This is a genomic window from Citricoccus parietis (genome assembly GCF_042433045.1).
Classification (GTDB): domain Bacteria; phylum Actinomycetota; class Actinomycetes; order Actinomycetales; family Micrococcaceae; genus Citricoccus; species Citricoccus parietis.
Genome location: NZ_JBHLWH010000005.1, coordinates 227,298 through 273,693 on the forward strand (window position 1 = coordinate 227,298; position 46,396 = coordinate 273,693).

37 protein-coding genes and 3 tRNA genes (1 of these 40 running past the window's edge) are annotated in these 46,396 nt (G+C 69.4%); 7 read left to right on the forward strand and 33 right to left on the reverse strand.

Annotation, left to right across the window (positions count from 1 at the left end; translation table 11 throughout):
- The 5 genes from ACFFIO_RS01845 to coaD form a co-directional block, all read right to left on the reverse strand.
- Positions 1–671, reverse strand: the 5' portion of a protein-coding gene (locus ACFFIO_RS01845; protein ID WP_378039964.1) for a glycosyltransferase. The gene continues 559 nt to the left of window position 1, outside the view; 671 of the gene's 1,230 nt are visible here — the first part of the coding sequence; the start codon lies at positions 669–671; the stop codon falls past the left edge of the window.
- Complete coding sequence (locus tag ACFFIO_RS01850; RefSeq protein WP_366218833.1) at positions 671–1,924, reverse strand: nucleotide sugar dehydrogenase; 1,254 nt, start codon at positions 1,922–1,924, stop codon at positions 671–673. The genes ACFFIO_RS01845 and ACFFIO_RS01850 overlap by 1 nt, the downstream gene beginning before the upstream one ends.
- 132 nt (positions 1,925–2,056) lie before the next feature.
- Complete coding sequence (locus ACFFIO_RS01855; RefSeq protein WP_378040008.1) at positions 2,057–3,109, reverse strand: glycosyltransferase; 1,053 nt, start codon at positions 3,107–3,109, stop codon at positions 2,057–2,059.
- Between the two features lie 118 nt (positions 3,110–3,227).
- Positions 3,228–4,139, reverse strand: a complete 912-nt coding sequence (gene galU, locus ACFFIO_RS01860; protein WP_378039965.1) for a UTP--glucose-1-phosphate uridylyltransferase GalU — start codon at positions 4,137–4,139, stop codon at positions 3,228–3,230.
- Positions 4,140–4,168: 29 nt separating this feature from the next.
- On the reverse strand, positions 4,169–4,639 hold the full coding sequence (coaD, locus tag ACFFIO_RS01865) for a pantetheine-phosphate adenylyltransferase (RefSeq protein WP_115930985.1): 471 nt from the start codon (positions 4,637–4,639) through the stop codon (positions 4,169–4,171).
- A 23-nt stretch (positions 4,640–4,662) separates the two neighbouring features.
- On the opposite strand from coaD, the gene ACFFIO_RS01870 reads away from it, so the two are divergent.
- The gene (locus ACFFIO_RS01870; RefSeq protein ID WP_378039966.1) at positions 4,663–5,913 is read left to right on the forward strand and encodes an aminotransferase class I/II-fold pyridoxal phosphate-dependent enzyme; all 1,251 of its coding nucleotides are present in this window, start codon (positions 4,663–4,665) and stop codon (positions 5,911–5,913) included.
- Here ACFFIO_RS01870 and rsmD read toward each other — a convergent pair.
- From rsmD to ACFFIO_RS01895, 5 genes are read right to left on the reverse strand one after another with little or no spacing between them, the layout of a single operon-like run.
- Positions 5,881–6,579: a 16S rRNA (guanine(966)-N(2))-methyltransferase RsmD gene (rsmD, locus tag ACFFIO_RS01875; protein ID WP_378039967.1), complete on the reverse strand. Its 699-nt coding sequence runs from the start codon at positions 6,577–6,579 to the stop codon at positions 5,881–5,883. The two genes, ACFFIO_RS01870 and rsmD, sit on opposite strands and share 33 nt — an antisense overlap.
- 23 nt (positions 6,580–6,602) lie before the next feature.
- Positions 6,603–8,852: an ATP-dependent DNA helicase RecG gene (locus ACFFIO_RS01880; protein WP_378039968.1), complete on the reverse strand. Its 2,250-nt coding sequence runs from the start codon at positions 8,850–8,852 to the stop codon at positions 6,603–6,605.
- Positions 8,849–9,856 carry a DAK2 domain-containing protein gene (locus ACFFIO_RS01885; RefSeq protein ID WP_378039969.1) on the reverse strand — a complete coding sequence of 336 codons (1,008 nt, stop codon included), beginning with the start codon at positions 9,854–9,856 and terminating at the stop codon, positions 8,849–8,851. The genes ACFFIO_RS01880 and ACFFIO_RS01885 overlap by 4 nt, the downstream gene beginning before the upstream one ends.
- 10 nt (positions 9,857–9,866) lie before the next feature.
- Positions 9,867–11,345 carry a tyrosine-protein kinase domain-containing protein gene (locus tag ACFFIO_RS01890; protein ID WP_378039970.1) on the reverse strand — a complete coding sequence of 493 codons (1,479 nt, stop codon included), beginning with the start codon at positions 11,343–11,345 and terminating at the stop codon, positions 9,867–9,869.
- Positions 11,346–11,374: 29 nt separating this feature from the next.
- Positions 11,375–12,460 carry an LCP family protein gene (locus ACFFIO_RS01895; RefSeq protein WP_378039971.1) on the reverse strand — a complete coding sequence of 362 codons (1,086 nt, stop codon included), beginning with the start codon at positions 12,458–12,460 and terminating at the stop codon, positions 11,375–11,377.
- Between the two features lie 206 nt (positions 12,461–12,666).
- Between ACFFIO_RS01895 and ACFFIO_RS01900 the strand changes: the two genes are divergently transcribed.
- Positions 12,667–13,239: a DUF3515 domain-containing protein gene (locus ACFFIO_RS01900; RefSeq protein ID WP_378039972.1), complete on the forward strand. Its 573-nt coding sequence runs from the start codon at positions 12,667–12,669 to the stop codon at positions 13,237–13,239.
- A gap of 39 nt (positions 13,240–13,278) precedes the next feature.
- Here the strand turns inward: ACFFIO_RS01900 and ACFFIO_RS01905 are convergent, their stop codons facing one another.
- From ACFFIO_RS01905 to leuC, 6 genes are all read right to left on the reverse strand, one after another.
- On the reverse strand, positions 13,279–14,433 hold the full coding sequence (locus ACFFIO_RS01905; RefSeq protein ID WP_378039973.1) for a D-alanine--D-alanine ligase family protein: 1,155 nt from the start codon (positions 14,431–14,433) through the stop codon (positions 13,279–13,281).
- A complete protein-coding gene (locus ACFFIO_RS01910) occupies positions 14,430–15,467 on the reverse strand; it encodes an NAD(P)H-dependent glycerol-3-phosphate dehydrogenase (RefSeq protein ID WP_378039974.1) in 1,038 nt (345 codons plus the stop codon). The genes ACFFIO_RS01905 and ACFFIO_RS01910 overlap by 4 nt, the downstream gene beginning before the upstream one ends.
- Entirely contained in the window at positions 15,464–16,201 is a 738-nt protein-coding gene (locus ACFFIO_RS01915; protein WP_378039975.1) for a lysophospholipid acyltransferase family protein, read from the reverse strand. The genes ACFFIO_RS01910 and ACFFIO_RS01915 overlap by 4 nt, the downstream gene beginning before the upstream one ends.
- A gap of 10 nt (positions 16,202–16,211) precedes the next feature.
- A complete protein-coding gene (gene murA, locus ACFFIO_RS01920; protein WP_378039976.1) occupies positions 16,212–17,540 on the reverse strand; it encodes a UDP-N-acetylglucosamine 1-carboxyvinyltransferase in 1,329 nt (442 codons plus the stop codon).
- A gap of 120 nt (positions 17,541–17,660) precedes the next feature.
- Entirely contained in the window at positions 17,661–18,263 is a 603-nt protein-coding gene (gene leuD / locus ACFFIO_RS01925; protein ID WP_378039978.1) for a 3-isopropylmalate dehydratase small subunit, read from the reverse strand.
- Between the two features lies 1 nt (position 18,264).
- On the reverse strand, positions 18,265–19,767 hold the full coding sequence (leuC, locus tag ACFFIO_RS01930) for a 3-isopropylmalate dehydratase large subunit (RefSeq protein WP_378039979.1): 1,503 nt from the start codon (positions 19,765–19,767) through the stop codon (positions 18,265–18,267).
- A 103-nt stretch (positions 19,768–19,870) separates the two neighbouring features.
- On the opposite strand from leuC, the gene ACFFIO_RS01935 reads away from it, so the two are divergent.
- Both ACFFIO_RS01935 and ACFFIO_RS01940 read left to right on the forward strand, forming a co-directional pair.
- Entirely contained in the window at positions 19,871–20,632 is a 762-nt protein-coding gene (locus ACFFIO_RS01935; RefSeq protein ID WP_378039980.1) for an IclR family transcriptional regulator, read from the forward strand.
- Positions 20,633–20,830: 198 nt separating this feature from the next.
- On the forward strand, positions 20,831–22,249 hold the full coding sequence (locus tag ACFFIO_RS01940; protein ID WP_378040009.1) for a UDP-glucose dehydrogenase family protein: 1,419 nt from the start codon (positions 20,831–20,833) through the stop codon (positions 22,247–22,249).
- A 25-nt stretch (positions 22,250–22,274) separates the two neighbouring features.
- Here ACFFIO_RS01940 and ACFFIO_RS01945 read toward each other — a convergent pair whose 3' ends face one another.
- The 5 genes from ACFFIO_RS01945 to ACFFIO_RS01965 form a co-directional block, all read right to left on the reverse strand.
- Entirely contained in the window at positions 22,275–23,417 is a 1,143-nt protein-coding gene (locus ACFFIO_RS01945) for a thiamine-phosphate kinase (RefSeq protein ID WP_378039981.1), read from the reverse strand.
- Between the two features lie 11 nt (positions 23,418–23,428).
- Positions 23,429–25,135, reverse strand: coding sequence for a GTPase (locus tag ACFFIO_RS01950; RefSeq protein ID WP_378039982.1), 1,707 nt, complete (start codon positions 25,133–25,135; stop codon positions 23,429–23,431).
- A 3-nt stretch (positions 25,136–25,138) separates the two neighbouring features.
- Positions 25,139–26,923 (reverse strand): dynamin family protein, encoded by a 1,785-nt coding sequence (locus tag ACFFIO_RS01955; protein ID WP_378040010.1) that lies wholly within the window; start codon positions 26,921–26,923, stop codon positions 25,139–25,141.
- An 86-nt stretch (positions 26,924–27,009) separates the two neighbouring features.
- A tRNA-Glu gene (locus tag ACFFIO_RS01960) sits at positions 27,010–27,085 on the reverse strand.
- Positions 27,086–27,199: 114 nt separating this feature from the next.
- Positions 27,200–27,271: transfer RNA gene (locus ACFFIO_RS01965), tRNA-Gln, on the reverse strand.
- Positions 27,272–27,418: 147 nt separating this feature from the next.
- On the opposite strand from ACFFIO_RS01965, the gene ACFFIO_RS01970 reads away from it, so the two are divergent.
- Positions 27,419–28,804, forward strand: a complete 1,386-nt coding sequence (locus ACFFIO_RS01970) for an APC family permease (protein ID WP_378039983.1) — start codon at positions 27,419–27,421, stop codon at positions 28,802–28,804.
- On the opposite strand, the gene gltX is transcribed toward ACFFIO_RS01970, so the two are convergent.
- From gltX to ilvD, 12 genes are all read right to left on the reverse strand, one after another.
- Positions 28,801–30,393 carry a glutamate--tRNA ligase gene (gene gltX, locus ACFFIO_RS01975; protein ID WP_378039984.1) on the reverse strand — a complete coding sequence of 531 codons (1,593 nt, stop codon included), beginning with the start codon at positions 30,391–30,393 and terminating at the stop codon, positions 28,801–28,803. The genes ACFFIO_RS01970 and gltX overlap by 4 nt on opposite strands.
- 87 nt (positions 30,394–30,480) lie before the next feature.
- The gene (locus ACFFIO_RS01980; protein ID WP_378039985.1) at positions 30,481–30,690 is read right to left on the reverse strand and encodes a YbdD/YjiX family protein; all 210 of its coding nucleotides are present in this window, start codon (positions 30,688–30,690) and stop codon (positions 30,481–30,483) included.
- A complete protein-coding gene (locus ACFFIO_RS01985) occupies positions 30,687–32,948 on the reverse strand; it encodes a carbon starvation CstA family protein (RefSeq protein ID WP_378039986.1) in 2,262 nt (753 codons plus the stop codon). The genes ACFFIO_RS01980 and ACFFIO_RS01985 overlap by 4 nt, the downstream gene beginning before the upstream one ends.
- A gap of 132 nt (positions 32,949–33,080) precedes the next feature.
- Positions 33,081–33,884 carry a fumarylacetoacetate hydrolase family protein gene (locus tag ACFFIO_RS01990; protein ID WP_378039987.1) on the reverse strand — a complete coding sequence of 268 codons (804 nt, stop codon included), beginning with the start codon at positions 33,882–33,884 and terminating at the stop codon, positions 33,081–33,083.
- Positions 33,885–33,956: 72 nt separating this feature from the next.
- Positions 33,957–35,081, reverse strand: coding sequence for a branched-chain amino acid aminotransferase (locus ACFFIO_RS01995; RefSeq protein WP_378040011.1), 1,125 nt, complete (start codon positions 35,079–35,081; stop codon positions 33,957–33,959).
- Between the two features lie 52 nt (positions 35,082–35,133).
- A complete protein-coding gene (locus ACFFIO_RS02000) occupies positions 35,134–36,246 on the reverse strand; it encodes a 3-isopropylmalate dehydrogenase (RefSeq protein ID WP_378039988.1) in 1,113 nt (370 codons plus the stop codon).
- 72 nt (positions 36,247–36,318) lie between these two features.
- On the reverse strand, positions 36,319–37,965 hold the full coding sequence (gene metG, locus ACFFIO_RS02005) for a methionine--tRNA ligase (protein WP_378039989.1): 1,647 nt from the start codon (positions 37,963–37,965) through the stop codon (positions 36,319–36,321).
- An 89-nt stretch (positions 37,966–38,054) separates the two neighbouring features.
- A complete protein-coding gene (serA, locus tag ACFFIO_RS02010) occupies positions 38,055–39,653 on the reverse strand; it encodes a phosphoglycerate dehydrogenase (protein WP_378039990.1) in 1,599 nt (532 codons plus the stop codon).
- Between the two features lie 238 nt (positions 39,654–39,891).
- Positions 39,892–40,923 carry a ketol-acid reductoisomerase gene (gene ilvC, locus ACFFIO_RS02015; protein ID WP_378039991.1) on the reverse strand — a complete coding sequence of 344 codons (1,032 nt, stop codon included), beginning with the start codon at positions 40,921–40,923 and terminating at the stop codon, positions 39,892–39,894.
- 66 nt (positions 40,924–40,989) lie between these two features.
- Entirely contained in the window at positions 40,990–41,502 is a 513-nt protein-coding gene (gene ilvN / locus ACFFIO_RS02020) for an acetolactate synthase small subunit (RefSeq protein ID WP_344226457.1), read from the reverse strand.
- A 2-nt stretch (positions 41,503–41,504) separates the two neighbouring features.
- The gene (locus ACFFIO_RS02025; protein WP_378039992.1) at positions 41,505–43,376 is read right to left on the reverse strand and encodes an acetolactate synthase large subunit; all 1,872 of its coding nucleotides are present in this window, start codon (positions 43,374–43,376) and stop codon (positions 41,505–41,507) included.
- A gap of 361 nt (positions 43,377–43,737) precedes the next feature.
- A complete protein-coding gene (ilvD, locus tag ACFFIO_RS02030; protein WP_378039993.1) occupies positions 43,738–45,495 on the reverse strand; it encodes a dihydroxy-acid dehydratase in 1,758 nt (585 codons plus the stop codon).
- Between the two features lie 112 nt (positions 45,496–45,607).
- Between ilvD and ACFFIO_RS02035 the strand changes: the two genes are divergently transcribed.
- Both ACFFIO_RS02035 and ACFFIO_RS02040 read left to right on the forward strand, forming a co-directional pair.
- The gene (locus ACFFIO_RS02035) at positions 45,608–46,135 is read left to right on the forward strand and encodes a hypothetical protein (protein ID WP_378039994.1); all 528 of its coding nucleotides are present in this window, start codon (positions 45,608–45,610) and stop codon (positions 46,133–46,135) included.
- 97 nt (positions 46,136–46,232) lie between these two features.
- Positions 46,233–46,305, forward strand: a tRNA-Lys gene (locus ACFFIO_RS02040).
- Positions 46,306–46,396: the final 91 nt, after the last annotated feature.

A 46,396-nucleotide genomic window follows, 5' to 3' on the forward strand; every position in this document is an offset into this window, starting at 1 on the left:
CCCGTGAGGGTGACTGGATTGACGTAGTGGACGGGGACGCCCGGACCAACATCAACCATTTCGCGGCACCCGTAGTCACCGGGAACAACCACCTCATCGCACACCCGCGCGGCGAGATGGCGCTGCGGGGAGTTTCGGTCCACCTCCGGACGCCAGCATCCTCGCTGCATCCAGACGAGGTGGATCCCGAGGGTGCGGCACACATCCGTGACCGGCTGATAGATCCAGGTACCGTCGAACATCACCACGGAGGGGCGCAGTTCTTTCATCAGCTCGAACAGGTGGCGGCCGAATCCGTGGTTCCAGGAGTCGGCATCGCCGTCCGTCGCCGCGGCGGACGGGAAATAGCGGACTTCCACGCCGAGTCCTTGCACCTGCGTGTAGGCCTTGGACAGGGTCAGGATCACCGGGTCACGGTCGCTCGGAAGCCGGGTCGCCACCGCGAGCATCCGGGAGATGTGTCCCAGTCCCGCGCCGTTGCTGGTGATGAAGAGGACCGAGCCGGAAGGACGGTAGTCCAGCGGTTCCGTCTGCCCGTATCCCACACGCACCCGCTGCCGGCGGCGGAACTCCACGAGAGGGGTGATGCCTCCGGCCCACCGCCGTGTCCGAGCGCGAGCGGACCGGACGGTCCGCGTCAGGGCACCTCGACCAGCGAGCTGCGGCATCATCAGAGCCGGATGCCCTCACTCTTGCCGCGGGTGTCGAACAGGACCGCACTCCGGGCTTCGATGGACGCCAGGTCGTAGGCACGGTGGGCCTGCAGCAGCACCACCAGATCTGCCTCGGCCAGAGCGGTGTCCAGGTCAGTCACGCTCCGGAGGGTGCGGTCCGCCAGGTGCCAGGACTTCACGTAGGGGTCGTGGTAGGAGAGCTGGGCGCCGCGCGCCAAGAGCCGCTCGGCCACCGCGACCGCCGGGGATTCGCGCTGATCCGCGATATCCGGCTTGTATGTCACCCCGAGGACCAGGATTCTGGACCCCTTGACCGAGCGCTCCTGCTCGTTGAGGATATCGGCGGAGCGATGGACCACGTACTCGGGCATGGAGTTGTTGATCTCCTGGGCCAACTCCACGAAGCGGAAGGGGTATCCCAGCTCCTTCTGAACATGGTGGGCCAGGTAATTCGGATCGATCGGGATGCAGTGCCCGCCCACGCCCGGACCGGGAGTGAAGGCCATGAAGCCGAAGGGCTTGGTCGAGGCGCCGCGGATGACCTCCCAGATGTCAATGCCCATATCATGGGCGAACTTGGACATCTCATTGACGAGAGCGATGTTCACGTGCCGGAAGGTGTTCTCCAGCAGCTTGGCCATCTCGGCCTCCTTCGGCCCGGACACCGGGACGACCTCGTCCACGAAGTCCGAGTAGAAGCCCACGGCAGCCTGGGTGGAATGGTCCGAAATGCCGCCGACGAGCTTCGGAGTGTTCTTGACACCGTAGACCGGATCACCGGGATTGATGCGCTCCGGGGAGAACGCGACGTCGAAGTCCTGGCCGGCCGTCAGCCCGCTCTGCGACTCCAGGATGGGGATCAGCACGTCCTCAGTGGTCCCGGGGTACGTCGTGGACTCGAGGATGACGACGGTGGAGGGCTTCAGGTGCGCGCCCACGGAGGTGGACGACTGCCGGACCGCCTTGAGGTCGGGTCCACCGCTGTCACTAAGCGGCGTGGGCACGCAGATCACCACAACGTCGGACTCCGCCACGACCGCAGCGTCAGTGGTCGCCCGGTAACCCTGCTCAATCATCGTTGCGACGTCGGCGTCGGAGAGGTCGTCGACGTGAGAGGTCCCGGAGTTCAGGGCCTCTACCAGCGACGCGGTCACATCCAGGCCATACACCTGCCATCCGGCTTCGACGGCGGCCTGCGCCAAGGGCAGTCCCACATATCCCTGACCAACGATCGTGGCGGTTCGCTTCATAGATCAATTCCTCCAATTGGACGGCCCCATAGGGCCGTTATGCGACTGTTGTCAAGAGTACCGGGCTTCTCCGGCGGCCGAAAACCATCCGCACCGTGTCGTCAGAACACGCCGTGGACCCCGCCCAGCTGCTCAGCGGCGCAGGCCGATTCGGCGCGCCATCGTGCCGACTCGGCGCCGCAGCCGCCTCCGCGCCACGGCAAGCCGACTCGTCGCGGACTGACCAACCGAGGCCCGCCCGACTCCGGCCGCGGCGTTGCCAGCCTCGGCCGCCTTGGCATCACTGGCGGCCTGCTCTGCGTCGGCGCTGACTTTGGCGTCCTCCGCGGCCGTGTACAGACCGCGCAGCGTGGGGAACTGCGTGAACAACTGTTCGGTGTCTTCCACCACCGCGTGCCGTCCCATCTTGGTCAGGATCTCCCGGCGGATGACGTCCGGGTCGCCGTTCATGTGGCCATCGTCCGTGGCTGTGTCCTGCTGGATGTGCCGGGTCTGGATCACGCTGGGACGCTGAGCGTTGAGGAGGACAGTCCGCATCTTCGGTGTCCGCCGATGATTGCGGATCTCGTTGATCTCCAAGGTGCCCGTGCTGGAGATCCAGCGCCCGATGGCGCCCTGGCCCATCGAGGACATCGCCTGGTTGTAATGGCGCAGCACCGAGTACCCACCATGTTCGAATAGACCGACATACCCCTCCGCCAGGGACACTCCGAATCCGTCGTGTTCCGGGAGCATATACTGCTCCACCTGGTCCAGGTAGTCGGCCGAGAGAAGGTCGTCGTCGTCCACACGGAAGGCGAAGACCAGTGCATCATCACCGGGAGCGGCCTCTACCAGGACCTTCTGCATGCGAGCGACGTTGCCCACTCGGTCAGAGTTGACCGCCACGAGTTCCAGTACTGGGTACTTCTCCGCCGCCGCCTGGAGTTCCGTCAGCCACTTGTCCGGCAGCTGGGGCGAGTAGTAGACGAAGTGCCGGTAATGGTGTCGGTCGGCCATCTGCTGATAGATCGGTGCGGCCAGCTCACAGAAGATCTGTACTCGAGGGCCCAGACGTTCATCCGAGAAGAGCCGCTCGGTGTAGTTCTGCGCGTCGGCGACGCCCTCCTTGCGGCTGAGTCTCCATGACGTGCTGTCCGGGCTGACAATGCTGAACCGCGTGGCCCCGAAATAATACTTGAGAATGACCTTCTCCTCTTCCTTTGCCGTCCGTTGGCAGACACGGACATCCTAGCGTCGCCTGGGACACCACTCACTGTGACATCGAGTTACCGGCCCGAAGCCCGCGACTCGCGGATGCGGTTCAGAGTCCGGCCGCGAACTCCTTGAGCCAGGGGCGCAGGTCCGGGCCCAGGTCCTCACGGGCGCTGGCCAGCTCAATCACGGCCTTCAGGTAGCTCAGCTTGTCACCCGTGTCATAGCGCTTACCGCTGAACACCACGGCATGCACACCGAACCCCTCCCCCTGCCCCTCGGCCAGGACCTGCAGGGCGTCGGTCAGCTGGATCTCATTCCCGCGGCCGGGCTCCGTGCGCTCGAGGATGTCGAAGACCGCAGGGTCCAGCACATAGCGGCCGATCACGGCCAAATTGGAGGGTGCCTCCTCCACCGGGGGCTTCTCCACGAGCCCGGTGACACGCACGACGTCCTTCGGCCCCCCTGCCACCGTGGAGACCTCGGCCACCCCGTAGGCGGAGATGTTCTCGCGGGGGACCTCCATGAGGGCGATGACCGAGCCGCCCTTCTCCTGCTGGACGTCGATCATGCGCTCCAGCAGGTCCTCCTTCTCATCGATCAGGTCGTCACCGAGCAGCACGGCGAACGGCTCGCGTCCCACGTGCTGCTTGGCGCACCACACCGCGTGCCCCAGCCCCTTGGCATCGTTCTGGCGCACATAGTGGATGTTGCCGAGGTTGGTGGCCTCCTGGATCTTGTCCAGTTTGCCGAAGTCCCCCTTGAGCTCCAGGCTGCGCTCGAGGGCCGGAACCCGGTCGAAGTGGTCCTCCAGGGCACGCTTGCTGCGGCCGGTGATCATCAACAGGTCCTTCAGCCCGGCGGCCTTGGCCTCCGCCACCACGTACTGGATGGCCGGCTTGTCCACCACCGGGAGCATCTCCTTGGGCATGGCCTTGGTGGCCGGCAGGAACCGGGTCCCCAGCCCGGCGGCGGGGATGATGGCCTTTTGGGTGCGAGGATTCTGCGAGCGTTCAGTCATGGCTGCAGGATAACGGGTCCGGGTGACCATCACGACTCGTTCAGCCGCCGCATGACAGCCCGCGGCACGAACTCTGAGACGTCCCCTCCGAGCTGACTCACTTCCTTGATGAGCGTGGAGGACAGGTGCGCATAGCGGCTGTCAGTGGGCAGGAACACGGTCTCCACGCCGGTCAGGTGCCGGTTCATCGCCGCCATCGGCATCTCGTACTCCAGATCGGCGGTGTTGCGCAGGCCCTTGATGATGGCGTTGGCACCGGCCTTGCGGCAGAACTCGGCGAGCAGCCCCTCCCCCATGGGCACCACGGAGATCCCCTGGAGCGAGGAGACGGTCTCCCGGATCATCTCGATCCTGGTGTCCACGTCGAACCGGTACTTCTTCGCGTAGTTCGTGGAGACCGCCACGATGACGTCATCGAAGAGGTTGGTGGCCCGTGCAATCACCTCCACGTGGCCGTGGTGCAGGGGGTCAAAGGATCCGGGGCAGACGGCTCGACGCATGCACCGAACATACTATGGAGCCCATGCCCGCCGCACGACAGCCGGACCGCCGAGGTGCCGTCCCCCGCGTATCCGCACGAACTCCCGTCACACCCCGCAACCCGCCCTCGATCTTTGAGACCATGACCCGGTTGGCGCGCCGCCACGGTGCGGTCAACCTGGGGCAGGGCTTCCCGGACGCCGACGGCCCGGAGTGGGTGCGGACCCTGGCCGCCGAGGCGATCGTCACCGGCCGGGCGGACGGAGTCGACCACGCCAACCAGTATGCGCCGGGCCGAGGCGACCCCGCGCTCCGCCGGGCGGTGGCGGATCACCAGCAACGCCACTATGGGCTGGAGGTGGACCCGGACCGCGAGGTCCTCGTGACCACGGGGGCCACCGAGGGCATCGCCGCGGCGCTGCTGGCCCTCGTGCAGCCCGGTGACGAGGTCCTGGCCTTCGAGCCGTACTACGACTCGTATGCTGCGATCGCTGCCCTCGCCGGGGCCCGGTTCGTCACCGTGCCGCTCGCCGCGCCGGATTTCCAGCCGGATCTCGAGGCCCTGGAGTCGGCCATCACCGGGCACACCCGGATCCTGCTGCTGAACACGCCGCACAATCCCACCGGGGCCGTGATTCCGCCCGCAGTCCTCTCCCGGATCGTGGCGATCTGTGCGCGGCACGACGTCCTCATCCTCAGCGACGAGGTCTACGAGCACCTGGTGTACGAGGGCCGCCACCACCCCGTCGCCTCCGTGCCCGGTGCGTGGGAGCGCACGCTGACCGTCTCGTCCGCCGGCAAGAGCTTCTCCCTCACCGGCTGGAAGGTCGGGTGGCTCACCGGTCCCGCAGATCTCGTGGAGTCGGTGTACTCGGTCAAGCAGTTCCTCACCTACTCCTCCGGCCCCGCCTACCAGGCGGCCATCGCCCGGGCCTTGCCGGAGGGCGATGCGTTCCTGGCGGAGCAGCGCGACCGCTACCGCTCCGCCCGTGACGCCCTGGTGGCCGGCTTGAGCTCGGCCGGACTCGAGCCCGTGGTGCCGGCTGCCGGGTACTTCACCGTGGCCGACCTGGCCGGCCTCGGAGTGGACGACGCGCAGGCCGCAGCCGCGGTGCTGGCCGAGCGGGCCGGCGTCGTGGGCATCCCGGTGGGGGCTCTGTGCGGCCCGCCGGCACACCCGGGTGGCCCCGCTCCGTTCGGATCCTGGATGCGGTGGGCCTTCTGCAAGTCGCCCGAGGTGCTGACCGAGGCGGTGGCCCGGCTACAGGGGCTGGGCCGGGCCCTCTCCGGCTGACGTCCCCGCACCTGCCGCCCTCTCCCCGGGGGCATCCCGCGGGGCCTGCTCCCCCGCGTCCTCCCCCTCGTCCTCCGCCTCGTCATCAGCCTCGTCCCGACCGGACCGCAGGCAGAAATACAGGATGGTCTCGCCGTAGGTCCGGGATTCCAGCAATTCGAAAGCCGCAGGCCAGCCTGGTTCGGCCGACCGGGCCGAGCGTTCCAACACCAGCAGTCCGTCCGGCACCAGGACGGCGGCGATCCGCTGAAGCGTCTCCGCCAGGTCGGATCCGCCCACCGGATACGGCGGATCGGCCAGGACCAGGTCCCAGGGGCCGGCACCGGCGGGTTCGGAGAGCACCCGGTCCACGTCCCCGGCGGCCACCTGGACCACGCTCCGGCCCACCCGCTGGTTGACGGCGGCCGCATTCCGCCGGCACACGGCTGCGGCCCGCCGATCCCGCTCCACCAGCAGCACCCTCTCGGCGCCCCGGCTCGCCGCCTCGCCACCCAGGGCACCGGAACCGGCGAACAGGTCCACGACGGCGGTGCCCTCCAACCAGCCCCGGCTCGCCAGCCAGGAGAAGAGGGCCTCGCGGGTGCGATCAGTGGTGGGCCGGGTGGCCTGTCCCGGGACGGATTCGAGCTGCAGTGATCCGGCCTGGCCGGCAATGATCCTTGGCATCTGTCTCCTTAGGGCGGGCCCGGTCAGCCCTTCTCGATGTAGTCGCCGGTGTCCTCATGGCCTGCCTCCCAGGCCTGCACGGCCGCCGCCAGCTCCGGGTGGTCCAGCGTGCCCGCGGCAGACTGGTGCACGGCAACCCATCCGGCGGCCAGCTCGATGAGGTCTGCATGCTGGAGCACCCGCAGGACCTTCAGACGGCTCCCGCCGTGCTGGGCGGCCCCGAGTACGTCCCCCTCACCACGCTGCTGGACGTCGGCGCGCGCGATCTCGAGACCGTCCTGGGTGCCGGCGACCACCTCGAGCCGGTCGATCGCCGGATGCCCGTCCGGCAGCCGGGTGGCCAGCAGGCAGGTGGCCGGGGCCGTACCACGGCCCACCCGTCCACGCAGCTGGTGGAGGGTGGACAGGCCGAAGGCGTCCGCATCGAGGATGGACATGACGGTGGCGTTGGGCACGTCCACGCCGACCTCGACCACGGTGGTGGCCACCAGGATGTCGAGGTCCCCGGCCACGAAGCGGCTCATGGTCTCCGCCTGGGTCTGTTGGTCCTGCCGACCGTGCAGTCCGGCGATGCGCGCGCCCTGCAGCACGGGCAGGGAGGAGATCCGTGGCACCATGTCCTCGACCGCAGCGTCGTGACGGTGGTCCCGGGCCATGCCGGCGGGGCCGTCAGGACTGGCAGGACTGGCAGGACTGGCAGGACTGTCAGGATTGTCAGCGTTGTCCCGGCGGTCGGTGGGGTCGATCTTCGGGCACACCACGAACGCCTGGTGTCCCGCGGCCACCTGTTCGGCGACCACCTCCCAGACGCGGCCGATGATCCGGGGTCCATGGGCCATCCGGGCGAGGTGGGTGGCCACGGGCTGCCGCCCGGACGGCAGCCCGGGCAGGAGGGTCAGGTCCAGGTCACCGAACACGGTCATCGCCACGGAGCGAGGGATCGGGGTGGCGCTCATGACCAGCAGGTGGGTACCGGGATTCTCCCGGCGCAGCGCCTCGCGCTGGTCCACACCGAAACGGTGCTGCTCGTCCACGACCGCCAGCCCCAGGTCGGCGAATTGCACGGTTCCGGAGAACAGGGCATGGGTACCGACCACCAGACCGGCCTGGCCGGAGGCGATCTTCAACAACGCCTCACGCCGCTGGGCAGTTGTCAGCGAACCGGTCAACAGGACGACCTCGGTGGCAGGTCCGTCCGGAGCGTCCAGCCGGCCGGCGTGTGCGAGGGGTCCGAGCGTGGCCGTCAGTGAACGGTAGTGCTGCGCGGCCAGCACCTCCGTGGGGGCAACCAGGGCGGCCTGCCCGCCGGCATCCACGACCTGCGCCATGGCGCGCAGGGCCACGAGCGTCTTACCGGAGCCCACCTCGCCCTGCAGCAGGCGGCTCATGGGCCGGTCACGGGCCAGGTCGACGGAGATCGTCTCCCCGGCGGAGACCTGGCCGTCGGTCAGCGTGAAGGGCAGCCGTGCGTCCAGGGCGGCCAGCAACCCGTTCCCGACGGCGGCGCGGGACACCGCGTCCGGCATCGCCGCCACGTGGCGCCGCACTGCCAGCGCCCCCTGGAGCACCAGGGCCTCCTGCAGGGCAAACCGGCGCCGGGCCCTGAGTGCGTCCGCCACCACGGCCGGGCGGTGGATGTCCCGGTAGGCGGCGGCCAGTCCGGGCAGGGGGACGCCGTCCGTGGCTGCCTCCTCGAGCAGGTCGGCCGGGACCGGATCCTGGAGTGCGTCCGCGTCCAGGGCGTCCAGGACGGTGCCGATGCTGGCCCGCAGGACCCAGCTGGGGACCTTGGCCGTGGCCGGATAGAGCGGCACCGGGGCCAGGTCCTCCTCGCCCGGCACCTCAGCATCGTCCAGCACGGAGAAGTCCGGGTTGTTCAGCGTCTTCTCGCCCCGGTAGAGGGCGGTCTTCCCGTGGAACATGGCCCGGTGGCCCGGCTGCAGCCGGCGCAGAGCCTCGTAGCTGTTGAAGAAGGCCATGTCGAGGGAGGCCGGACGCAGCGGGTCATCGTCCGTCACCGTGACGTCCACGATGAACCCGCGCCGGGAGTGCATGTTCCGGCGGTCCACGGACACCACCCGGGCGACCACGGTGACCTGCTCGCCGACGGGCAGGGCGGCGATCGGGGTCAGCTCCCCACGCTCGATCCAGCGCCGGGGGAAGTGATCCAACAGGTCCCGGACGGTGCCGAGGCCCATCTCCCGGTCCAGGCGCTGGCCGGTGCGGCCGCCCAGGAGCCGGTCGAGCGGCTGGTTGAGCGGATCCGGTCTCACCCGCCGGTCTCCGGGTCCTGCAGGGAGGTGATCACCAGGTTCTCCGGTTCGCCGGCCTTGCGGACCAGGGCCTCTGCGGCAGCGTAGTCGTCCACGTGGACGTGCAGCCTCCATCGGACGGGGGCGTTGGTCTCGCCACTCTCCTCACCGGAGGTGCCGACGGGGCTCATGATCACGGAGTCCCCCATGTCATTGAGCTCGAACCGGAGGGTGGCGGCGGTGAGGGGATCCAGCGAGATGCTGCACATCAGCTCATAGCCCACCGGTGAGTCCAAGCCCTCGTGGATGTGTGGGTCCGAGGCGGAGAACCCGTGCAGTCCGTCCAGCAGACCCGGATCGATGCTGGTGCCCATGACCGTGGCCCGCAGCGAGTCAAGCACCAGCAGAAGTCCCATGCCGCCCGCATCGACCACGTGTGCTGCCGTCAGGGCCGGCAGCTGACCCTCCGTCTGGACCACGGCCTGCCAGGCCGCGCCCACGATCGCATCCAGCGCGGCGCCGAGTTCCCGGCGGCTCATGACCTGGTCATCCGGCTGGCCCCGCAGTCCGGCGGCATGCTCGGCGGCCGCCCGGGCGGCCGCCGCGAGCACCGTCAGCATGGTGCCGTCCTGCGGATCGGACAGAGCGGCCCAACAGCTGGTCTGGGCGCGTTCGAGCGCCGCGGCCAGGGTCGGGGCCGCAAGTCTCTCGTGGCCGGTCAGCGGTTCGGACATGCCGATCAGCATCACGGCCAGCAGCGTCCCGGAGTTGCCGCGCGCCTGGTCCAGCGCGGCGCGGCCGGCGAGGGACATCAGGGCACCGACATCCTCCGTGGTCTCCTCGGTCACAGCGGCACGGGCCGCGCGAACGGTTCCGTACAGGTTGCTGCCGGTGTCACCGTCTGGGACGGGGAAGATGTTGATGGCATCCATCCGGTCGGAGGCATTGCCCAGGACGGTCTCCGCCAGTTCCAGCCACTGGTGCACCCGCGAGGGACTCCGGCGTGGAGTGTCCTCCATGGTCATGCCCGGTGCCTCACCGGAATCGCATACCCGTCAGGGCCTTCTGGTTGGACTGTCCCCTGCCCCGGGTGGAGGCGCCACCGGCGCCGGAGGAACGGCCCCCCTGGGAACGGCGGGCCGACGTGGGTTCCACGACGTCCGACTCATAGGCGTACTGGTACGCGTAATACGTGCCACGCTTCTGCGGCACGCGGGTCAGCACCAGACCCAATACGCGGGCGTCCACGGAGGCCAGGCTGTCCAGACCGCCCTGGAGCTGCTCACGGTGGACGTAACCGTCCACGCGGGTGACGAGCATGACACCGGAGGCCATGGAGGCCAGGACCGTCGGGTCGGTGACCGGCTGCAGCGGCGGGGCGTCGAGGAGCACCACATCGTAACGTCCCTCGAGCTGGCGCAGCAGTCGGCGCATGGCCTCGGAGCCGAGCAGCTCGGAGGGGTTCGGTGGGATCTCGCCGGAGGTGATGATGTCCAGTTCGCCGTCCGGGCCCCAGGACTGGATGGCGTCCTCGAGGTCGATCTGGCCGGACAGGATCGTGGACAGGCCCACGGCTCCTTCCAGTCCGAGTGTCTTCGCGACGCGCGGACGGCGGAGGTCGGCGTCGATGATGACGACCCGGCTGCCCGACTCGGCCATCATGACGCCGAGGTTGCACGAGGTGGTGGTCTTGCCCTCGCCCGGGATGGAGGAGGTGACGACCACGGACTGGGTGCCGCCGTCCACGTTGGTGAACTTCAGGTGGGTGCGCAGCTGACGGTAGTTCTCGGCCCGCGGATCGAACTGGTCGTCCAGCGAGATGATCGGCTCCTCCTCGGCCGACTTGTGGTCGGCGAAGGCACCCAGGATCGGGGCGTCAGTGATGCGCTCGACATCCTCGCGATTGCGGACGCGGGAGTCCAGAAGAGTGCGGAGCAGGGCGAAGGCCACGCCGAGTGCGGCGCCCACCACCAGGCCCAGGACGAGGTTCAGGGCGACGCGAGGGCTCGACGGGGTCAGCGGCACGGAGGCCTGCTCCACCACGGACAGGTCCACCAGCGGATCGTTGGAGCCCTCCGGATCCTCGACCTCATACACGGTCGAGATCAGCGACTCTGCCACGGCGTTGGCGATCTCCGCCGACTGGGCGGGGTCCTCGTGACTGGCCGAGAGGTTGATCAGCACGGTCTGCGGCGGGGCCGTGGCCTCGATCGTGGCGGCCAGCCCCTGCACGGTCAGGGCCAGACCGAGGTCTTCGATGACGGGCGCCAGGACGCGCGGACTGGTGGCGAGGCTGACATAGGACGTGACCCGCTTCTCGGAGAAGCTGGAGCCCTGCAGGATGTCGCTCGCGGTGTCACCGGAGTTCACGGCCACGAAAATCTGTGTCCGGGCGGTGTAGGTCGGCTTCGTCAGCGCCGTGGCACCGGCGGCGACGGCCACCCCCAAGAGGGTCACCAGCAGGATTGACAGCCAGTTGTTCCGCAGGATCCGGATGTAGTCGCGAAGGTCCAAGTCGCGATCCTTTCGTAAGTGTGTGCCGGTCACTGACCGGAAAGGTATGAGGCCACATCGTCTTGGCTCAGCGCCGCGCCGATCTCCTCAATCGCCTGTTCGTCCGGCCAGACGACTGACTGGCCCCTCGCGCGGCCCACGCCATTGGTGGGCACCGTGAACATTTCCAGGTCGTCCGAACGGATGTCCGTCATGGTCCTGCCGATGGAGATCATCTCCCCTGAGTTAAGGGTTTCATCAAGCGTCAGGTATGGAGACAACCCACCCACCATATCCGAGATCCTGCCGGGGTTTGTCAGGGTTTCCGCGGTCAGTACCTTCTGGGCCACCGCCTTCAGGAACAACTGCTGATTTCGGACGCGCGAATAGTCGCCGTCGGAGAAGGCATACCGCTCGCGGACGAAGGACAATGCCGTGTCACCGTCCATGTGCTGGGCGCCGGCCTGGAAGGACTGGCCGCCATTGCCCGCCTGGAAGGACTCCGGGACGGTGATGTCCACGCCTCCGAGCGAATCCACCAGGCCTTCGAAACCAGCCATGTCCACAGAGGCCACGTGGTCGATCCGGGTGCCGAACAGGCCCTCCAGGGTCTGGACCGTCTTCGGCACGCCACCGAAGGAGTAGGCGGCATTGAGCTTGTGGGTTCCCTCGCCCGGGATCTCCACCCAGAGGTCGCGCATGACAGACATCACATAGACGGCCTCCCGGTCACCGGGGATATGGACCCACATCATCGTGTCGGACCGCCCGGACTGGGGTACCCCGGCCAGGTCCTCCGTCTCGCCCGAGCCGCCACCGGAGTCGGATCCGAGCAGCAGGATGTTGAGCGGCTCCTCCTTGCCCTCTTCGGCCGGTGCCTTGGTGGGACGGGACTCCGCCTCCGGGAACGTCGTCTCGAAGCGTTGCGTGTCGTTGTCGAACGTGGAGGCGAGGTTCGCCAGGTATCCGATGGCCACGGCGCCGGCCCCGATGACCAGGACCAGGACGATTCCGAGTGTCAGCCAGACGGCCCGGTTCTTCCGCTTCTTGCGATGACCGCGGTCGCGCCGGCCCCCGGATCCGTCATCGCCCATGTCACCCATGGAGTCGGAGAGGTCAGACGAGGGTTCAGACACAGGGGTCCTCCGGGGTCGGTCGGTATCGGCGGCAGTGGGTCTCACACGCGGTCACCGGGGCATCGGGGCCCTCCGTGCGCGTGCCACAGGGAATCTGCCCGTCATGGCCCCTCGCCTGTGGTGCTCGTCCCATGATAAGGCACTGTCACGGGCCCTCATCGTAGGCTGTCAGCATGCTTTCCCCCGGCGTGCCTCCCTGTAGTCCTGTGACGACCACCCCTGCCGAGCGTTCCATCGCACCGCGTCTGACTCGGCACTCCCGCCCCGGGCTGTCCCGGGTTCGCAGGTTCCGGACCGTCGGGACCGTCGCAGTGGTGGGCCTCGGCCTGATCGTCAGTGGATGCAGCGCGCCCGTCGCCGATGTCGAGGCCGCCCCGGAGGCGACCGACCCGGTGTGTGCCGAGGCGATGGTGTCCCTGCCGGACGCCGTCTCTGGTTTCGACCGCCGGGAGACGGACAGTCAGGCCACGGCCGCCTGGGGCGAGCCCTCAGCCGTCATCCTCCGCTGTGGCGTCCCCGTCCCGGGGCCCACCACCGAGCACTGCGTGACGGCCAACGGCATCGACTGGGTCACGCGGGACGACGGGGAGTTCTGGACCCTGACCACCTATGGCCGCTCCCCCGCGGTCGAGGTGCTGTTCGATGACACCCGGGCGGCGTCGAGCTCGGTCATGGTGGACCTCTCCTCGGCCGTGGGACGCATCCCCGCCACCGGCGGGTGCACCACCTCGGCCCCCACCCAGGCGCCGATCCCGGGAACGGACGCGCCGTCGTCGTAGTGATGGGGTCGGTGCTCTGAAAAGGCCGCCGAGCCGGACCTAGTGGAGCCCGGTGCCGCGCTCGAGGGCGAGCTGCAGGAGTTCGTCGATCAGTTCGCCGTAGGCCAGCCCGGACCGCTCCCACATGGCGGGGTACATGCTGATCGGGGTGAAGCCCGGCATCGTGTTGATCTCGTTGATGACGAATTCGCCGGCGGGAGTGTAGAAGAAGTCCACGCGGGACAGGCCCTCGGCGTCCACGGCGTCGAAGGCCACGACGGCGAGCCGGCGCACCTCGTCGATGGCCGCCTCGGGCAGGTCAGCCGGGCAGGACAGGTCTGCCGCGGTGTCGTCCTGGTACTTGGCCTGGAAATCGTAGAACTGGTGCTGGCCGGAGCCGTCATGGACCACGATCTCGCCGGGCAGGGAGGCCCGCGGCGCCTGGACCCCATGGCCATCCAGCACCGCGCACTCGATCTCGCGGCCGGCGATCCCGGCCTCGACGACGACCTTGGGATCGAAGCGGCGGGCCTCCTCGATCGCGGCGGCGAGGCCTTCGGCACCCGCCACTCGGGTGATGCCGAAGGAGGAACCCGCCCGGGCCGGCTTGACGAACACAGGGAAGGCCAGGGCGGCGACCCTCTCGAGAACGGCCTCCCGCTCACCACGCCACTGGCGGTCCGTGATGGTCTCCCACGGCCCGACCTGCAGCCCGGCGGCCTGGAAGGCGACCTTCATGAAGTGCTTGTCCATGCCCACGGCCGAGGCGAGCACGCCGGCGCCCACGTAGGGCACGGCGGCCATCTCGAGCTCTCCCTGCAGGGTCCCGTCCTCACCGAACGGCCCGTGCAGCAGCGGGAACACCACGTCGATGGCCCCGTGTGATTCCCCGCTGGCCACGGAGACGAGCTCATGGCCGCCCCCCTCGGTACAGCGCAACGCGAGCGGATCGGCCGGCTCGGGGACCTGCGGCAGGTCTCCGCCGGGCAGGTTCCAGTGCGCCGGGTCTGCCTCGAGGCCGTGCCACCGGCCGGTCGCCGTGATCCCGACGGGCACCGCCTCGTACCGGTCCGGGTCCATGGCGTTCAGCACACCGGAGGCGGTGATGCAGCTGATCGGGTGCTCGCTGGAGCGGCCCCCGAAGAGCACGAGCACGCGGAGCCGGCCGTGGGAGCCAGATCCGGGCCGTGCGTTGCGGTCTGGTTCCGTGGTCACGATCGTCCTTCCGGTTTGAGGTCACGGGCCAGCAGCAGCCCGGCCAGGGTGTCGACATCGAGGGCGCCGGCGATCACGGCATTCATGGCCTCACTGATCGGCATCTCCACACCGTGTCGCCGGGCGAGGTCGACCACCGCGGAGACCGACTTCATGCCCTCTGCGGTCTGCTTGAGCCGCGCGGTGGCCTCCTCCACGCTGAGCCCCTGGCCGAGGTGCCGGCCGGCCGTCCTGTTGCGGGACAACGGCGAGGCACACGTGGCCACGAGGTCGCCCAGCCCGGCGAGCCCGGCGAGGGTCTCGGCCTGGCCCCCGAGGCTCTCGACCAGGCGTGCGGTCTCGGCCAGCCCGCGGGTGATGACGGAGGCCTTGGAGTTGTCCCCGTAGCCCAGCCCGTCGCAGATCCCCACGGCCAGCGCGATCACGTTCTTGACCACGCCGCAGATCTCGACGCCGGTCACGTCCGTGTTGGTGTAGGGCCGGAAGTACGGGCCCGAGGTCCGCACCGCGATCCACTCGGCCGTGGCGGGGTCCGCGGAGGCCACCACTGTTGCCGTCGGCTCCTGGCGGGCGATCTCCAGGGCCAGGTTCGGCCCGGACACCACGGCGAACCGCTCGTCCGGCAGGCCGAGTTCCTCAGCGCACAGCTCGCTCATCCGGGCGTCGGTACCGCGTTCCAGCCCCTTCACCAGGGACACCACGACGGCGGCCGGGTCCAGGTGGGCGCGAATGGCCGGCAGGTGCCCGCGGACCTCCTGGGCGGGGATGGCCAGGACCACGAGTCCGGCACCGGCCACGGCCTCCGCCAGATCGGTGGTGGCGCTCAGGCATGCCGGCAGGTCGATGTCCGGGAGGTAGTCGGTGTTGCGCTTCCGGGCGGTGATGTCCTCGGCCACCTCGGGACGCCGGGCCCAGAGCACGATCTCCGGCTCGACCACCCCTCGTTCGATGGCACTGTCCGCCAGGACCTTCGCGAAGGTGGTCCCCCAGCTGCCGGCTCCCACCACCACCAGCTTCTCGGGGCGCGCGTTCACGAGATCCCCTGGCCCCGGTGGCCCGCTTCCCGTTGGCCGGTGCGCGGATTCCACCGTCCCTCCGGCGCGTCCTCGCCTCGGAGGACCTCGAGTTCGCCGGTGATGGCCGTCATGATGCGTTCGCTGGCGGTCTCCAGCACGGACCGCGTCAACGTGGACTCCCGCAGGTCCTCCAGGGGCACCGGGGCGCCGATGCGGATCCGTCCCATCCCGCGGGGCCGGAGCCGGGGTGTCTTGGCCGTCTTCGGCAGCACCTCATGGATGCCCCACTGGGCCACCGGGATGACCGGCACCCCGGTCTTGAGGGCCAATCGTGCCGCCCCGGTCTTCGCCTTCATGGGCCACAGGTCCGGGTCCGAGGTCAGGGTCCCCTCGGGGTAGATGATGATCGCCCCACCCTCGGCGAGCACCCGGTCTGCCGCCACGAGCGATTCATTGCCGCCACGGGCTCGGTCCACGGGGATCTGCCGCATCCGGGTCAGCAGCCCACCCACGACCGGCAGCTGGAACAGCTCGGACTTGGCCAGGAAGTGCGGCAGGTGGCCCTGGCTGTAGACCATGTGGCCCAGGGCCAGCGGGTCCAGGTTGGAGATGTGGTTGGCGCACACGATGAATCCCGATTCCGGGATGTGGTGGCCGCCCTGCCACTCCTTGGACATGATGGCGTTGAGCGTGGGGCGGACGAGGGAGGCCGCCGCGAAGTAGCCGGCGCGCAGTCCGGTGGATTCGGTCACGAGAGGTCCCCTAGCGGCCCAGGCTGCTCAGCTCGACGTCTGCCCCGAGGCCGGTCAGCTTGTCCATGAACTTCTCGTAGCCGCGGTTGATGATCTCGATGCCGGTGGCCCGTGAGGTGCCCTGGGCGGCGAGGGCGGCGATGAGGTGGGAGAACCCGCCCCGCAGGTCGGGGATGTCGAAGTCGGCGCCGTGCAACTCGGTGGGTCCGGAGATGACGGCGGAGTGCAGGAAGTTGCGCTGGCCGAACCGGCAGGGCACGGAGCCGAGGCATTCACGGTGCAGCTGGATGGAGGCACCCATGCGGACCAGGGCATCGGTGAACCCGAAGCGGTTCTCGTAGACGGTCTCATGCACGATCGAGACACCCTCGGCCTGCGTCAGCGCCACCACGAGCGGCTGCTGCCAGTCGGTCATGAAGCCCGGGTGCACGTTGGTCTCCAGCACGAGGGGCTTGAGCCGGCCCCCGCCGTGCCAGAAGCGGATGCCGTCGTCATCGACCTCGAACTCCCCGCCGATCTTGCGGTAGGTGTTCAGGAAGGCGGTGAGATCCCGCTGTATGGCGCCTTCCACGTAGATGTCCCCCTGCGTCACGAGGGCGGCCGAGGCCCATGAGGCCGACTCGTTGCGGTCCGGGATGGCGCGGTGGTTGAAACCCGTGAGCTGGTCCACACCCTCGATCCGGATGGTGCGATCGGTCTGCACCGTGATGATGGCGCCCATCTTCTGGAGGATGTGGATCAGGTCGTGGATCTCCGGCTCCACGGCGGCGCCCTTGAGTTCGGTGATTCCCTCCGCCTTCACGGCGGTCAGCAGCACCTGCTCCGTGGCCCCGACCGAGGGGTACGGCAGTTCCAGCTTCGCCCCGGTCAGGCCCTTCGGCGCGGAGATGTGGATGCCGCCGGGGCGCTTCTCCACCACGGCACCGAAGCTGCGCAGGACGGTGAGGTGGAAGTCGATCGGCCGGTCGCCGATCTTGCAGCCGCCGAGGTCCGGGATGAAGGCCTCGCCGATGGAGTGCATCAGGGGGCCGCAGAACAGGATGGGGATGCGGGAGTCGCCGGCGTGGGCGTCGATCTCCGAGCTGGTGGCGGACTTGGTGGCCGCCGGGTCCAGGCTGAGGTCCCCGGTCTCCGGGTCCTTGGTGACCTTGACCCCGTGGACGGAGAGCAGACCGGTGACGATCTCGACGTCCCGGATCTCCGGGACGTTGCGCAGGACCGACGGTTTGCTGCCTAGTAGTGAGGCCACCATGGCCTTCGGCACCAGGTTCTTGGCGCCACGGACGGTCACGCGTCCCTCGAGCGGCTTACCGCCGTTGATCGTCAGCAGATTTCCCATAGACAGTGGCATTCCTCCGTGGCCCGCCGGGACGGGCCGTCGCTGGTGTGCGGATGGCCGGGACGGGCCCGGCGCAGATCCGCACACCAGCATACGGGGCGAAGCCGGATCAGTCCGGGATCAGGCGGTGCGGGCCGGAAGCGTGGCGGGCTTGTAGGCCGGTCGGCTCGCCTCGAAGTCGGTGATCTCCTGCTCCGTGCGCAGGGTGAGGCCGATGTCATCGAGCCCCTCCCTCAGGCGCCAGCGCGTGTAGTCGTCCACCTGGAAGCCGGTGCTGAACGAACCGCAGGTCACGGTGCGGCCCTCCAGGTTCACCGTCACCTGCGTGCCGGGATGGTTTTCGAGCTCCTTCCAGATCAGCTCGATGTCCTGCTGGTCCACCTCGGCGGCCAGCAGGCCCTGCTTGCCGGAGTTGCCGCGGAAGATGTCCGCGAAGCGGGCGGACAGGACCACCTTGAACCCGAAGTCCTTCAGGGCCCACACCGCATGCTCGCGGGAGGAGCCCGTGCCGAAGTCCGGGCCCGCCACCAGGACTGAACCGGCCGAGTATGGCTCCCGGTTCAGGATGAACTCCGGGTCCTTGCGCCAGCCGGCGAACAGGGCGTCCTCGAATCCGGTACGGGTGATCCGCTTGAGGTAGACAGCCGGGATGATCTGGTCCGTGTCCACATTGGACTGCTTCAGCGGAACGCCGATCCCGGTGTGGCTGGTGAAGGGTTCCATGTCAGGCCTCCTGCAGTTCGGATTCGAATGCCGCCAGGTCGGACGGCGAGGACAGCGTGCCGCGGATCGCGGTCGCGGCCGCGACCACCGGCGAGACCAGGTGGGTGCGGCCACCCTTGCCCTGGCGCCCCTCGAAGTTGCGGTTGGACGTGGACGCGCACCGCTCTCCCGGGGCCAACTGGTCCGGGTTCATCCCGAGGCACATGGAGCAGCCGGCGAAGCGCCATTCCGCACCGAAATCCTTGAACACGCGGTCCAGGCCCTCGGCCTCCGCCTCCAGTCGCACCCGGGCGGAGCCGGGGACCACGATCATCCGCACGTTTTCGTCCTTGGTCCGCCCCTCGATGATCGCGGCCGCGGTGCGCAGGTCCTCGAGCCGGGAGTTGGTGCAGGAGCCCAGGAAGACGGTGTCCACCCGGATGTCCTTCATCGGCATGCCGGCGGTCAGGTCCATGTACTCCAGCGCCCGCTCGGCGGCGGCCCGGGCGTTCGGGTCATCGAAGTGCTCCGGGACCGGAACGGTGTCACTCAGGGACACACCCTGCCCCGGGTTCGTACCCCAGGTGACGAAGGGCTCCAGCTCGTCGGCGTCCAGGAAGACCTCGGCGTCGAAGGCCGCACCCTCGTCCGTGGGCAGGCTGGACCAGTACTCCACGGCGGCGTCCCAGTCCTCGCCCTGGGGGGCGTGGGGACGGCCCTTGATGTACTCGAAGGTCGTCTCGTCCGGGGCGACCATGCCGGCGCGGGCACCGGCCTCGATCGACATGTTGCAGATGGTCATGCGAGCGTCCATGGACAGCGCCCGGATGGCCGAGCCCCGGTACTCCAGGACGTACCCCTGCCCGCCACCGGTTCCGATCTTCGCGATGACCGCGAGGATGATGTCCTTGGCGGTCACCCCCTCCCGGAGGGTGCCCTCGACGGTGATGGCCATGGTCTTGAACGGTTTCAGCGGCAGGGACTGGGTGGCGAGCACATGCTCGACCTCGGAGGTGCCGATGCCGAAGGCCAGGGCCCCGAAGGCGCCGTGCGTGGAGGTGTGCGAGTCGCCGCACACCACGGTCATGCCCGGCTGGGTGAGACCCAACTGCGGCCCCACCACGTGAACGATGCCCTGCTCGGCGTCGCCCAGGGAATGGAGCCGGATACCGAACTCCTGGGCGTTGTCCCGCAGGGTCTGGATCTGCTTGGCCGAGACCGGGTCGGCGATCGGCTTGTCGATCTCCAGCGTGGGGGTGTTGTGGTCCTCGGTGGCGATCGTCAGGTCGGGGCGCCGGACGGTGCGGCCCGCCAGGCGCAGCCCCTCGAAGGCCTGCGGGCTGGTGACCTCGTGCATGATGTGCAGGTCGATGTACAGCAGGTCGGGGGTCTGGGCGTCGCCGGCACCGCTGCCGGGGACCACCACGTGATCCTGCCAGACCTTCTCGGCCAGCGTGCGCGGGGTTGCTGCTGAGGCCGTTGCGACTGTTGCGACTACGTTTTCAGGGGATGCCTTGGCTACCATCTCGTGTCCTTCCACCAGTGACATCCATACTCTGGCACCGCGGCCTCGACGGTGGCCATCACGTCCGCGAATGTCTCACATAATGAGACGCTAGTATCAGAGTATGGACACTTCGGAACACCAGACACCGCAGGCCCTCCACACCCCCAGCGGGGTCGGCGTGGTGGACAAGGCCGCCGCCATCCTGGACGCCCTCGAGGCCGGGCCGACGTCGCTGGCCGAGCTGGTCTCCGCCACGGGGATCGCACGGCCCACCCTCCATCGCCTCGCCTCGGCACTCGTCCATCACCGGCTGGTCGGCCGTGACCTGCAGGGCCGCTACGTCCTGGGCAGCAGACTCTCCGAGCTCGCCTCGGCTGCCGGCGAGGACCGGCTGACGGCGGCCGCCGGCCCAGTGCTGTCCCGACTGCGGGATGCCACCGGGGAGAGCTCCCAGCTCTTCCGCCGGCAGGCCGACGCCCGCGTGTGCGTCGCCAGTGCCGAGAGGCCCGTGGGGCTCCGCGACACCATTCCGGTCGGAACGCGGCTGTCCATGAAGGCAGGTTCCGCCGCACAGGTGCTGCTGGCGTGGGAGGACAATGAACGCCTCGTCGAGGGCCTCAACGGGGCCGTCTACACCCCCACGGTGCTGGCCGCCGTCCGGCGCCGGGGGTGGGCCCAATCGCTCGGGGAACGTGAGCCCGGAGTCGCCTCCGTCTCGGCACCGGTGCGGGGTCCGAGCGGACGGGTGATCGCCGCCGTGTCCATCTCCGGGCCCATCGAACGGTTGACCCGCCAACCCGGACGGGTCCACGCGGAGACGGTGATGCGCCACGCGCACAACCTCACCGAACTGATCCGGACCACGCACACCCAGGCGCGATAGAGACCCCGCAGCGAAGTGTTCGCGCATTCGAGGCACGGTGTTCGCCTCCCAGGCGTGACCTCGGACGCGGCCGTCCCTACGATGGGCCACGTGACCAACCCAGCCATCGATGCCGTCCAGACCGAGCCTGCCGTCCGTACCGGGCCTGCAGCATCCACTGCACCGAGACCCGGGAGCGACGCCGGCGGGGGGCCACCGCTGCGCGTCTCAGTGGTCGGGACGGGGTATCTGGGGGCCACGCATGCGGCGTGTATGGCGGAGCTGGGATTCGAGGTCCTGGGCCTGGACATCGACCAGGCGAAGATCGACGCGTTGACCCGCGGGGAGCTGCCCTTCCACGAGCCCGGCCTGCCGGAACTGCTCCTCAAGCACGTTCAGTCCGGTCGGCTGCGATTCACCACCTCCTACGAGGAGGTCGGCACCTGGGCCGATGCGCACTTCATCGGGGTCGGCACCCCGCAGAAGCCCGGAGAGTCCGCCGCAGACCTGCGCTACGTGGACGCCGCCGTGACCTCCCTGGCCGAGCACATCACCCGGGACGCCCTGATCGTGGGCAAGTCCACCGTCCCGGTCGGCACTGCCGAGCGCCTGGGCACCCTGCTGGCGGACGCCCGCGCCCACGCCGGCCTGCCGGGCACGGTGGAACTGGCCTGGAATCCGGAATTCCTGCGCGAGGGCTACGCCGTCCAGGACACCCTGGCCCCGGACCGGCTCGTCGTCGGCGTGCAATCGGCCCACGCCGAAGACCTCCTGCGCCAGATATATGCCAAGTCCCTGGCCGAGGGCACCCCGTGGATCACCACGGACTTCGCCACCGCCGAACTGGTCAAGGTCGCCGCCAACGCCTTTCTGGCCACGAAGATCTCCTTCATCAACGCCTTCTCCGAGATCACCGAGGCCGCAGGCGGGGACATCGGCACCCTGGCCGACGCGATCGGCCACGACCCCCGGATCGGGCGGAAGTTCCTCAACGCCGGCGTCGGCTTCGGCGGCGGCTGCCTGCCCAAGGACATCCGGGCGCTGCAGGCCCGGGTCTCCGAACTCGGGCTGGACCGCACCATGCGCTTCCTCGCCGAGATGGACGACATCAACCTGCGCCGCCGCGACCGCGTGGTCGACCTCGCCGTCCAGGTCCTCTCCCACAGCCTCAACGGCGCGATCCGCACCACCGGCGTGGGCGAGGGCTCCGGCACCGTGCCCTCCCCGGCCGCCGTCGAGATCCTGAACGGAGCGAAGATCGCCATCCTCGGAGTCACCTTCAAACCCCACTCAGACGATGTGCGCGACTCCCCCGCCCTGGACGTCGCCAACCGGCTCTTCACCGCAGGGGCAGACGTGGCCGTCTACGACCCGAAGGGCAACGCCAACGCCGCCCGACGATTCCCCCGCCTGGGCTACGTCAACACCCTCGCCAAGGCCGTCATCGGTGCCGACCTGCTCATCCTGCTCACCGAATGGGACGAGTTCCGCCAGATGGATCCCGAGGACATCGGCAGGCTCGTGGACCGCAAGAACATCATCGACGCCCGCAACGTCCTGGACCCCGCCCCCTGGCAAACGGCCGGTTTCACCCACGCCGCCCTCGGACACCGCTTCGCCCCGGACGCGTCGGTGTGATGCCACGGGGAACGACGCCGGCCGGTCACCGGTCCGTGAAGTGGTCCCACCCGCCTGCGCTGCCGACGTTCTCCGCTGCCGCGGGTGCTCCCGACTCGGCGACCAGGCGTCCGATCCGCCGGAATCCCACGGGCACCGCGGCGCCTGCGGGCAGGGCGGCGAGCAGGCCGTAGTCCTCTCCCCCGGCCGACACCCAGCGTTCGGCGGTCCGCTGCCCGCTCGCGAGGTCCAGGGCGCGCGCCAGGGGCACGAGGACCGAGGCCTCGCGGCGCACCCAGTCCGGATCGAGTTCCGCCCGCAGGCCGTTGGCCGTGGCCAGGCGCCCGGCGTCCTTCAGCACGCCATCGGAGACGTCCATCATGGCCAGTGCCCCGGCCTCGGCGGCCACCCGTCCTGCGCCCAGCACGGGCCGGGGCCGGAGTTGGGCGGCGGCCGCCAGCGCGGCGAGTCGCCGGACGCCGTGTTCCGGCTGTTCCGGCTGTTCTGCCTGTTCGGCAGCGCGCAGCAGTTCGTCCAACCGCCCGCGGGGCGTCTCCAGCACGTCCAGGCCGGCGGCGGCCCAGCCGGCCCGGCCGCACAGGACCAGGTCCAGGTCAGCCGTGACCGCGTGGGCTCCCGGCGGCAGCGTGCGCAGCACCGCCGGCCGGCCGTCCAGGTCTCCCGTGGCGGTGACGGCCACGGTGATGCGGTCGTCCGAGCCCAGGTCTCCGCCGACGATCCGGCAGCGAGTCGCGCCGAGGTGGCGCACCGCTCCCGCGAGCCCGGCCGCGAGGCCGTCGATCCAGGCCACGGGGGTGGTAGGAGGCATGGTCAGGGCCAGGAGGAGACCGGAGGGCTCTCCCCCCATGGCGTTGATGTCGGAGAGGTTCTGGGCGGCGGCCTTCCAACCGGTGGAATAGCCGCCCGCCAAGCCATGCCCGTCGAACCTCACGCCGTGAACGGCTGGCCAGTCCAGCCGGAAGTCACGGTCCTGCGCCATGGCATCCGTCGTGATGACGAACCTGCCGTCCGGGGCGGCCACGACCGCGGCATCATCCCCGGGGCCGACGGTCCCCTCCGGCCAGTCTCCCGCTGCCGGTACGGCGGCGAAGCGGCGGTTCAGGATCCGCAGGATCCCCGATTCGCCCAGTCCGCCGACGCTCTGGCGGGCTCGCGGGGCCGGTGTCACGCCGGACGCCGTCAATGGCGCCCGCTGGCCGCCGCCAGCGCCTCCCGGAACGCACCGTAGCGTTCGATCTCCGCCGTCACCGGCTCGGCGATGCGGTCCCGGGCGACCCTCGAGACCGCGGCGCGCAGCCGGCGTCGGGCCCGGCGCGCACGGTTCCGTGCCCCCAGCCGCACCAGCGGGGCCATCAGCAGTGCCAGCAGCAGCCCGAACGCCAGTCCACCGAACACGAGCAGCGTGGGGATCGGGAAGCCCTCCACGGCCGGGGCGGGTGGCATCTCGAACTGGAAGTACCCGGCCAGGGCCAGCACGCCCAGCCAGGCGAGACCGGCCACGGCGGCCACCAGGGCGGTCCACTGGAGGGCATTGACCACGTGCCACCACCAGGACCCCTTCCCGGCCCCCAGGTCGGTGGAGGTGATCGCCTGGTCCAGTTCGTCCGGAAGCGTGTCCGCATGGCTGCGGGCGGCACGGCGGATGGCGGAACGCCACGCGTCCGGGGCGCCGGCGCCCGTGACCTCGGCGAAGGCGCGGATGGCGCCGTCGGCCTGCGCCTGCTGGGCCGGGCTGCGCTCGGGCAGTGAACTCCGGTGAAGTCGCGGATCGTCTGCCGCGGAGGCCGGCGCCCGGTTCGTCCCGCGCTGCGGATCATCCCCGCGTCGCAACCCGAGCCGGCGCAGCGGGTCCTGGCGAAGGCGCGTGGCCCATCGGACCACGGGCCATCCGGTGCGGCGGCCGCCCTCCATCCGATAGGACCGCTGTACGGCCCGCACCACGGTGGTGACGCCGGCAGCCTCGGTCAGCGCGTCCACGAGCCTGGCCTCATCCGCCTTCCCGACGCCGGCCGGAACGCCTCCCGCGTCCCCGGCGCCCAGGGCCTTGGCGGCCGTGCGCACATCCGAGAGCAGCCGTTCACTGGCGGCGCTCCGCCGTTCGGCCACCTCCGCGATGGCAGACCGGAGGGGCTCGACGCCGGCGCCGGTGGTGGCCGAGGCAGGATAGACGGGTACGCGGGCAAGGCCGTCCTGAGCCAGGATGCCCTTCAGGGATGCGGTCACAGCCCCCACATCCGCCTCGGCGAGCCGGTCGACCTGGTTCAAGACCACGAGGGTGACGCCGCGGTGGGCGGCCAGCGGCTCGAGGAATTCGCGGTGCAGGGCGGCATCCGCGTATTTCTGCGGGTCGACGACCCAGACGAGCACGTCCACCTGGCCGGCCAGCCGGGTCACGATCTCCCGGTGCCGGACGGCGATCGAGTCGAAGTCCGGCAGGTCGAGCAGGATCAGGCCTCCGGGTTGGTCGTTCTTCCGGCTCCAGCGCTGGCCGAGCAGCCGGGACCACGGCCCCGAGGGCTCAGTTCCGGCCGCGCGACCGTCCAGCTGATGACGGTGGGAGACCTCCAGCCAGTCGAGCAGCGCTTCGGAACCGTCGGCACCCCATACGGCGGCCAGGGGCTCGGAGGTCGTGGGCCGCGTGGCAGCGGCGCGGGCGAGAGGGTGACCGGTGACTGCGTTGAAGAGGCTGGACTTGCCGGAACCGGTGGCCCCGAAGAAGCCGACGACCGTGTGGTCGGCCGAGAGCCGGCGTCGTTCCCGGGCCCGTTCCACCACCTGACCGGCCGAGGCCAGCCCCTCCTCGGACACCCGCCCCTCGCCCAGCCGGGCGGCGGTCTCGAGCGCGGTGAGCTTGCGGTCCAGCGGACCGGAGTCGAAGGTCGTCACGGGTCAGCCCTCCCGTCCGGCCAGCCGACGCAGTTCGGGGGCAAGGGTACGCAACTGGCCGGTCTCCTCCTGGTCACGGACGCCGTCCAACAGCGCGGTGAACCGGCGGGCGTCGGCTTGCAGCAGCCCGGTGATCCGGTCCACGAGGTTCGCCTGGGAGCGTTGGGCCAGCCGGCGGACGGCGTCCTCGCCGAAGATCGATTCGAGCAGCTTCTGCGCCACCACCGCGGTCCCGCCGGCGATCCCGACCTCGATGCCCAGCAGCCCGCCGGTGGCCGCGAAGGAGACGATCATCAGGGTCACGGCCACGCCGTTCACCCCCAGGGCGGAGATCCGGGCCATCGTCCGCTTGCCGGCACCCTCGTGTTCGATCAGGGCGATCAGATCCCCCTGCCAACCCCGGATCTCGGCGGCCGCGCGGTCGCTGAAGTCGGCGGGGAGCCTGGCAGGATCCTGGCCGGTGACGAGCGCGCGCCCAGCCGCGTCCTGACGCCAGCGCTGGGCGGACTCCTCGGAGGCCGCAGCGGCCTGTTCCACGAGGACGGCGTGCAGGCCCGTTTCGATCGCCGTCTCGACCTCCTCCGGCGGGGCCGGCCGGCCCCGGAAGAAGGAGGTGATCCGGTCCCTCAGCCGCCCGATCCCCGATTCCAGCGACCGGAAGAACTCCCCGGTGCCGACGAAGTCCTGCCAGCGGGAGAGCACCTCCCCGCGCAGCAACGTCCCGTCCTGGGTCGAGGCCAGCACGCCCGTCAGCGCCTGCTCGTAGGCGGAGTCCACGTCACCGGCCAGCCGGGCCGCCGCGTGACGCTGGTCGTCCTCGGCCGCCGCCAGCTCCGAGGTCTTCTCAGCCAGTTGCCGGACCACCCCGTTGAGGGTGCGCCGGGCAACCGCCGCACGGGAACCGGCATCACCGGCAATGGACTCCAGCCATGCGCGCAGCGGCCGCACGGCGCCCGCCGGGAGCATCCCCTGGACGTCGAGGGCGGACTCCGTGACGACGAAGAGCCCGGCCGAGCCCAGCCCCTGACGCTCGAGGAGCCCGCGCAGATCCGTGGCCACCTCGTCCTCCACGCCGGGCGGAACACGGTCCAGCACCACGGCGACCGTGATGTCCCGGGCGGCGGCGTCCAGGAGCAGCTCCCAGGGGACGGCATCCGCATAGCGGTTCGCGGTGGTGACGAAGATCCAGAGGTCTGCGGCCGAGAGCAACTGACCGGCCAGTCGCCGGTTCTCGTCCGCGATCGAGTCGATGTCCGGGGCGTCCAGCAGGGCCAGACCGGCGGGCAGGGCCTGCTCGGCCACCAGGACCAGGGAGTTGATGGCCTCGGGGTCCGGATCCACCCCCACGCGTTCCGCGGGCACCGTGGTCCCCGGCACGGCGCGGTGGCCGGTGGTCCGGGAGAGGTTCGGCAGCACGCGGTCGGGGGTGAACCAGTCCACGTCCTCCGGGTGGTGCAGGAGGATCGGTTGCCGTGTGGTCGGACGGATGGCGCCGGAACGGGTCACGGCGTGCCCCACCAGGGCATTGACGAGAGTGGACTTGCCGGCACCGGTTGATCCCCCGACGACGGCCAGCAGCGGTGCGTCCAGGCTGCGGTACCGCGGCAGGACGTAGTCGTCCAGCTGGGCGACGGCGGCGTCCCGCACCCGGGCGGCCTCGGCGGCTCCGTCGATCCCGAGCGGCAGGGACACCCCGGCCAGTTCGCTGCGCAACCGGCTCAGCAGGTCCACGGCCTGGGCCGCTCGCTGCGGCGGGACGGGGGTGGGATCAGTGCTCACGCATCCCATCATGGCACCGGAACAGGACACCGGAGCGCAGCAGCTTCCGACGGGCAAAGAAAAGACCCGGTCCTGGTGGACCGGGTCTTCTCAGCTGGTGACCCCAGCGGGATTCGAACCCGCGTTACCGCCGTGAGAGGGCAGCGTACTAGGCCGCTATACGATGGGGCCGTCACCGTTGCTCAACCGTCCTGCCGCGTGGCATTTCCGATTGGGCAACCCCAGTAGTATTTCATACTCTGGGGGATTCCACCAAATCGATCGAAACCGAATCGATGTACTCCGCTGGGGTACCAGGACTCGAACCTAGAATGACGGTACCAGAAACCGTTGTGTTGCCGATTACACCATACCCCAATGGCTGTCAAGGAGATGATCCGGTGTCCCGGACCCCCTGCGCCATTCATGCCGGACTCACTCCGGCACGGGTGTTTACTATACCGGTGTTCCGCCCCAATGACAAAACGGCCGTCACGCGGCCTCCCCCGCGTTTACAGTGTGTCCATGACAGCCACCTCCGATCAGCCTGTTTCCCTGCGCCGCACGGTCACCACCGCGGGGCTCTTCTTCTTCATCCTCGGCGACGTCCTCGGGGCGGGCGTCTACGTCCTGGCCGGGGAGATCGCCGCCACGGCGGGTGGCGCCGTCTGGGTCCCCCTCGTAGTGGCCCTGGTCCTGGCCCTGCTGACGGCCGGTTCCTACGCCGAACTGGCCACCAAGTATCCGCGCGCCGGAGGCTCCGCCCACTACACCATGCGCGCCTTCGGCCCCTTCGTCGGCTTCCTGGTCGGGTTCTGTATGCTCTCCGCCGGCATCGTGTCCGTGGGCACCCTGGCGCTCGGCTTCGCCGGCGACTACCTCACCGAGTTCGTCACGCTGCCCACGGCACTCGTGGTGGTGATCTTCCTGGGGTTGCTGGCGGCGCTGAACGCGCGGGGCATCTCCGAGTCGATGGGCGCCAACCGCGTGGCGACCATCATCGAGGTCTCCGGCCTGATCATGGTGGTCGTCCTCGGCATCATCGTCGTGGCCCGCGGAGACGGGGACCTCGGCCGGCTGACGGAGTTGGGCACGGACGACCAAGGTCCACTGCCCGCCGTTCTGGCCGGCACCGTCCTCGCCTTCTACTCCTACGTGGGCTTCGAGACGAGCGTGAACATCGCCGAGGAGACGAAGGACCCGGCGCGGTCCTACCCCCGGGCCCTCTTCGGCGCCCTGATCGTGGCCGGCGTCGTCTACGCGCTCGTCGGTGCGGCTGCCGCGGCCGTTATCCCCACGGCGGAACTGGCCGAGAGTTCTGCTCCCCTGCTCCAAGTGGTCACGGCCGCCGGATTCGTCCCGCCGGTCCTCTTCAGTGTGATCGCCCTCGTGGCAGTGGCCAACGGCGCCCTGCTGACCGGCATCATGTCCTCGCGCCTGGCCTACGGCATGGCCCGGGACGGGCTGCTGCCGGCCGTGCTGACCCGGCTGCTGCCGCAGCGGCGGACGCCCTGGGTGGCCATCATCGCCACCACCGGCCTGTCCCTGGTGCTCGCGCTGACCGGCACATTGGAGATCCTGGCGGGCACCATGGTGCTCCTGCTGCTCGTGGTGTTCACCGCCGTCAACGCCGCCGTTCTCGTATTGCGGCGGGATCCGGTGGACCGGCGCCATTTCCGCGTCCCGGCCTTCCTGCCCGTGGCGGGGATCGTCTCCTGCCTCGGGCTGGCCACCCAGGTCGAGGGTGAGGTCTGGCGACTCGGCCTGCCGTTCCTCGCCCTCGCGGCGGTGCTCGCCGGCCTGGCCGCCTGGCGCCGACGGGCCCGCCGCGAGCACGACTCCGGACAAGACGGACCCGGGCCGGAGGCCTCCAGTGAGAACTCCGGCCCGGGCTCCCGCCCGGCGTCCTAGGCTTCCGGCGCGCCTGTTGCCGTCTGCTGCCCTGCCTGTGATGCCTGTTCTGCCTGCTCAACAGCAAACCGGTCCAGGCGCGACAGGGTGGAGTTCTTGCCCAGGATCTCCAGGGACTCGAACAACGGCGGCGAGACCTTCTTACCGGACACCGCGGTCCGCACGGGGCCGAACGCCTGCCGCGGCTTGAGTCCCAGGCCGTCGATCAACGCGGCACGCAGTGCAGCCTCGATGGACTCGACGGTCCACGAGCCGGCGTCGATCCCGTCCAGGCCGGCCCGGGCCGCGGCCAGGGCCGCCGGCAGGGCCGCCGGCAGGTCGGCAGGCATGCCCTTCAGGGCCCCGTCCGCCGTCCTGATGTCCGCGTCCGGCTGGAAGAGGAAGGCGAGCATGTCCACGGCCTCCCCCAGCAGGGCGATGCGTTCCTGGACGAGAGGCGCGCCGGCGTCGAGGATCTCGTTCTCACGGTCGGTCAGGGACTCGCCCACCAGGCCCGCAGCCTGCAGGTGGGGCACCAGCCGGCCACGGAAGTCGGCGGCATCCAGCATCCGGATGTGGGTGCCGTTGATCGCCGTGGCCTTCTTCTCGTCGAAGCGGGCGGGGTTGGCCAGCACCTGGTGGATGTCGAAGGCCTCGATGAACTGCTCGCGGGTGAAGATGTCCTCGTCCGCGGAGAGGGACCAGCCCAGCAGGGCCAGGTAGTTGATGAGCCCCTCGGGGATGAAGCCGCGCTCACGGTGCAGGAACAGATTCGACTGCGGGTCACGCTTGGACAGCTTCTTGTTGCCCTCGCCCATGACGTAGGGCAGGTGCCCGAACTCCGGCATGTACCGGGCCACGCCCACCGCGTAGAGGGCTCGGTAGAGCGCGATCTGGCGGGGTGTGGAGGAGAGCAGGTCCTCACCACGCAGTACATGGGTGATCTCCATCAGGGCGTCGTCCACGGGGTTCACCAGGGTGTACAGGGGGTTCCCATCGGCCCGGACCACCACGAAGTCCGGGACGGAGCCCGCCCGGAAGGTGATCTCACCGCGGACGGTGTCCGTGAAGGTGATGTCCGTGTCCGGCATGCGCAGACGCAGCACCGGCTGGCGGCCCTCCGCACGGAAGGCCTGCTTCTGCTCCTCGGACAGCTCACGGTCGAAGTTGTCATAGCCCAGCTTCGGGTCCCGGCCGGCGGCCCGGTGCCGGGCCTCGACCTCATCGGCCGTGGAGAAGGCCTCGTAGATGTAGCCCGCGTCCCGGAGCTTGGTGATGACCTCCTGGTAGAGGTCGGCCCGCTGTGACTGCCGGTACGGGCCGTGCGGTCCACCGACCTCCACGCCCTCGTCCCAGTCGATGCCGAGCCAGTCCATGGCCTCCAGGAGCTGCTGGTAGCTCTCCTCGGAATCACGATTGGCGTCGGTGTCCTCGATGCGGAACACCATCTTGCCGCCGGTGTGGCGCGCCCAGCCCCAATTGAACAGGGCCGTGCGGATCAGCCCGACGTGCGGGGTTCCGGTGGGTGAGGGACAGAAGCGGACGCGGACGGGCGTCTCGGCGGGGACAACGGGAACATCGGCAGGGGCCGGTCGGGTTTCAGGGCTCATGATGGCCACCATCCTAGTGCGGCCCCCGCCGCGTTCCCGTCATGGGCCCCGAACCCGATCAGCACTGACCGGATCGCCGGCGCCCGCTCAGCAGCACCGTCCCGAGGGGTTGAGGTCCTGCTCCCGGTAGACCATCCGCCAGAACTCTCCCTCGTTCAGCGGTGTGGCCTCCGGATGGACCCGGGCCTGATGGGCGAGGTACTGCCGGTAGCGGTCCTCCCCCATCAGCGCCTTGGCGTACCAGACGGCAGAGGACCAGCCCCTCACGAGCGTCCGGCCCCAGTCCGCGGGTCTCATCGGTGGCCTTCAGAGACCGGCCGCCGGTCCTCCGGCAGCGCATCCCACTGGGCCTGGACCGCCTTCTCCTCCGGCGTCGCGAACAACCCGGCAGGGGCGAACATCCGCGACGGCACGTCCGGCTCGGCATGGTCGATGACCTCGGTGCTCCGGAAGGCCTGGACGGTGCGGATGACGGACGTGGCGATCACCACGATCGCCAGCACCAGGAAGATCACCGACAGGGTGGTCTGGATCAGGGAGTTGCGTACGATCGCCTCCATCGCGGCCACGTCCGGGGCGGCGCCCAGGGACGTCTCCCCCGCCGCCAGCGCGTCCCGGAACTGGACGTGCTGAGCCCAGTACCCGACAGCCGGCGCCGGCGAGAAGATCTTCTGCAACGAGCCCACGGTGGTGATCACCGTGATGAACGCCAACGGCAGCGCGACGATCCAGAGCGAGCCGAAGGTCCGGCGTCGGGCGACGATGGTGAGTACCACCGCCAGCGCGATGGCGGCCAGCAGTTGGTTGGCAATGCCGAACAGCGGGAAGAGGGTGTTGATCCCGCCTCGCGGGTCCCCCACGCCCATGAGCAGCACGGCTCCCCAGCCGGCCACCATGATGGCCGTGCACAACCAGGCACCGACCCGCCAGCTGGTGTCCTTGAAGCGGGGCACCACGTTGCCGATGGAGTCCTGCAGCATGAACCGGGCCACGCGGGTGCCGGCGTCCACGGCGGTCAGGATGAAGAGCGCCTCGAACATGATGGCGAAGTGGTACCAGAAGCCGAGCATGCCTGCTCCGCCGATCAACTGGCCGATGATCAGGGCGAGTCCCACCGCCAGGGTGGGGGCGCCACCCGTCCGGGACACCACCGTCTCCTCACCGACCTGCCCGGCCAGCGTGGTGAGCATCTCCGGCGTGAGGTCCACCCCGGCCAGGCCCAGCGAGCTGACCCAGGCCACGGCTCCCTCCACGGTGCCGCCGGTCAGGGCCTCCGGTGCATTCATGGCGAAATAGATTCCCCGGTCGATCGACACGGCCGCCACCAGCGCCATGATGGCCACGAAGGACTCCATCAGCATGCCGCCGTAGCCGATGAAGCGGGTCTGCTTCTCCTTCTCGATCATCTTCGGGGTGGTGCCGGAGGCGATGAGCGCATGGAATCCGGAGAGCGCGCCACAGGCGATGGTGACGAACAGGAACGGGAACAGCGCACCGCCCCACACCGGGCCGTCATCCCGCGAGGCGAACTCGCTGACGGCCGGCACCTCGATGCCGGGCTGGACGATGATGATCGCCACGGCCAGGAGCACGATGACGCCGATCTTCATGAACGTGGAGAGGTAGTCGCGCGGGGCCAGGAGCAGCCACACGGGAAGCACGGCGGCGATGAAGCCGTAGACGATGATGCCCCAGGCGATGGTGGTCCGGTCCAGCGTGAACATCGCGGCACCCCACTCCGTCTCAGCCACCCAGCCTCCGGCCACGATGGCGACCATGAGCAGCACGAAGCCGATGACGGAGACCTCGGCGATGCGGCCCGGACGCAGGTACCGGAGGTAGACCCCCATGAACAGTGCGATCGGGATCGTCATCCCCACGGAGAACACGCCCCACGGGCTCTCGCCCAGGGCGTTGACCACCACGAGCGCGAGGATCGCGGTGATGATGATCATGATCAGCAGCGTGGCCACGATGGCCGCGTAACCGCCGACTCGTCCCAGCTCGTCCCGGGCCATCTGGCCCAGGGACCGGCCTCCGCGGCGGGTGGAGAAGAACAGCACGAGGTAGTCCTGCACGGCACCGGCCAGCACCACGCCGACGATGATCCAGATCGTGCCGGGGAGGTAGCCCATCTGGGCGGCCAGCACGGGGCCCACGAGCGGGCCGGCGCCGGCGATCGCGGCGAAGTGGTGACCGAACAGGACCTTGCGGTCCGTGGCCACGTAGTCCTTGCCATCCGCCTTGTACTCGGCCGGGGTGGCACGGCGGTCATCCGGCCGGGTGATCTTGCGCTCGACGTATTTCGAGTAGAAGCGGTAGAAGATCAGGTAGGTGCACACCGCGGCGAACACGAACCAGATCGCGTTCACGGTCTCGCCGCGCACGATGGCCAGCATGACCCACGCGACGCCGCCCAGCAGGGCGATGGCCGCCCAGATCGCGATCTTCAGCGGGGTCCATCGGGGCTTGGACTCGACGGCCACCGGCGGCAGGTCCACCGCCGGGTCTGGATCGGTTTCCGTGCCGGTGGCGGCCGAACTGGCGTCACTCATAAGCGTTCTCCTCGGTCAGGTGCGTGGTGCGCTGGCGCGCGGACCGCAACCATCCTGAACCCGAGTGTGATATGCGTCAAGCAACCGCGCCGGTGGGTCGCCGGCGCGGTTCCCTGACGGGTCAGCCGGAGGTCAGCGGCGGAACACCGTGGTGAGGGTGCCGATGCCCTCCACGGTCGCCTCGGTCCGTTGCCCGCCTTCCACAAGCCCGACGCCGGCCGGCGTCCCGGTGAGGATGACGTCACCGGGCAGCAGGGTGAAGGCCTGGGAGACGGCGGAGACGATCTCCTTCACGCCGAAGACCATGTCCGAGGTGCGGCCGTCCTGGACGACGGCGCCGTCCAGTTCCATCCGGATGCCCAGGTCCTCGGTGTCCGCACTGGTCAGGCCGGTCTCGATCCATGGCCCGAGGGGGCAGGCGCCGTCGAAGCCCTTGGCGCGGGCCCACTGCAGATCGGACCTCTGCGCGTCCCGGGCGGTGAGGTCGTTGCCGACCGTGTAGCCGAAGACCACATCGTCCACGCGCTCGGCGGGGACGTCCTTGCAGATGGTGCCGATGACCACGGCCAGCTCGGCCTCATAGGAGATCTGCTCGCTCCAGGCCGGCAGGGTGACCGGCTCGCCGGGGCCCACCACGGAGGTGTTGGGCTTGAGGAAGAACTGCGGGCTGTCCGGGACGGCGTTGCCGAGTTCGGAGGCGTGGTCCGCCCAGTTGCGCCCGATGCCCACGATCTTGGACCGGGGGATGATGGGGGCCACGAGACGCACGTCCGCCAGGCGGTGGCGTGTGGCCGTGGGCTGGATGCCCTGGAAGAACGGGTCCCCGTGGAGGACCACGACCTCGAGGTCCTCTGAGTCCGCCTGGGGGTTCTCCGCCTCCCCCTCGACGAGTCCGTACTGCGGTTCGGCGTCTACAACAAATCGGGCAATGCGCATGCCACCAGCCTAGGTCAGTGCAGCCGGTGTCGCGGCCCGCCGGATCATGCCTGCCGGATCACGCCCCCGGGATCACACCAGCCGGTACAGCCAGCCGTGCCGGTCGTCGCCGTGGCCGGTCTGCAGGTCCAGCAGCTCGCGGCGGATGTCCAGCGCCACCGAGGTGGCCGGATCGACCGCCGGCGACGTGAAGGAGTCCTCGCCGTCCACGAGGGTGCCGATCGGGGTGATGACCGCGGCCGTGCCGCAGGCGAAGACCTCGGTGATCTCGCCGCTCGCCACACCCGCGCGCCATTCCTCGACGGTGATGGTGCGCTCGACCACGTTCATGCCGCGATCCCGGCCCAACTGGAGCACGGAGGAGCGCGTCACACCCTCCAGGATGGTGCCGGTCAGCTCCGGAGTGACCAGACTGCCGTCCGCGAAGACGAAGAAGACGTTCATGCCGCCGAGTTCCTCGACAGCGTTGTCCCGGACCGGATCCAGGAACAGGACCTGGTCGCAGCCGTGGGCCGAGGCCTCGAGCTGGGCCGCCAGCGACGCGGCGTAGTTGCCCCCGAACTTGGCGGCCCCCGTTCCGCCATGGCCGGCACGGGCCAGCTCACGCGACACCCAGATGGACACGGGCTTGAGCTCGCCGCCGAAGTAGTTGCCGGCCGGGGAGGCGATGACCTTGAAGCCGATCTCGTTGGCCGGCCGCACCCCGAGGAACTCCTCGGTGGCGATCATGAAGGGGCGCAGGTAGAGCGATTGGCCGTCGCCCTCGGGGACCCAGGACTGGTCCGTGGCGACCAGCAAGCGCAGCGCCTCCAGGAAGACCTCCTCCGGCAGCTCCGGCAGCGCCAGGCGGCGGGCGGAACGGTTGAGCCGTGCGGCGTTGGCCTGCGGGCGGAAGGTCCACACGCTGCCGTCGTCATGCCGGTAGGCCTTGAGACCCTCGAAGATCTCCTGGGCATAGTGGAACACGGCGGCGGCCGGTGAGAGGGACAGCGGGCCGAACGGCTCGAGGCGCGCATCATGCCACTCTCCCCCGCTGTGGGGTGCCGAGGACACGGCGGCGGCATCCCCGGACGCCCGGGTCCAGTCGATGGAGACCATGTGGTCGGTGAAGTGCTGTCCGAAGCCGGGGCTGACCAGGATCTCCCGGCGCCGCTCCTCGGCGATCGGCGAGGGATGGGGGTGGCGGGCGAATTCCATGGTCACGGCAACTTCTTTCTCATCGGGTACATCCATCATAGAACCCGCCGGCTCAGACGGAGCGGGCGATGGCGTCGCCGACCTCGGCGGTGCCCCGATCGGTCGCGCCGTCCGCCCCTCCGCGCGCCGCGATGTCCGCGTACACGGCCTCGTTGATGCGGCGGGCGGCCTCGGGGCGGCCCGCGTGCTCGAGCAGCAGGGCGCCGGAGAGGATGGCTGCCGTCGGGTCGGCCTTCTGCTGGCCGGCGATGTCCGGGGCGGAGCCGTGGACCGGCTCGAACATGGACGGCGCGGTGCCGGAGATGTTGACGTTGCCGGAGGCGGCCAGGCCGATGCCCCCGGTGACGGCCGCGGCGAGATCCGTGAGGATGTCGCCGAACAGGTTGTCCGTCACGATGACGTCGAAGCGCGCCGGGTCCGTGGTCATGAAGATGGTGGCGGCATCGACGTGCATGTAGTCGTGGGTGACGTCCGGGTGCTCGGCGGCCACGGCCTCCACGGTGCGGCGCCACAGGTGGCCGGCGTGGACCAGGACGTTGTGCTTGTGCACCAGGGTGACGTGGCGGCGATCGCGGGTGGCGGCCAGGGCGAAGGCGTGGCGCACCACGCGTTCCACGCCGAAGGCGGTGTTGATGGAGACCTCGGTCGCGATCTCCTGCACCGTCCCGGTGCGGATGGCACCCCCGTTGCCCACATAGGGGCCTTCGGTGCCCTCACGGACCACCACGAAGTCGATGTCCCCGGGGTGGGCCAGCGGGCTCGGGATGCCAGGGTAGAGGCGTGACGGGCGCAGGTTCACGCCGTGGTCGAGCGAGAACCGGAGCTTGAGCAACAGCTCGCGTTCGATCAGCCCGGAAGGGACCCGGGTGTCGTTCGGGGCGGCACCGACGGCGCCGAACAGGATGGCGTCATGGGCCCGCAGCTGCTCCAGCGCCTCGTCGGTGAGGGTCTCCCCCGTCGCGAGCCAATGGGCGGCCCCGAGGGTGTACTCGGTGACCGTGATCTCGGCGTCGCCGGCGGCAGCGGTGGCCGCACGCATGACCTTGAGGGCCTCGGCGGTGACTTCCGGACCGATCCCGTCGCCGCCGATGACGGCGAGGTCCAGGGTGGTGGCCCCACCGGAGGAGGTAGCAGACGGAGCGGTGGCGGAGGCGGTGTTGTCCATGGCGACAGGCTAGGCCGACACCCTCGCGAGCGTCCACCATGTGGTCGTGCAGTCCACATGGTGGACACGGCATCAGCCGGCGTCCGGCTCCTCGTGCCGTGGGAAGACCGGCTGGGGCGCGGGCAGGGAGCTGCCCGGCACCAGGGCCGCGTCCCAGGCCGCGAAGGAGCGCGGGCCGGCGCCCGAGGCACCGGTGCGGCCGGCGTCGCCGCTGGGGGCGATGCCCAGGAGGTCCAGCAGCTTCGCGGCGGACCCGGGCATGACCGGCTGCACCAGCAGGGCCACGCGGCGCACGGTCTCCAGGGTCGCGTAGAGCACCGTGGCCATCCGCGCGGGGTCGGTCTTGCGCAGCACCCAGGGCTGCTGCTCGGCGAAGTAGGCGTTCGCATCGCCCAACAGCGCCCACGTGACCTCGAGGGCGTGGTGGTAGTCCTGCACGCCGTAGTCCGCGCGGGCCGTGTCCAACAGGCCGGCGGCCGCGTCCAGCAGGGCACGGTCCGCCGCCGTGTATTCCCCCGGCTGGGGCACCACACCGTCCAGGTTCTTGGCCACCATGGACAGGGACCGCTGGGCGAGGTTTCCGAGGTTGTTGGCCAAGTCCGCGTTCTTGCGCCCGACGACGGCCTCGTGGCTGTACGAGCCATCGGCACCGAACGGGAACTCGCGCAGCAGGAAGTAGCGCACGGCGTCCAGGCCGTAGTGCTCGACCCACTCCGCGGGGCCGACCACGTTGCCCAGGGACTTGGACATCTTCTCGCCGTTGTTGTTGAGGAAGCCGTGGATCATGACCCGCCGGGGCAGCTCGAGTCCGGCACTCATCAGGAAGGCCGGCCAGAAGATGCAGTGGAACCGCGAGATGTCCTTGCCGATCACGTGCAGGTCGGCGGGCCAGAAGCGGAACTGCTCCAAGTCCTCCGCCGGGAAGCCGGCACCGGTCAGGTAGTTGGTCAGGGCGTCCACCCACACATACATGACGTGGTCCCGCGTGGGCCGGTTGCCGGAGCCTTCGGCGGGCGCCGGGACCGGGATCCCCCAGTCAAAGGAGGTCCGGGAGATGGACAGGTCCTCCAGGCCTGACTCGACGAAGCGGATGACCTCGTTGAACCGGGACTGCGGCGCGGCGAAGTCCGGGCGGGTGCGGTACAGCTCGAGCAGCCGGTCCTGATACTGGGACAGACGGAAGAAATAACTCTCCTCCTCCGTCCACGTCACCTCGGTGCCGGTCTCGGTGGCATAGCGCTTCCCGTCCGGGCGGACCTCGGTCTCGTCCTCGCCGAAGAAGCGCTCGTCCCGGACGGAGTACCAGCCGGCGTACTGGTCCAGGTAGATGTCCCCGGTGGCCTCCATGCGGCGCCAGATCTCCTGGACCGCCACGGTGTGGTCGGCGTCCGTGGTGCGGATGAACCGGTCATAGGAGATGTCCAGCACCTCGTCGTCGACCGCCTTGAACGCCGCCGAGTTCCGGGTGGCCAGCTCCAGGGCCGTGATGCCCTCGGCCTGCGCCGTCTGCTGCATCTTCTGGCCGTGCTCGTCCGTGCCGGTCAGGAAGTACACGTCCTTGCCGTCCAGCCGCTGGAACCGGGCCATCACGTCCGTGCCGACGAACTCGTAGGCGTGCCCGATGTGGGGCTCACCGTTCGGGTACGAGATGGCGGTCGTCAGGTAGTACGGCTCCCGCGCGGGGGTCTGGTTCTGGGGCTCGGCATCCGGAGAAGTCACCCGTCGAATCTATCGCATCGCCGACGCCGGCCGAGCCGGTGCGCTGCCCCGCCGGCAGCCACCGGCACGCCGGGGATGCGCGAGGAGGGTCAGTCCTCCAGGTCGATGCCGGCCACCTTCGAGGCGCCGATGGCGTTGCCGAGCTCCTCCGCGACGCCGGCCGGCAGCGTGGCGTCCAGGGTCAGCAGGGCCAGGGCCTCCCCGCCCTCCTCCTGGCGGGACACGTCCATCCCGGCGATGTTCACGCCGGCGTCGCCGAGGACCTGGCCGATGGTGCCGATGACGCCCGGACGGTCGGTGTAGCGGAACACGAGCAGGTGCTCGGCCATGGGGACCTCGAGCTCATAGCCGTCGATGCCGACGACCTTCTGCACCTGCTTCGGCCCCGTCAGGGTGCCGGCCACGGAGAGCTGGGTGCCGTTGGAGGTGGCGCCCTTGACGGTGACGGTGTTCCGGTAGGCCGGGGACTCGGCGGTCGTGGTCAGCCGGGACTCGACGCCGCGCTGCTCGGCCAGGACCGGGGCGTTGACGTAGGAGACCTGGTCCGAGACCACATCCGTGAACACGCCCTTGAGGGCGGCCAGCTGCAGGGACTTCACGTCCTTGTCCGCGATCTCACCGGCGACCTCGAGTTCCACCACGGTGAGCGAGTCCCCCGTGGACAGGGCCGTGAGGATGCGGCCGAGCTTCTCGGCCAGCGGGATGCCGGGACGGACGTCCTCGTGGATGACGCCGCCGGCCACGTTGACGGCGTCCGGGACGAGCTCGCCCGCCAGCGCCAAACGCACGGACTTGGCCACGGACACGCCGGCCTTCTCCTGGGCCTCCTCGGTGGAGGCGCCCAGGTGCGGGGTGACCACGGCGTTGTCATGGGCGAAGAACGGGAGGTCCACGGCGGGTTCGGAGGAGAAGACGTCGATGGCCGCGCCACCGATGATGTCCGCCTCGAGGGCGCGGTGCAGGGCGTCCTCGTCGATCAGGCCACCGCGGGCGACGTTCACCACGAAGGCGGTGTCCTTCATGATCTGGAACTGCTCGTCCGAGATCATGCCGAGGGTCTCCGGGGTGCGCGGCATGTGGATGGTGATGAAGTCAGACTCGGCCAGCAGCTCGTCGAGGGACAGCAGCCGGGCACCGATCTGCTGGGCGCGGGCGGAGGTGACGTACGGGTCGTAGGCCAGGATCTCCATGCCGAAGGAGCGCATGCGTTCGGCCACGAGCGAGCCGATGCGGCCCAGGCCGATGATGCCGAGCTTCTTCTCGTAGAGCTCCACGCCCGAGTACTTGGACCGCTTCCACTCGCCGCCCTTGAGCGCACGGTTGGCCGGGGCGATGTTACGGGCCACCCCGAGGATGTGGCCGCAGGTCAGTTCCGCGGCCGAGAGGATGTTGGAGGTCGGGGCGTTGACGACCATGACGCCGGCCTGGGTGGCGGACTTCGTGTCCACGTTGTCCAGCCCGACTCCGGCCCGGGCGATGACCTTCAGGTTCGGGGCGGCCGCGATGGCCTCGGCGTCCATCTTCGTGGCCGAGCGGACCAGCACGGCATGGGCGCCCGGCAGGGCCGCCAGCAGCTGAGCCCGATCCGAACCGTCCGTGGTCCTGATCTCGAAGTCCGGACCGAGCGCGTCCACCGTGGCCGGGGAGAGTTCTTCAGCAATGAGGACAACGGGCTTGGTCTCAGACACGGGTCGATCACCTTCGGTTAGTCAGGGATGCCGACCGCGCTGGCTCGGGTCGGCCGTTTCGATTCTAGGGGTAGGCAGGGGTGGTCGGATGCGGACTGCAGAGCGGCCCGGTGACCGGCCTGGGGGACGACGACGGCCCCTCGCCAACGCTTTCAGTCGACTTCGCGTGGGTTCTGGGCTCTGTGACCCACACGAAGTCGACTGAAAGTGGTCGGTGGCGTCAGCCGGTTCGGCTGGCTCAGCGGGCCGCGGTGCCCTCGGTGTAGTCGTCGTCGGAGTCCTTCAGCCAGGAGAACATCTGGCGCAGCTCGCGGCCGGTCTTCTCGATCGGGTGGGCCTCCCCAGCAGCGCGCAGCTTCTTGAACTCGGGGCCGCCGGCGGCCTGGTCGTCCATGAAGCGCTTCGCGAAGGTGCCGTCCTGGATGTCGGCCAGCACGGCCTTCATGTTCTCCTTGACGGACGGGTCGATCACGCGCGGGCCGGAGACGTAGTCGCCGTACTCGGCGGTGTCCGAGACGGACCAGCGCTGCTTGGCGATGCCGCCCTCGACCATGAGGTCCACGATGAGCTTGAGCTCGTGCAGGACCTCGAAGTAGGCGATCTCCGGCTGGTAGCCGGCCTCGGTCAGGGTCTCGAACCCGTACTGGACCAGCTGGGAGGCGCCGCCGCAGAGCACGGCCTGCTCGCCGAAGAGGTCGGACTCGGTCTCCTCGGTGAAGGTGGTCTCGATGACGCCCGCGCGGGTGCCGCCGATGCCCTTGGCGTAGGCCAGGGCCAGGTTCTTGGCGTTGCCGGTGGCGTCCTGCTCCACGGCGACCAGCGCCGGCACACCGCGGCCGGCCTCGAATTCGCGGCGGACCACGTGGCCCGGGCCCTTCGGGGCGACCAGGGCGACGTCCACACCGGCCGGGGGCTGGATGTAGCCGAAGCGGATGTTGAAGCCGTGGGCGAAGAACAGGGCGTCGCCGTCCTGCAGGTTCGGGGCGATGTGCTCGCTGTAGACCGCGCCCTGGACCTGGTCCGGGGTGAGGATCATGATGAGGTCCGCTTCAGCAGCGGCCTCGGCCACGGAGACGACGCGCAGGCCCTCGGCCTCGGCCTTGGCACGGGACTTCGAGCCCTCGGCCAGGCCGATGCGGACGTCGACACCGGAATCGCGCAGGCTCAGGGAGTGCGCGTGGCCCTGGGAGCCGTAGCCGATGACGGCGACGGTGCGGCCCTGGATGATCGACAGGTCGGCGTCGTCTTCGTAGTACTTGGTGGTCGTCACAGGAAATCTCCTCGTTGTGGATCTGTTGAAGGTGATGGTTGGGGTTGGTTCTGTTCAGCTCTTGGGTCAGCTCTTGGGGAGGGCACGGTCGGTCATCGACTTGCCCCCGCGTCCCACAGCGATGGTGCCGGAGCGCACGAGCTCACGGATTCCGAAGGGCTCCAGGACCTCGAGCAGTGCGGACAGCTTGTCTGCCGCGCCGGTCGCCTCGATGGTCACCGAGTCCGTGGAGACGTCCACCACGGAGGCGCGGAAGAGCTCGACGGCCTGGACCACCTGGGACCGGGACGCGGCATCGGAGCGGACCTTGACCAGCAGGTGGTCGCGCTGGACGGAGCCACCGGACGAGAGCTCGACGACCTTGATGACGTTGACGAGCTTGTTCAGCTGCTTGGTCACCTGTTCCAGCAGGTCGCCCTCGGCGTCCACCACCACGGTGATGCGGGACAGCCCCTCGAGCTCGGAGGTGCCCACGGCCAGGGAGTGGATGTTGAAGGCCCGGCGGGCGAAGAGGCTGGCGACGCGCGTCAGCACGCCCGGCACGTCCTCCACCAATACGGACAGCGTATGCCTTGCCATGGTCAGTCCTCCTCGTCCCAGTCCGGGGTCATGTCCTTGGCGACCTGGATCTCGCTGTTGCCCACACCGGCCGGAACCATCGGCCACACCATGGAGTCACGGGAGACCACGAAGTCGACGACCACGGGGCGGTCGTTGATCGCCAGGGCCTGTTCGATCGTGGCGTCCAGGTCCTCCTCGCTCTCGCACCGCAGGCCGGCGCAGCCGTAGGCCTCCGCGAGCTTCACGAAGTCGGGCACCCGGATCGTGTCGTGCCCGGTGTTCAGGTCCGTGTTCGAGTAGCGGGACTCGTAGAACAGGGTCTGCCACTGGCGGACCATGCCCAACGAGGAGTTGTTGATGATCGCCACCTTGATCGGGATCTTGTTGATCAGGCAGGTGGCCAGCTCCTGGTTGGTCATCTGGAAGCAGCCGTCCCCGTCGATGGCCCAGACCACGCGGTCCGGATTGCCGACCTGGGCGCCCATGGCGGCGGGGACCGCGAAGCCCATGGTCCCGAGCCCGGCGGAGTTCAGCCACTGGTGGGGGCGCTCGTACTTCACGAACTGGCTGGCCCACATCTGGTGCTGGCCCACCCCGGCCACGTACACGGCCTCGGACCCGGAGTGCTCGGAGAGGCGCTCGATGACCTTCTGCGGACTCATCAGACCGTCCTCGGTGGGCGTGTAGCCCATCGGGTAGGTCTCGCGGAGCCGATTCAGCACGGTCCACCACTCGGCCAGGTCCGGCTTCCCGGCCTCCGCATGGGTGTCCCGCACGGCATCGGCGAGCTCGGGGATGATCTCCTTGACCGAGCCCACGATCGGCACGTCCGCCGTGCGGTTCTTGGAGATCTCGGCCGGGTCGATGTCGGCGTGGATGACCTTGGCCTTCGGCGCGAAGGAGTCCAGCTGCCCCGTGACGCGGTCGTCGAAGCGGGCCCCGAGCGTGATCAGCAGGTCGGACATCTGCAGGGCGGAGACGGCGGCCACGGAGCCGTGCATGCCCGGCATGCCCAGGTGCTGCTCATGGGAGTCCGGGAAGACGCCGCGCGCCGTCAGGGTGGTCACGACCGGCGCGCCGGTCAGTTCGGCGAGCTCGGCCAGCTCGACGCTGGCATGCCCGCGGGAGACGCCGCCGCCCACGTACAGGACCGGACGCTCGGCCCGCTGGATGAGCCGGGCCGCCTCCCGCACCTGCTTGGAGTGACCGCGGACCACCGGCCGGTAGCCCGGCAGGTCGATCTTCGGGGGCCAGGAGAACTCCATCATCGCCTGCTGGGCGTCCTTGGCCACGTCCACCAGGACGGGGCCAGGACGGCCGGTGGTCGCGATGTGGAAGGCCTCGGCCATGGCCTGCGGAATGTCCGCGGCCTTCGTGATCAGCCGTGAGTGCTTGGTGATCGGCATGGTGATGCCGACGATGTCCGCCTCCTGGAAGGCATCGGAGCCGATGGCCGTCGAGGCGACCTGGCCCGTGATGAACACGCAGGCCTGGGAGTCCATGTGGGCGTCCGCAATGGCCGTCACGAGGTTGGTGGCACCGGGACCCGAGGTGGCGATCGCCACGCCGGGCCGGCCCGACGCCAGGTAGTAGCCCTGTGCCGCGTGGCCCGCGCCCTGCTCGTGGCGCACCAGGATGTGGCGGATGGTCGTGGAGTCCATCAACGGGTCATAGGTCGGCAGGATGGCTCCGCCCGGAAGCCCGAAGACGTCCGTCACGCCCAGTTCCTCCAGCGCCCGCACGATGGCCTGTGATCCGGTCATCTGCACCGGCTCGACGACCTTGTTGGGGCCGGGGACCAGACTGTCGGCCGGCGACTCGTTCCTGTCCCGCTTGTCGCGGGCCGTATGGGATGGCATCACCGACGGGGTGATGCGAGATCCGTTGCTCATTGCTGTGCCTTCTTCGTCACTGCTAGTCCGATGGCTATTCAAAGCCCCTTGGGTGCCCGGCCCGGGTGTCCCCCGGGTCGTCCGCCTGCTGGCGGAGAAACCAGTGAAGCCGATGTGGTGGCCGGCTTCGTTCCGCTTCCCCAACAAAAAAACCCCGACGGCGGCCGGTTGGCCTACTCGGGGTTTCGCGCCTGGCAGCGGGCGAACCCGCCGTACCGAACCGTGGTTCAGGCCAGGCGCTGGATAACGACGACTAGTCGTGTGTTGGACATGCGACCAGTATCCCCGAGTGGGTGCTGACGGTGTCAATCTACCGGACACCCGTCTCACATCGTGAGACAGGTGTCCGGTCCGTGGACAATCAGCCGAGATAGGCGCCCTCGGCGGCGGAGTGCACGAGCTTGGCGTACTTGCCGAGCACCCCGGTGGTGAACTTGGGCGGGATCGGCTCCCAGCCGTCCTTGCGAGCCTCCAGCTCGTCTTCCGGGACCAGAAGGTCCAGCGTTCGGGCGGCGATGTCCACACGGATCCGGTCGCCGTCGCGCACGAAGGCGATCGGGCCGGCGTCGGACGCCTCCGGGGCCACGTGGCCGATGCACAGGCCGGTGGTACCACCCGAGAAGCGGCCATCCGTCAGCAACAGGACGTCCTTGCCCAGGCCGGCACCCTTGATGGCTCCGGTGATGGCCAGCATCTCGCGCATGCCCGGACCGCCCTTGGGGCCTTCATAGCGGATGACGACGACGTCGCCCGCCTGCAGCTCGTTCGCCTCGAGGGCGTCCATGGCCTGGCGTTCGCGCTCGAAGACGCGGGCGGTGCCCTCGAAGACGTCGGCGTCGAAGCCGGCGGACTTCACCACGGCGCCCTCGGGTGCCAGGGACCCCTTGAGGACGGCGAGACCGCCATTGTGGTGCAGCGGGTTGTCGAGGGCGCGCAGGACCTTGCCGTCCAGGTCCGGGGGCGTGATGTCCGCCAGGTTCTCGGCCACGGTCTTGCCCGTGACAGTCAGTGCGTCGCCATGGATGAGCCCGGCGTCCAGCAGGGCCTTCATGACCACGGGAACGCCGCCCACCTTGTCCACGTCCGTCATGACGTACTGGCCGAAGGGCTTGAGGTCGCCCAGGTGCGGGACCTTGTCCCCGATGCGGTTGAAGTCGTCGAGGGTGAGGTCGACGCCGGCCTCACGGGCGATCGCGAGCAGGTGCAGCACCGCGTTGGAGGAACCGCCGAAGGCCATGGTCACGGCGATGGCGTTCTCGAAGGCCTTCATGGTCATGATGTCCCGCGAGGTGATGCCCAGGCGCAGCAGGTTGACGACAGCCTCGCCGGACTTGCGGGAGAAGACGTCGCGGCGGCGGTCGGCCGAGGGCGGGGCTGCGGAGCCGGGCAGGGACATGCCGAGTGCCTCGCCGATGCAGGCCATGGTGTTGGCCGTGTACATGCCGCCACAGGCACCCTCGCCCGGGCAGATGGCCCGCTCGATGGTGTCCAGGTCCTTCTCGCTCATCAACCCGCGCGCACACGCGCCCACGGCCTCGAAGGCATCGATCAGGGTGACCTGCTTCTCCGTGCCGTCCTCCAGGGTGGCGTACCCCGGCATGGTGGACCCCGCATAGATGAACACGCTGGAGACGTCCAGACGGGCGGCGGCCATCAGCATGCCCGGCAGGGACTTGTCACAGCCGGCCAGCAGCACGGAGCCGTCCAGGCGCTCGGCCTGCATCACGGTCTCCACGGAGTCGGCGATGACCTCACGGGACACGAGCGAGTAGTGCATGCCGTCGTGCCCCATGGAGATGCCGTCGGACACGGAGATGGTGCCGAACTCGAGCGGGAAGCCGCCACCGGCGTGGACACCCTCCTTGGAGGCCTGTGCGAGGCGGTCCAGGGAGAGGTTGCACGGGGTGATCTCGTTCCACGAGCTGGCGATGCCGATCTGGGGCTTGGCGAAGTCCTCGTCGCCCATGCCGACCGCACGGAGCATGCCGCGTGCGGGGGCGCGCTCCATTCCGTCGGTGACCGCGCGGGAGCGTGGCTTGATGTCCGGGGTGGAGGCACCGGAGTTGCCTCCGCCCTCCGAACCGCCGGGAAGGGTGGTGTCTGCGGTGAGGGTGGTCATGGGCAACATCCTAGGACCGCCCGCCACGGTCGGCGCCCACGTGACACCGCACACGACATCGCACACGGCACCCGACACGCAAGCCGGCCTCTTCGGTCCGTAGACTGACCCCATGGACGGTGAAGACCTGAAGCACCTGCTCCGCGGGGTCTTCGACACCCGCGTGTTCAACCACGGCGACTTCAATCTCGTCTATGCGCAGCCCTCCGGCGCCGGCAATCCCTGGACGATCGGCTATCGACGGCAGCCTCTGGAGTTACTGCTGTGCCCCGTTGACCTGGACGCTCTTCCCGAGGTGCCGGCCGACACGTCCATCGCGACGGTCGCCCTGGGCAATGTGGCCACCCTGGCGGACACGGGCACCGGCTACCAGGTCGAGACCGTGACCGGCTTCCGGACCTGGTTCGAGGTCTCCGGGGCGCCCCGGGTGCCGCTGACGGAGAACCTGCGGGCCCACCTCACCGCCCTCAGGCCCGGCCCGGAGCAGGTAGACGACGACGGCACCCTGGTTCTGGAGCAGGACGAGGACGCCGAGGACTTCCACCAGTTCATGTCCCACTTCATGGACACCCTGGAGTCCTACTACGCCGAGACCGGCGAGTCTCCTGAGCCGGCCTCGTCCGGAGATCCCCGCCCGTAGTGGCGAAGGCCACGCCTTGGCCGATTTCGCGTCCACCACGGTTCTCTGCTAGAGTTTTTCCTCGTTGCACGGACGGTTTATCGGTCCAGAACAACAGGCACCTCTAGCTCAACTGGCAGAGCAATTGACTCTTAATCAATGGGTTCCGGGTTCGAGTCCCGGGGGGTGCACCCACCAGAAGGGCCCCGGTCACAGGGCGGTTTCCAGGGGTCCTCGCAACACCTGATGGTTAAGTGACTGTTAGTAGATCACGCAGACGCT

Coding starts and splice junctions, on each gene's coding strand:
- ACFFIO_RS01850 (WP_366218833.1), bottom strand. CDS start 1,924: ATGAAGCGAACCGCCACGATCGTTGGTCAGGGATATGTGGGACTGCCC.
- galU (WP_378039965.1), bottom strand. CDS start 4,139: ATGACTGAACGCTCGCAGAATCCTCGCACCCAAAAGGCCATCATCCCC.
- coaD (WP_115930985.1), bottom strand. CDS start 4,639: ATGCGTCGAGCCGTCTGCCCCGGATCCTTTGACCCCCTGCACCACGGC.
- ACFFIO_RS01870 (WP_378039966.1), top strand. CDS start 4,663: ATGCCCGCCGCACGACAGCCGGACCGCCGAGGTGCCGTCCCCCGCGTA.
- rsmD (WP_378039967.1), bottom strand. CDS start 6,579: ATGCCAAGGATCATTGCCGGCCAGGCCGGATCACTGCAGCTCGAATCC.
- ACFFIO_RS01885 (WP_378039969.1), bottom strand. CDS start 9,856: ATGACCATGGAGGACACTCCACGCCGGAGTCCCTCGCGGGTGCACCAG.
- murA (WP_378039976.1), bottom strand. CDS start 17,540: ATGGGAAATCTGCTGACGATCAACGGCGGTAAGCCGCTCGAGGGACGC.
- leuD (WP_378039978.1), bottom strand. CDS start 18,263: ATGGAACCCTTCACCAGCCACACCGGGATCGGCGTTCCGCTGAAGCAG.
- leuC (WP_378039979.1), bottom strand. CDS start 19,767: ATGGTAGCCAAGGCATCCCCTGAAAACGTAGTCGCAACAGTCGCAACG.
- ACFFIO_RS01935 (WP_378039980.1), top strand. CDS start 19,871: ATGGACACTTCGGAACACCAGACACCGCAGGCCCTCCACACCCCCAGC.
- ACFFIO_RS01955 (WP_378040010.1), bottom strand. CDS start 26,923: ATGGGATGCGTGAGCACTGATCCCACCCCCGTCCCGCCGCAGCGAGCG.
- ACFFIO_RS01970 (WP_378039983.1), top strand. CDS start 27,419: ATGACAGCCACCTCCGATCAGCCTGTTTCCCTGCGCCGCACGGTCACC.
- gltX (WP_378039984.1), bottom strand. CDS start 30,393: ATGAGCCCTGAAACCCGACCGGCCCCTGCCGATGTTCCCGTTGTCCCC.
- ACFFIO_RS01980 (WP_378039985.1), bottom strand. CDS start 30,690: ATGAGACCCGCGGACTGGGGCCGGACGCTCGTGAGGGGCTGGTCCTCT.
- ACFFIO_RS01985 (WP_378039986.1), bottom strand. CDS start 32,948: ATGAGTGACGCCAGTTCGGCCGCCACCGGCACGGAAACCGATCCAGAC.
- ACFFIO_RS01990 (WP_378039987.1), bottom strand. CDS start 33,884: ATGCGCATTGCCCGATTTGTTGTAGACGCCGAACCGCAGTACGGACTC.
- ACFFIO_RS01995 (WP_378040011.1), bottom strand. CDS start 35,081: ATGGAATTCGCCCGCCACCCCCATCCCTCGCCGATCGCCGAGGAGCGG.
- ACFFIO_RS02000 (WP_378039988.1), bottom strand. CDS start 36,246: ATGGACAACACCGCCTCCGCCACCGCTCCGTCTGCTACCTCCTCCGGT.
- ilvN (WP_344226457.1), bottom strand. CDS start 41,502: ATGGCAAGGCATACGCTGTCCGTATTGGTGGAGGACGTGCCGGGCGTG.
- ACFFIO_RS02025 (WP_378039992.1), bottom strand. CDS start 43,376: ATGAGCAACGGATCTCGCATCACCCCGTCGGTGATGCCATCCCATACG.
- ilvD (WP_378039993.1), bottom strand. CDS start 45,495: ATGACCACCCTCACCGCAGACACCACCCTTCCCGGCGGTTCGGAGGGC.
- ACFFIO_RS02035 (WP_378039994.1), top strand. CDS start 45,608: ATGGACGGTGAAGACCTGAAGCACCTGCTCCGCGGGGTCTTCGACACC.